Here is a 57,671-nt window from a genome sequence, read left to right on the forward strand (position 1 = left end):
TCAGCAGTTAGCAACAATAGCGGTACACAACTTTCATATGCTTCTATTACCGCAGGATAAAAATTTGCCCCCGCTGTACCCGAAGTGCAAACAACTGCTACAGGTTTCTGCGTCGCTTTTGCCCTTCCAAGTGCAAAAAATGCCGCAGAACGTTCATCAAGAATTGGAATTACTTCAATATCAGGCACCCTAGCAAAGGCAATAGCTAGAGGAGTTGAGCGAGAACCAGGGCAAATCACTGCACAAGTCAATCCTAACCTTCTCAAGGTTTCAACAAGCACAAAAGCCCACAGTTCATTTGTATTGCTAAAAAATGGCATTACAGCATTGGTCAAATCAATATTACCTAATATTTATTACAATCCAAAATGCTAATTTTAACGTTCTTACCGTTATTACGTATATGGACAACATTCATGTTACAGGTATTCGCGCTTATGGTTACACTGGCTATTTGCCAGAGGAGCAAGTACTGGGGCAATGGTTTGAAGTTGACGTTAAGTTGTGGCTAGATATCTCTAAGGCAGGAAAAACTGATGCCATTGAGGATACTCTCGATTACCGTAGCGTGATTAGTTTAGTGAAGCATCTGATACAAACATCAAAGTTCGCACTGATTGAAAAGCTAATCTCGACAATTGCTGACTCTATTCTAGCTGAATGTAGCTCTATTACCCAAGTACAGGTCATTCTTAGTAAACCTGCGGCGCCAATTCCCGACTTTGACGGCAAAATTAGCCTCGAAGTCACGCGAACCAAAGCCTAAACCACAGAAACCGGGTTTTTAAACTTACCCGGTTTTTTGATACATAAATATTGTGTTGTAAATACCATTTTTGTACTCACTAGTTGTTTAATATTTTATTGAACTCTTTTCTTTAACTTTTATAAACAAGGTTCTTTTTGATATGCAATACTGAAAATCAACCACAACAGCTTTTAATGCTACTATAATAGTTTTTATCCAACTAAGTAAAAACCGAATGACACATGTATTTTTAATTAATAACTCATAGGTATAATCATGATATCTTTTATACAACGCTACAAAAGAAGTTGTTGAAATAGCTTGATAATAGTTGCATAGTTCAAATTGAGCAAGGTAACTAAATTAACAGTTTGATCAAATTAAAGCTGCTTAATATAAGATTACACTTACATTTACGCCAATAGATGATGTAAGTAGTATTGTGATTAATTATGATAGAGTAAAAATCCTTTAGTAATGGTTCATCTTGTTAACGGCATCTGAACCGATTTTAGCAGGTGATTTTAGCATGAACTGCCCAAAAATCCTAGTTGTAGAGGACTCTAGAGTTCTCGCTATAGATATTAGGAATAGTTTACAAAAGTCAAGGTATGCGATTTCTGATATAACTGATTCAGTTCTAGAAGCGATTCAAAAAGTAGCTGAAACGCAACCTAATCTAGTGCTAATTGATCTTTGCTTAACTGAAAAAATTGATGCAATTCAAGCAGGTGATATTATCCGGAAAAATTTTCATATTCCTGTATTGTATTTAGTAGAGTATACAGCACAACCGAATTTATATCAAAATCGATTGCGCGAACCATCAAACTATCTATTTAAACCGTTTACAGAGAAAGATTTATATCACGCTATTGAAATGGCACTTTATCAACATCATATTCAAGACAAATTTGCTATAGAACAGCAGCAGATGCTGACAGTTATTAACAGTATGGGTAGCGCTGTAGTTATCACTGATATCAGTGGAGAAGTGCAAGTAATGAACCGAATTGCAGAAGCTCTAACTGGTTGGAAAGAGGAAGAAGTTATCGGCAAACACATCACACAAGTATTGAGTTTAGTAGATAATGATACAGGAGATGAATTAGACTACTTAGTCAGGCAAGCGATTAAACAAGGTAAAGTATTAGATTTACCAAACAACTGTGTGTTGATTAATAGAAGTGGTCAGTCTATTCCCGTTGGTGATAATGTTGCTCCAATTCGCGATACCGACGGTAAAATTACAGGCGCCGTTCTAGTGTTTCAAGACATATCACAGCGCAAGCAAGTGGAAGCGCGTTTGGTACGCAATGCCTTTTACGACGCACTAACTGAGTTACCAAATCGAGTTTTATTCTTAGACCGATTAAGACAATCTTTCGAGCGCGCGAAAAGAAAAAATAATTATCATTTTGCCGTCATGTTTCTAGATTTGGACGGATTTAAAGGAATAAACGACCACTATGGACACGCGGTAGGGGACGATTTACTCGTTGAAGTCGCACAACGCTTGGATTCGTGTTTACGAAGTGGTGATACAGTTGCTCGGTTTGGTGGTGATGAGTTTGCGATATTACTAGAAGATATTAAAGATGTCAGCGACGCAACGAATGTTGCCACACGCATTCAAGACTCTCTAAAGAAACCATTACATCTTAGGGGACACGAGCTTATTAGTACTGCTAGTATCGGAATTGCTCTAAGTTCAAAACATCATGAAGAACCAGGCAATCTAATGCACGACGCTGATGTTGCAATGTACCGTGCCAAGCACCAAGGCAAGGCAAAGTACACAATATTTACTTAGTTCATAAATACTATTGTTGTTATTATTTTCGCGTCGGCGCCAGTGTCATTAAAAAGTCAAACTGTTCACCAGCATTATCTTCTTTATTGATTCTACTTGTAGTCGCAGAAAGACTATGAACTGAGCCGGCAGCTTGTTTGAACACTTTGAAATACTCATTATTCTGGTACTCAATAGGAACAAAAGCATAAACCCACGATAGAAAAGACCCAGTATTTACGTAAAAATATCCTTCGTTAGGATAAGGAAGTGAAGTTGTAGCTCTAGAAAAATTATAATTTGAAGCAAGCGGCACCTTCGGTTGAGGAAGCAAGTCAGTAATTGCTCCATATCCACTCGTCATGATTAAAGTATCTTTATCTACCCAGCTATAAGCAAGTAGACTTCTAGACGAATCAGTAGGAGCATCCCAACTAGTTACAGTTTGACCTTTTATACTACTAGTTTTCGCTACGACTTCACCATTCGTATTTGTTTTAACTAATTGTCCCAACTTGTTGAGAGTACTTTCTGCAAGAGTACGATTACTGGTTTTAACGACTAAACCAACACCCAAATTAAAATTAGGACTAATTATCTGAAAAAATCCTCCTTTAGTTGGATAGAGAAAAAAGCCATATTCCCCATCCATCCAGCCAAGAATTTCTTGATCAAAATCTAAACCCGTAAAAGTCTTAACAAAACTTCGGAACTCTTTCAACCCTTTACTGTATTCGGGAATAGAAGCAGTTAATACATTTGTTAGAATCTGCCACTGCAAGCTAACATTACTACCAGTTAAAGCGGTATACGTGACACCAGGCATTCGAGAGACAATAGTTTGTTCTCCTTTACCTGACTTGAGTTTATCTTGATTTGGGTTTAAAAAAGTCTGGACTTGAAAGCGTAACCCTTCAGGTTGAGATGTGATTGAACTATAAATACCTTTGTATTGTTTAAAGTTTTCTGGTTTGAGAAATGTTAAGTTAGGTAAAGATTTATATTCACTTAACTTAGATAAATCTTTAATCAAATCATTAAACACAACAACGTACTCGTAAGGATTTTGGTACATTGAATACAAGGCTTTTGCAGTACGTTGGCGCCGAGAAAAGTCTTGAAATTCAGAGTTTTGCCCAATTTTATCTACATTTGCGCTCTTAGTATCGATTATTTGCTCAATTGGTTTAGCGCTTAAACCCAGAGCGACATGTCCATCCAAAGATGCTACCACTAACATACTTGGTTTTGATTTACTCGAAACAGGTAAGGGAGTAGTATTTATTTCGTAGATAGTCGCATCGTTATATTTTCTAACTTTGACTTTTTGCTTATCTTGTTGAATTACATCAATGAACGACTGTAATCGCGCGGAATCTTGAATAGAAGCTATGATTACAGAGTTAGACTCCATTGTTGCAGCAGTATTTCCAACTTTGGGTAAAATTCCAACAGCAACTTCTTCTCCTAACCAAGACTGTACATCTCGAACGTAATCAAAGTTTGTGTTTGCACCCTTTGGTAAAAACTTTGATATCCCCTGCTGTATCATGTGGAATAAATGAAAACGGTTTAAACTTGCCCATGTTTCCGAAGAAGTGTTGACGAAAGCAAGAAGTGGAGTGTTTGCAGGGAAAAATTCGGCAACTGGGCTAATTTCTGGACTTGAAGTTGTTGACTCAGTTAATGGTACTGGAGAATTTTGCTTTGTTTGGTTAGTAGTTGCTTGAATAAGCTTCTTTTCTAGAAACGCAATGCTATTTTTGAATCCTAATACTGCATTCGATACGTTGCGTGTCTGTATCGATTTAGCTTGCTCTACTCTAGCTGGTGAATGTTTTATGCTTTTCGCGTTTACAGACGGACTATACAACAGTGTACCGATAGCGGCGCCTGCTATGCTCATTTTTATTATCTTTTTCATCTGAATCAATTAGTTTTGTTAAATTGTGTATTTTATTACTAGCACAAAAAAATACAGACTAGTACAGTTATTATGCGTAGACATGTATCACATATGTTTTATGATAATCAAGGATAGCTATATAAGCTAGTGATGAATTTAACAGTAGTTATTATTTATTTACAAACTTTGTGGAAAACCTAGTATGTCATTAAATTTGGGAGTAGAAAAAACGAACCGCAAAGAACGCAAAGGACGCAAAGGAAGAATTAAGAAGAGAGAACACACCAAAAGTTTTGACATGAAACACTAGTTTCTTAGTCTGTGAGAAATTTACGTATGGATGTTTGTATATTTGGTTGCTGCATATAGACTTGTGCGGCTTCGAGTAAGTTGCTAATATTTTCTGGTGTTACATCATCAATGTCGTCACTGAGTCTCTTTCCAGTAAGTTCTTTATCAAGCTTAAATTGCAGTCGTAGTATACGCTGATGAGCTATTTGCTTAGTTATATACTCGTAGATTTCAGATGAACCGTCAAAAAGTATACCAATTAATGGCTGTGCCCATTGAATTAACCCCCAGTGTTGAGCTTTTTCAAAGGGTATTACGCGCGTGCGTTCTCCAGTTCCAATAGAGAGAACACGAATATCACTAATGGGATATCCTAATCTTAAAGCTTCGGCGACTGCACAGCTTGAGGGGTTATTTGCTGCGACTCCTCCATCGATTGCTGAGTACAATGATTTGATTGAATAAAATGAAGTTCTATCTGGTATTTTTTCCCATGCTGGATATACTGTGCAGGTGCGAGTTGAGCCGATGTATTTTTTAATAGTGCGCGTTTGTGAACTGCCTGTACCATTAATAATACTAATTTGCAGGTTGTTATAGATATTATCGACTGAGGCAGCGCCATCATCGAGTATAATTGCTTGATTATACCCATCTTGGGCGGTTCCATTTACTCGTCTATCAAGTTTATGTGCGGGAAAATAAGTTGGCGCCGATGCTGAACAAGCACAAACTTCCCATAATGGAACATCTCCATAACCTTTATCTTGCCGCCAACTCTTGAAAATAATAGGCGCCCGCTCGATAGTGTCAAAAGATATAATTAATAACAGTGGTACACCTATGTCAAAAAGTGTTGTACTTCCAAAAACACCTTGTAGTACCTGTATCAAACCAGCTTCCGAATACTTAGGAGCAGATATACCATGTTTAAAAATTAAGGGTAAACGTTTAAGAGTAAAACGTTTTCTATAAGGAAAAATAATCGAGCTTTGCTGTTTGTATAAATCAACTATTTCCTCACTGCGGCGCCCACTTGCTATCGCTGCTGCCAAAATAGAACCAGTTGAAGTTCCAGCAACTAGCTGAAAATACTCATTTAACGGTTTATTTATTTCTTTTTCAATAATAGATAACATTTTCGCCGCAACTATTCCGCGAATTCCACCCCCATCTAAACTCAATATATTAAATGGCATAACTTCGTTATTACTCGGCGTTTCACAGCTATGTTATATCATTTCCAAAAAAGAAACCCGGTTCCCAAGATACAAGTCACCGGGTTTTGAGCTATCGTTTCTAAACTAGCTACTGAAATTAACTGAGATTAAAACTTGTAACCTTTAGCTACCCAGTAGTACCAATCATCTAGTGCTTCCTGAGTGTCGCTATCCGCATCAAGTACCTTCAAATCGGTTAAACGCGCGATCTCAACATCTTCATCTTTGCCACCGACTTCAACTACTTCCACGAGCATGTCGCGCAAGCACTCTTCCTCGGTTGCCATCGCCAAGACCTCAACATCTTTTTCTGGAGCGGTTCCTTTACGTCCTTTCTTCGCCCATTTGGCATTGAATGGGAAATTTAGGCAATCGTCTAGGTAATAATACCACCCCATCGCGCGGTCTTCTTTGTCTTCGGCATCAGCGAGTATTTCGTTCTTGATGCGTTCTTCACGAGTTTCATCGGTTTCCACTTCGGACATTCAGGACACCCCTCCCCTATAGTTTGGACGCTTTGTTTTAGATTTTATAGTTGTGGACTAATAATCGTAAATCTTATCGATTTAAGTACTCAAGCTCAACCATTCTAAATAAATAGGGATAAATCACTTCGAGTCAATATTCATCTGAATTGATATTTGCTGGTTCATCGTCGTTTCCTTCTTTGTATTCGGCTGTGTCATTCCCCACTGTGAATTAGCATTTAAAGATACATTTGAACTAACTGGCATTAACTTATTCATACTGATTTGCGCTTGCCCTTGACCTTTACCGTTATATGATTTAACAGTCATCGTCATTCCCTGTGGTGATGTTGGCAGGTTCAATTTTTGTTTGCCAGGTATTTGCTGTTCAATTGTTATATTTAAAGTCGCAACACCATCTTTAATACTAACCAACTCATACGAAGCGGTTTGATTAACTGTCATGCCACTAACATTAACAACTTGACTGGTACGCCATTTGGCGCCAACACCAACAGCTTCTTGTGGAAAAGGTGCTGATAGCTGCTGTAAAGAATTTGAAAATTGGTCGATATACTGTTTGAGGTTACTGTCTGTACCTTGAGGAAAGCTTAAGTTTGCCTGCTTGGTTTGTCCACGACTATCAACTATTACCATACCTTTCATTCCAGTCAGCTTTTTGATTTCTCCACGCATCTGACTAATAGCTGCTGGTGGTAATGATGTATCACCTTGGACATCAACATCGGTATAACTAAATTCGTAATGGATATCGCCGTTGGGTTCAACCTTTTTAACTACAACATCAGTCTTCATAATTGTTGCAGGTATTTTGAAAGTAGGTAAAGGTTTGCCCTCTATAGACATTGCCATGTCCATATTCATTTTCATGTCCGCAACTTCTTTTGTACCCACAACTGGCTTGATACGAAGTTCTTGACGTGGTTCGGCACCAGCAGAAAGTAGTGAGACTTGTGGTTGAACAGTAGAAGTAATTTTTGTTGTACTAGGTTGCTGTTTATTAGCGGTAGGTTTAACAGTGGGAGTTTTAGCATTGACAGGTATGGCAAAAGGTTGTGTGCTTATACCAGCAATAAAAAATACGATGCCACTAATCACGATACTTTTTTTCATAATTAAGCTAATTTTTTATTAATGATTATCATGTTTATTTTGGTTCGTCGATACTAAGGTGAAGACAGTGGCTTGAATCCAGTGCTGCCAAGATTATTATATATTCTATAAATAACATACTTGAAAAATAAAAGTTCTTATAAATACATTAAATAAAGTATTTATACGCATGAAATTAATTATCAAAGTAATAATGAGGGTACTTAGGCATTTGAAGCAAATTGTTTGTGTCCGTTAGTATAGTGCCATTGGAGCGCGAAAATTAGAAAATCAATTTTTTATGACAGTTATCGTCTTCGGCAGCATAAATATCGACTTAGTAGCAACAGCACCGAGGTTGCCCGTTGCAGGCGAAACGCTGCTGGGGAGGGAATTTTTCAAAGCACATGGGGGTAAAGGCGCCAACCAAGCTGTTGCCATTGCCCGTTTGGGAGTGACTACATATATTGTCGGACGTGTTGGTGCCCATAGTTTTGGCGCCGAGCTAATAAACAGTTTACAAGCTGCGGGTGTACGAACTGACAACGTATCGATAGAGGCTTCGGCGAGTTCTGGCGTTGCCATTATCACCGTTGATGACGCAGGGGAAAATCAAATAATTGTTATTCCTGGCGCCAATGGACTTGTAGATAATGAAGATGTTGAACGATTATCAAATTTATTACCACGGGCAAAAGTATTATTATTACAATTTGAAGTTCCGATGAGCGCTGTAGTTGCTGCTGCCAAAGTCGCCCAGGATTTAGGAGTAAAAGTTATTCTTGACCCAGCCCCAGTACAATTAGATGTACCTGACGAAATATATTCTTTAGTAGACATAATTACACCCAACGAAATCGAAGCAAGGCAACTTGTTGGTTTTCCTGTAGATGGGGAAGAGTCAGCGGCAAAAGCTGCCCAGATATTATTACAGCGTGGTGTCAAATGTGCCATTATCAAACTTGGTGCTAAAGGAGCCTATTGTGCTACTAAAGAAGAAAGTTTTTTTATACCAGCATTTCCTGTACAAACAGTAGACACAACTGCTGCGGGTGACGCATTCAATGGTGGACTTGCAGTAGCTATAGCTACCGACTTATCTTTACGCGACTGTGTAACTTGGGGCACCGCAGCAGGTGCAATAGCTGCCACAAGACCAGGCGCCCAGCCATCGCTTCCTGATAGATACATGTTCGACACTTTTCTTACAGAGAGAGGAATAGAAGTTAGGAGGTAGGGTGCGTGACACCATAACAATTGTAAAATAAAACCAATGAACTAGTAGTGTCACGCACCTTACGAGGAGCGGAGTGATGAAAGAACTTGTATTATTAGACCACGATGGCGCCGTTGATGATTTTCTTGCTGTTATGCTGCTAATGACGATGGAACATGTTGAACCAATTGGTGTTATCGTCACTCCTGCGGACTGTTACATTCAACCTGCAGTTAGCGCAACTCGGAAAATCTTAGACTTAATGGGTTTTTCTCATATTCCTGTAGCTGAAAGTACTGTACGTGGTATCAATGCTTTTCCTTATCTCTACCGTCGTGACTCGTTTGTTATTGATAACCTTCCAATTCTTAACCAGCGCGATACATATGTAACACCCTTGGTTACGGAACCGGGTCAAGACTTTATGATACGCGCGTTACATTCAGCATCACAACCTGTAACGTTATTGATAACGGGACCTTTAACAAATCTCGCGTATGCACTAGATAAAGCACCATATATTGAAAGTAAAATTCGGCGCCTCATTTGGATGGGAGGTGCCTTAAATGTTGGTGGCAACGTTGAAAAAAATTGGGAATCTGGACAAGATGGTTCTGCTGAGTGGAACGCTTATTGGGATCCTGTTGCTGTAGCGCGCGTGTGGGAAAGTTCAATAGAAATTATTGTATGTGCCCTAGACATTACTAATAATGTTCCAGTAACACCTGAATTTGTACAAAAAATTGGCAAACAGCGCCAATATGATATATCTGATTTAGCAGGACAGTGTTATGCCTTAGTAATTTCTCAAGATTATTACGCCTGGGACGTGTTAGCAACGTCATATTTAGGTCATCCAGAAGCTTTTGAATTAAAACAACTGGAAACAGAAGTTATTGCAAAGGGTAAAAGTCAGGGCAGAACCAAAGTTGTCGAAAAAGGAAGAAAGATTCTAGCAATGGACAAAGTTGATAAAGATTGGTTTTACTCGTATATTTTGCAGCAGTGGAAAAGATAGTGTGGAACGGGCATCCCTGCCCGTTTCATAATTAATCATATGGAGTATTAGTCGTTCGTGTCATAAAATTTTGGGGCGTTGTAGCATATCTGTCCCAGATGTGCGTCCGGTCAGGCGAGATGCCGTGAGCCGACCAGAACTTTTGACACAGACCACTAGTCGCATAAGTTTATGCTTGAGTGGAAGTATCAGCAACAGATGTATTGTTATTGCTTGCCAAAAACTTAGTACTAACCCAATAAGTCAGGATATGCGAAAGCAAACCCATTGGTCCAGCAAACAAGCACAGCGCTAACGAGTGAAATGTCCAAACTCCAGTTCTTTGCCCTTCCAAATAAATATATCGACCTACAAATAAGTCCATTACTAAAAAATGAATCCATCCTGTAGCTGCTGCTGTCTCGTTCGCAAAAAATCTAGCAATATCCGCTAATTGTGGGTTTGATAGAGCTTGAGCATTTTCCGGTGTAATACTACTGACAAATAAATATACATACGTTAGCGCTAAGGGAATAAATGGAATGTAAGACTCCATTACCTTTTGAGTAATTTTCCATTTTGGCAATAGAATCATCAAAGCCCAAAATGGTAGTACAATTACATTAGCAACATTAAAGATTTGAGCGATAGTCATAGAAATATAATTAATGGTAGATTTGCAACGGATAGTTGTTTTTTTTGACAAGGCGCCTTTGGAGTAACAATGACTAATTATAACTTTGGTCTTGCTCGTTAAGTATTTATAGAGTTGTTAGTTTTGAGTTTTTAAAAAATTTAATCCTAATAATAAAGCTGCAACACTGCACGCTACACAAATTTCACCTCTTTCTATTTTACCTAATACTTCACCAATAGGAATTAGCAAAACTTCAATTTCTTCTGTAATATCTAAATTTTGCTCACTGACTTTGACTGCGTTTTGTGCTAAAAACAAATGTAGTTGATTTGTATCTTTACTTGAACTACTATAAAGTGTGCCAATTTTTTTAATGTCTTGCGACACATAACCTGTTTCCTCTTCTAACTCTCTCAACGCTGCTGATAAAGCATCTTCTTTGTCTGAGTTAAAACCTCCTGCGGGAATTTCAATAAAGAAATCTTGTATTGCGTGCCTATACTGTCTAACAAATATAACTTCTTGATTAGGAGTAATTGCTAACACAAAAGCAATATCGGGTTTAATATGTACGAAAAAATCATCTATAATCTTTCCATTTGGTAACTCAATCTCATCGCGTCTAACTTTACACCAACGATGATTAATAACCATCTCTGACTGTAAAAGCTTCCATTTTTGAAGTTCTGTCATAAAATAATATTAAATAAGTTTAAGTAAACTCTGTATAACATCTTCCTTTGCGTTCTTTGCGCCTTTGCGGTTTTTATAAAAGAATAAACCACAAAGAACACGAAGGTCACAAAGGAAAAAGACCACCATAAGATATATCATAAAATCTACCCTTTATGGTAGATTTATATCACTCGCGAAAGATGTAAGCACACAAATAACTTTTTACTGTTGTTAAAGGTTATTCCTTATCAAAATATAAACTATGCAAGAGTTTGATGTGGTGATTATCGGCGCCGGACACAACGGGTTAGTGTGCGCTGCGTATTTACTCAAAGCTGGCTATAGCGTACTTTTACTCGAAAAGCGCTCTGTACCAGGTGGCGCCGCAACAACCGAGGAATGTATACCAGAGGCGCCTGGGTTTAAATTTAACCTATGTGCCATAGACCACGAGTTTATTCATCTTGGACCAGTAGTTCAAGAGTTAGAACTCGAGAAATACGGTTTAGAGTATCTGGAGTGCGACCCAGTAGTATTTTGCCCACATCCAGACGGAAAATACTTTTTAGGTCACAAGTCAGTAGAAAAAACTTGTGCTGAAATCGCGCGTTATAATGAGCGCGATGCTAAGAAGTACGCAGACTTTACAAGTTACTGGCAGCACGCCATTGGTGCAATGATACCAATGTTCAACGCTCCTCCAAAGTCTGTCATAGATATATTTGGTAATTATGATATCGCCAAAATTAAAGATTTATTCTCGGTAGTAGGTTCCCCGAATAAAACTTTAGATTTTGTCCGTACCATGTTAACCAGTGCAGAAGATATTCTTAACGAATGGTTCGACGAAGAATTTCTCAAAGCACCATTATCACGACTTGCCGCAGAATTAGGGGCGCCACCTTCACAGAAAAACCTCGCCATTGGTGTAATGATGATGGCAATGCGTCATGAACCAGGTATGGCACGTCCGCGCGGTGGAACAGGTGCCTTGGTGCAAGCCTTAGTAAACCTAGTCACAAGCTTAGGCGGTAAAATTTTATGTGACCAACACATAGAGAAAGTGCTAGTTGATAACGGTAAAGCGGTTGGTGTTCGAGCAGTAGGTGGTAACGAATATCGTGCCAAATATGGTGTAATTTCTAATATCGATGCCAAACGAGTATTTCTACAACTGATGGATGCTAGCGATGTTGATGCTGCCGACGAAAATTTGCGAGAACGCTTAGAACGTCGTATCGTCAATAATAACGAGACAATTCTTAAAATTGACTTAGCCATAGATAAACCCTTACATTTCCCTAACCACGAACATCGAGACGAATATTTGGTAGGGTCAATATTAATTGCCGACTCGATGACACACGTTGAAAGGGCACATAGTTTGTGTACACTTGGAGAAATTCCTGATGCAGACCCATCAATGTATGTAGTCATGCCAAGCTTCCGCGACCCATCCTTGGCACCAGATGGAAAACACACAGTATGGATTGAATTTTTCGCACCATATCAAATAGCAGGCGCCGAAGGTACTGGTTTGCGAGGTACAGGTTGGACTGACGAATTAAAAAACAAAGTTGCCGACAAAGTAGTTGATAAACTCGCACAATACTCACCCAACCTAAAAAACTCCATCATCGCGCGTCGCGTAGAAAGTCCCGCAGAACTAGGAGAAAGATTAGGCGCCTACAAAGGTAACTACTACCATATCGACATGACCCTAGACCAAATGGTATTCTTCCGTCCATTACCAGAAATAGCAAACTACAAAACACCCATCGAAAACCTATTCCTAACAGGAGCAGGTACTCACCCAGGCGGCTCAATATCAGGAATGCCAGGAAGAAACTGCGCGCGGGTATTCCTCCAAACACACCGCCCCATAGCCCAAACACTCAAAGACGCAAGAGATGCCATAGCTTCCACCGTCTCCTCAGTCTTCAAAATAAATTAACCCCTTGTAGTGTAGGCATCTTGCCTGCACATACAATAAAAATATCAAACGTTAATCCAGATGTAGAGACGCGATTAATCGCGTCTCTACAAGGTAAAAATATAATAAATTAAAATGCCATACAGCGACTTTAAAACCCTTGATAAAGCAATTAATGACTTAAACCTAACTCTTGAGGAAAGCCATAACCTGTTTGCCAACATCAGCCCTATACAACCATCCCAAAAACTCAAAGACGCTTTAGAAGAAACTTTAGAACTTGCCACCAATATCAGTACAGAGAAAGCAAGGTCTGAACTAATATTAACTCCAGTGCTTTTAGAAATTAGAAGAATCTTCCAAGGTAAAATAGGTTATTTCTCAGGAAATTATTTTAATGTAGATGACAGCAGAGGACTGAATGGTTTATGTGATTTTATATTGAGCGCATCAGAAAACCAATTATTAATCACGGCGCCAGTTATTACATTAGTTGAAGCCAAAGACAACGACTTGAAACAGGGTTTAGGACAATGCGTTGCAGAAATGTTAGCTGCTCAAATATTTAACGAGCGTAAAGGGCAGATTCAAACAATATATGGCGCCGTATCAACTGGTACACTATGGAAATTTTTAAAACTTCAAGCACAAACCGTTACAATTGATAGAACCGAATATTTTATTACGCAAATAGACAAAATTATTGGAATATTAGCTGAACCATTTAAGACAATTATTTCTAGTAAAATATCAGTTTAATTAAATTTTATGGTAGAAATTTTCAAAGCTAGAGACGTTACACTTGCCCAACTAAGTGAATAATTTGAGTTAGAACGTAGCGACGATGAAAACTTCTTCCATGAATGGCAAGATAACCTACCAGAATTAAACCAACAAGAAAAACAAGCATTAGATGAAGTAAAGACTGAGTACTTATACTTATCGAAATATCCATTGCTAGAACCACTAGTTCAAATGGTCGTTTTGGCGCCTATATTAAAACTCTCTGGTTTCTACCGTCCTCCATTTTACTTAGCAGCAGAAAAAGAAATCGAAATAACATCAGAAGACGAAGCTACTATAGTTAGAGGCAAAATAGACGTTTTAGTTTTTCATCCTCAGTTTTGGGTACTTTGTGCCTTTGTGGTTAATTTCTCTGCTATCTCTGTGCCTCTGTGGTAAATAAAAATACATGACTGCACAGGCGAGACGCCCGTGCTACAGTTATCTGTGGTAAAAAGAATAAAACCTTAAAAAAAACGAAAAATAAGTTAAATACGTGATTTGTATAACTCGCGAAAGAGTAAACTTATCTACATGCTTCTTAACATCAGTGAATATACCTTATTATTTACTACTTAACGATGGAAGCATACGATGTTGTAATAATCGGTGCCGGACATAATGCATTAGTATGCGCCGCCTATCTCCTCAAGGCAGGGTACAGCGTCCTACTGCTTGAAGCACGCGCAATACCTGGAGGAGGCGCCACAACTGAAGAACTTTTACCTGAAGAGGCGCCTGGTTTTAAATTTAACCCTTGTGCGATTAATCACTTATTTATTTTCTTAGGACCTGTAATCGAAGAATTAGAACTAAACAAATATGGTTTAGAATACTTAACTTGTGACCCAGTAGTATTTTGCCCACATCCAGATGGTAAGTATTTTTTAGCACATCAGTCTGTGGAAAAAACATGTGCAGAAATTGCCCGTTTTAGTGAGTCTGATGCCAAGGGGTATGCTGAATATATTGAATTTTGGCAGCGGTTTATCAAAGCAGTTACACCGTTTTTCAATGCGGCGCCTAAGTCGATAGTAGATATTGCAGGTAACAACAAGCCCATAGTGAGATTACTTTAGGTAAAATACCTGATGAAAACCCGTCTATGTATGTAGTTATGCCTACAGGACTCGATGCTTCAATGGCGCCACCTGGTAAGCATACTTTATGGATTGAGTTTTTTGCACCGTACCAAATAGCTGGTGCTGAGGGTACAGGGTTAAAAGGTACTGGTTGGACGGATGAATTGAAGAATAAAGTCGCTGATAGAGTATTAAATAAACTGGCTGAATATTCGCCTAATCTCAAACACTCAATTATTGCCCGTCATGTCGAAAGTCCAGCAGAGTTAGCACAAAGGTTGGGAACTTACGGAGGAAATTATTACCATATTGATATGACACTTGAGCAAATGCTGTGTTTCCGTCCGTTACCAGAAATTGCTAATTATAAAACCCCTATTAACAATTTGTACTTGACAGGCGCCGGCACGCATCCGGGTGGCTCGATATCTGGACTACCTGGACGCAACTGCGCGCAAATGTTTTTACAAATAAATCAGCCTATTACTCAAACCTTGAAAAAAACAGCAAGTTCTATCAAGTCAACTATGGAAGCTGTGCTAAAAGGTAACTCATAGGTAGTTGTTGGCGCCCTTTTTTAGGTAACTTCTAACTTAGTGCATAATCTCAGGTCATACTAACTACTGATGAAAATATTTCTAAAACCTGATGAAATGTATACAGCGTAGCTAATTTGTAGGATTATGACGAAGCGGGTTTTAATTCTTGGTGGACGAGGAAGGATTGGTAGCAGCGTTGCTCAGGATATTGTCGCTTATACTGAAGCGGAGGTAACTATTACTGGTCGTAGTCCTGCCACTAAACCATTGGATGGGCGCCTGCAATTTTTAGAATTAGACTTAGCCGAGGATGATAAGCTACGCACAGCTATATCTAATTCAAATATTGTTGTTCACTGTGCTGGTCCATTTCACTATCGCGATGCGAAAGTGCTTCAATACTGTATCCAATATGGTGTAAATTATCTTGATGTTAGCGACCATCGCTCTTTTACTATTAAAGCTTTAAAGTACCACGAAGATGCTGCTTCTGCTGGTGTTACAGCAATCGTGAATACTGGAATATTTCCTGGTATATCCAACAGTATGGTACGCCATGATGTTGAACAATTTGATACAGCGGAAACAATTCATTTAAGCTATTTAGTTGCTGGTTCAGGTGGCGCTGGTGTAACTGTGATGCGAACCACTTTTCTAGGTTTACAAAATCCTTTCGATACCTGGATTCACGGACGTTGGCAAGTTGTAAAACCTTATACTCAGCGTGAAACTGTTGAGTTTCCAAAACCATACGGACGCAGTGGTGTGTACTGGTTCGATATGCCAGAAACTTTTACTCTACCTAAAGCTTTTCCTACAGTTAAAAATGTAATCACTAAGTTTGGCTCTGTTCCCGACTTTTACAACCATTTGACTTGGATCGCTGCTAACGTTTTCCCCAAGTCTTGGATACAAAGTAAGTTTGGCGTTGAATTTTTATCGAATGTTAGCCACAAGATGACTGATGTAACTGACCACTTTAGCGGTATTGGCGTTGCTGTACGTTCCGAAGTTAGCGGTATCAAAGACGGGAAAACTGCTACTTATTGCTCTACTTTAATCCATAACAACACCGCAATCGCATCAGGCGCCGGAACTGGAAGCATTGTTCAGTTACTGCTTGATGGCTTTAGTAAATCTGGTGTCTATCCAGTGGAAGAAGCTTTACCAACAAATCTATTTGAACAGATGATGCACAGTCGAAATATCAAGATTGATTATAAATGGCTGTAGCATAGGCCGTACTTATAAGTTGGTGCGTGACGCTACTAGTACTTGCGCTTCGTTTTGTGAATGTAGTAGCGTCACGCACCCTACTCATTTCCTTTACAAAAGTATACGTTTAATGTAAATTTACTTAACAAAGAACTTAAAAAAAGCTAAAGTTGGTCTTTCGGTAACGAATTTCGCGCTATAAAAGTATTTGATGATAAAAAACTTTTTTGCTTGCTGTACGTCGAAAACCTGTTTGTAAATAATTGTGTAAGTCCTGAGTATAAATGCTCTTTTATGGCAAACAGCTTTTTGTGGGAGTAGATTATTCAAACGCAGCAATCCAACAAATAACTTTAGCTGATTTCATTCAGTAATAGTAACTCTTGCTACTTGTACTACTGAGAAAAGAATTAAGCCAAATTAAATGTATTTGTTAATAGCTTCTTTATTTACGTTATTTATAATATGCAGGGTAAATGCTGTACTGAATCGACACTTGTAACAAACGGCACTTATAATTGTGAATCAACTTCACGTAGGTCTGAAGTGCTGATTTTAGTTATTGATAATGATGCAGATAATTTGGAACTGACATCAAAGCTTCTTAGTTATTATGGCTTTCAAGTAATGACAGCGACAAATAGTCAAGCAGCTTTAGAAATTTTTAAAGAATACCAACCAGCAATGGTTTTAGTAGAACTGATGCTACCTGATGTGGATGGTATTGATTTTGCTAGGTGTGTGAGAGCTTGGACCCACCAAGTTCCTATCATTGCTTTGACAAGTTTGCCGAGTCATCTTTTTTACGAACAGACTTTAAGAGCTGGTTTTAATGCTTATATTGAGAAACCGTTCGAGTTTGAAACTTTAGAGCATGTACTTACTCGTTGTTTGAATTTACCATCTTTTCCTTCTTAATTTTGGGAATAGATTCTGGGTCACGAATCGATGGAATATCGCTCAAAACGGCGATAATACCGGAGACATCATGTTTTAAATCCGTCTTTATTAAGATTGTGACTATCTCTGTTCCAATTATCTCTTCGAGTAATGGTTGTAACAAAAACTTCATTTGATTATCAAGTTGCAAACGCAGTTCAAAAGCTAAATCAGGGCTTTTACCTTGTAATAATAAACGTTCAGATGGACTTATAACTTTCTCAAGTACTATTGCCAGTTTCTCGTCAAAGAACTGACATGTTATTCTTTCGGGACGGCGCCCAACTTTTTCAAAGTAAAAAGCCTGTAGCTTCTGCGATAGAGTTCGTTCAAGTTGTCCGCGCGTTATTTCTGATGCAGCCATATTAGCCATATTATTTAACTTGAAATCGACAGTATCTACCCATAATGTTATTTGAAGCTACTCAAATTCATCTATCGTAGCGGGCATTTCTTTTTTAGGTTTCTTAGCAGCAACATTACGCTCGTACCAGTTCATGAGTGGTGTTGAACTGATGCCATGTACAATTACAGAAATCACGATTACAGTATAAGTTATCCAAGCAATTTGTTCGCCAAGTTCATCCTTTAGACCGTTGCCAAAAGCATAAGCAAGATAATACAGCGAACCAACACCACGAATTCCAAACCATCCTAACAACAACCGCGTGCGTCCATCCATTTTACGATTCCTGGAATCATTTGAGCGTATACCAATTGTGCTAACCCAAGTACCTAAAGGTCTTATAACCAAAAATAGTAATACGGTAACTATCAATGATTGGAGCGCATAGTTAATCATTGGTTGTACTAATAGTATAGTACCTAGTACCAGTATAGTACCAATCTCCAGCAACTTTTCGATACGCTCAACAAACTCTAATTGTGCTAAGGGTTTTTCAGGATTTCTGTAACTGCGTTGAACAACTAACCCTGCAACAAAGACAGCTAAAAAACCATATCCGTTCACAATTTCTGTTAAAGAATAAGTCAGTAAAATTATCCCTAATGCGACAAAATCTTCCATTAAACTATCAGCAGGATGCGCGCGCTGTATCTTGTGGTCAACCCAAACGACAGCAGACGCAACAACAATACCCATCACGATACCCGCAAATATTGCCCAAATTAAATCGACGGCAACCCAGTTTTTTAACCAATTGTTCCAATCATTATCTTTAAGTGCATGAATCGCAAAATAAACGAAAGGAAAAGCTAGAGCGTCATTCAAACCACCTTCAGATGTCAGACCGAAACGTAATTCATCTTTATCTTCAACATCTGTCAACTGTACTTCCGATGCTAGTACTGGGTCTGTCGGCGCCAAAATTCCACCCAATAATATAGCTCCTGCCCACTCCATTCCCAAAATATACTTACCAACTAAAGCAATTGCAAAAATTGAAATTGGCATTAGCAAGGCAATCAACCTAATTGTAATATTCCATGTTCGCATTCCCAGCGGACGAACTATTTTTAAACCGCAGCTAAAAACAGAAATAATTACCACCAACTCAGTAATTTTTTCTAAAAGTTCAGCGTTAAATGTTCCAGACTTACGTAAGTTAATCAGCCCAAAGGCATATGGACCAAGAACAATACCAACCACAAGATAGATGAGAGCAAATGAAAGTGGTAATCTCTCAATCCATCCTGACCCTAATGTTACTGATAATAGCAGCAGACCAATTACCAATAAGTCAAGAATATAAATATCAATCATAAGGTAAAGCGGAAAGGGGCAGAGGTCGTTAATCAGCTAGTCTAATCGCTACGGTATCAGAATTTTTACACCCATTGGATAGATTTATTTGACTCAACTCGCGTCAAGTTCAATAGGTTAACTTGCGTTGCCAATATTACATTCACCTATACATTCACCTATGTAATAGATGAGACAAATGTAACCGATAAGGATAAGGCAATGAAGTAATGAGGTTTTTAACCCCTTATCCATATAGCTACCTAGATATGCTAATTTGAAATAATTGGACATACAAAGCTAGTTCGTAGCTACTTTCAAAAGCCTACTTTGTTGTCTGTTCAATAAAATATTGCCGCGACCTCTATCTAACCTTATGTTTTAAGCTTATGTTTTAAGCATTCAGGATACCGAGGCGCCTGTCGTTATCTCTGGTAATGACATAGATAAATACTAATGGTAATAATAATTGCCATGAATTTCTATCTATATCGACCAATAACATAGATAGTCTACTCAAGCTTTTTGACTTGTAATGTGTTTAAACATATTACAGGTTGAGTCATGCAAGTCAATCGGTGCATTCAAGGAGCAGCATATGAGTCGTTTGTTGTACGAAAGTTCAGTCTCGTATAAAGGTTATCTGATTATTCCCTTCCTATTTAACCAAATAGAAGGTAATAATATATACTCGTACAAGCTTTTAGCAGAAATTGGATATCGAAGTCTTTACCATAAAGCTGATAACCCAGCTAAGGTGTACGGAACGAGTGTTAACAATATAGTTGATATCGCTTCTTTACATCTTGATAAAAACTCTGACTTTACCAGTAGAGAGGATGTATTTAAGCATCGTTACACCTACCGTCAAAATTTAATAATTATCTTTCACGAAGCTGATAAATATTTTTACGACCATTACACCCCAGAAACTTTAAACAATATTGCGGCACCCAAAGTGTTTAAATCAGAAATTGACTGCATTAGCTGGATAAAGCAGGGTATTGATGGTTTACATCTACGAAGACAAGTTAGATGACCCGAACCGATTTTAAATTAAGTTTAACTTGTATTGTGGTTTACTAACTTTCATCACAATCTGATATAACGTGGGCGTTACCGAATCTTAGCGGTAGTGCCCACTGTCTTTTTTTATGCCCAATTTATACGTAGTCAGTGTGGCAGTTGATTAACTGATACAGGTTTTTACTAAATTATTACGAAGAAAGTGCTTGAAGATAAGGGCTGAAGTCCTTACTAAGAAAACTCTTCATCACGCTTCGTAGGCGCCTTATTTAATATAACCTGAGTTCCAGTCGTGCAATGTGATACATGGGTCTGGCGACCGATATAAATTTTGGCTACAATGAACCATGTATTTCTTTTAACGCGCGTTCACCAGAACGTTAATTTTTGTGAAAAAATTCACATACACAGCTTTGACATCAAGTTGATAAACTTGATTGTTATATAGTAGTATACAAATATTTATTTTTTATCTGAACGAGGAATTATTAGCTGTGCGAAATGATTTAAAAGGTTTAGAGATAAGTCAAAAAGAATTGCAGCAGTTGACAAATTTGCCAGTAAACGAAGAACTTATACTTGTTATTAATCAAGTGAAGAAACTTGCAAATACATTTATCGAAAGAGCTAGAGGTCCAGAAGCTGCTACTGCCTATTTTATTGGAATATCCTCAATTGTCTTTTGTTATTTAATTTTAAGCGTACTAGGATCGATTCTGATGCCTGGATTGCCTATACCGTCCGCGATATTGGTTACTTTGTTATTAGCAATTGGTGGTGTATCGACTCAATACATTTTATATTTTATCTGGAAAAAAAGAACTAAAATAGTACGGGCAAATATTACGCCTTCTTTAAGGATATTATTGAGTGATGTTGAAAGATACAATAATGTGATTAAGGCAATATATATTAATGACCAAATCGAAGCAGCAGGCAACAATGATGTTAGTATCAAAGAAAGAAACAAAGTACTCGATGCTTTATCGTTAACGCGCGCAGATTTAGTCCGAGCAGTGAAGACAGAAAGAATATTGCGCGAGAACAAGAATTTTATCATTGGTAATAGTGATTTGTTTGCCAATAATCTACCAACTTTAAGCGCACTGCAAGTCAGCGAGCAAGCTACCGAACACGGACGGTTATTAAACGAAGCATTACAAATTGCTTTGGATGTGCAGTTGGAAATGGACCGTTTACAAAGCCAAAGCTAGAAACACTCTTTACTTCGATAGTTTACCATGACTTCTCTTCAATAGTACATAATGGGAATTGGATGGGCATGGTTATTTACCGATGACTTGGAAAGAAATATCTGGTAATTGGGTTTTAATTCCCCAAACACAGAAACCCTGTGGTATCATACATTTTCTCGGTGGTGCGTTCGTCGCGACTGCACCACACCTTACATATCGTCTACTGTTAGAAGCATTGGCAGAAAAAGGTTACATCATCGTCGCAACTCCTTTTGTCAATACTTTTGACCACGACACAATCGCGAAGCAAGTACTACTCAATTTTGAACGCGCGCTCCTTCGTTTGGAAGAACGTGGAATCTTGGGCAAAGGCTATCTGCCAATATACGGTATTGGACACAGCATGGGTTGTAAGCTTCACTTACTTATAGGCAGTCGCTTCTCTGAAATTGAGCGTGCTGGAAATATTCTAATTTCCTTCAATAATTATGCCGCGCGTGATGCCGTTCCTTTAATTGAACAGTTTAATACAGCGTTTACCAATTCACCCCTTGCAGTTGAATTTGTTCCTTCACCTGCACAAACGAATGATTTGGTTCGTGAGTACTACGCAGTGCGTCGCAACCTGTTAATCAAGTTCACAAACGATACAATTGACCAATCATCCGGATTGAGCGAGATTTTAAGAGAACGCTTTAACGAGATGGTAATAATGCAAATAATATCAGGAAATCACCTGACTCCTCTAGGTCAAGACGTAAAATGGCAAGCAGGACGTGACTTCAATCCATTCGACGCTTTCGGACAATGGTTTAAACAAGAAGTTTACCGTGACTTAAATCAACTTAAACGTACTGTTCTGTTATGGTTGAATCCCTTGTCACCACCATAATAAGCTATCAATTGGTAGTTGGTAGTACACAGTATTAAATCGCGGCTATCTCTTATGTATCAAATTTTGGTAATCGATGATGACCCAGCAGTGCTAACACTATTAAAACGGATGTTAGTAAGGCAAGGTTATGAGGTAGTAGCAGCTAGTAATGGCGAACAAGGTATTGCAATTGCTAATGCTAATCATCCTGCATTGATTATTTGTGATTGGATGATGCCGGGATTAAGCGGTATAGATGTTTGCCACCATATCAAAGCTTCCCCCGCATTATCAACTACATTTTTTATTTTATTAACATCCCTAGACTCGGTTGCCGACCGCGTTAAAGGACTTGACGCTGGCGCCGACGATTTTATCTCAAAACCTATCGAGCAAAACGAACTTCAAGCCAGAGTCAGAGCTGGTTTGCGGTTACACCAACTTAGTCGTGACTTGCGCGCGCAAAAGCAAAAGCTTGAAGATGAACTTACAGAAGCTGCTGAGTACGTTTGTTCGCTATTGCCATCACCGATGCAAGAACCATTAAATATCAATTACCAATTTATCCCCTCGCGTCAACTAGGGGGTGATTGTTTTGATTATTACTGGCTTGACCCTGATTATCTAGCATTATACTTGCTTGATGCTGCAGGACACGGACTCAAAGCGACTTTACCTTCAATATCAGTGTTAAATTTATTACGTTCGCGTGCGCTACAAAACTTGAACTACTATCAACCGAGTGAAGTACTCAAAGCTTTGAACGAAACGTTTCAAATGAATTATCGGAATGATAAATATTTCACTATTTGGTATGGTGTGTATAACCGTAAACGGCGCCAGTTAATGTATTCAAGCGCTGGTCATCCACCAGGAGTATTAATATCCGGTAACAACCATTACACCGAAGTCAAGTTGCTAAGAACTTCTGGAATGCCAGTGGGTATGTTTCCGGATGCGAAATACGTAGATGCTTTTTGTGATATTGAAAAATCTAGTAAGCTTTACCTATTCAGTGATGGTGCATATGAAATTACCAAAACGGATGGTAAATTGTGGGGTATGGACGCTTTCATTAAAATGCTAGTTGATTTACATCATCCACTAGAAACTCGTCTCAACGAGATAGTTATACATTTAGCGAGTTTAAACGCTAAAGATGCATTTGATGATGATTTGTCCATACTACAAGTACGATTTGACTAATCAGGTTAATGACATCAGCGATTTTTCAAACTCATCCTGATTCGCAAAAATCTCAAACACTTTATCCATGCCTGTTAACTCAAACAGTATACGAATTTGTTCGTTAATCGAGCATAGTACAAGCTTGCTATCGGATGCTCTCAACGTCTTAAACGCTAGCACTAAGGCGCCAAGACCAGAACTATCCATGAATGTGACGTTTTTAAGGTCAACTAGAACAATTTTAGTCCCGTCTTCAACTATGAGAGCGATTTCTTGGCGAAATGCTTGTGACTTAGTGGCATCTAAACTTCCACTTGGCTGAAAAATTTTTACTTTTTTGGTCAGCATGTCTCGTGAAATTATTTGTAAAAAATTATCTTGTGACAAAAAATGGCTTGATTTTATCATACTTCATTTTAAAAATTGTTGCCAACCTTAAATTTATATTATTTATATGCAAATTTCACGCTCTACTTAATTAAGATAGGATTATGCTTTATAAGCAGAAATACTGATGCTTCAAACAAATAATCGTACCAGTAAGAATACATGATAATTGTGAGGCTATAACTCAGCCTAACCAAACACTAGCATATAGCTTAGAAAATAATAATCCCATCTATCAATCAGGTCTTTGACGTTAGATGCACCACTGATAACCCGGAGCTTTCAACACCTTGATGTTTAACTATTTTATCCGTATTTGATTTAAAGCTAGATTTCTACTGAGTAATTGTATATACAAAGATTCCATAGAAATACTGCTTTTTTATCGAAAACGTGATTGATAATGGGATTGGCACCTCACAATGCAAAAAAACTGTGAATGCTTAGGTATATATGAGGTTTTCACCTCTTATAGCCAGTATTCCCAAATTTTTCGTAAAGCTAACATTTTTAAGCTTTAAATTTTGATATTTGTCTATCTAAACAGGACTCACCTTCGCTCTATACAGCAATTTTTCACCTTGACGGTATCCAACATACCGCACTCTCACTCTTTGACCAGGTAGTGCTGTTCCATCAAGTAGCTGATGTAACTGAGGGTCGTAGGGAACTTCTTCTGCAACAGCCGCAATTGTCTCAATTCCCCATTCTTTTTGCAACCGCTCTAATGGTTTTTGCACTAAAGGTAAAATATTTGCTGCAGGTAACTGTGGATTTTCCTGACACGCGCGCGCTGCTGTCGGCAATTGAACGAACAAAGATTCGAGTAATTGTATGCTTTCCTGCTGAAATTCCTGCTTTAATGTCTCTTGCTGCTGTTCCAACTGTTGTTGTAAAAATATATACTCACGTTCTAATTTTGTAATTCTTTTTAATAATTCATTTTCATTATTCGTGTCAGAAACAGGGTTTGTGCTTTGATACCCAACTTCCTCATCAGAAAACCCCGTAACCAACTTATCTACAGAGATTTTTAAAGCTTGTGACAGTTTCAAGAGAACCGATACTCGTATTTCGCCAACTTCACCCCGTCGCAAACGCAAAATTTGGCGTTCCGAAACACCAGCACTACGACCTAGCGCTTTCAAAGAAGGAATACCAGCTTGTTTGATTAAATTTTGCAACTGCAAAGTAAAGTCAGACATTTTTGTAGGGTGCGTGACGCTATAACAATCTTACAGCGAAGCCAATAACCTAGTAGCGTCACGCACCTTGCTAAAAGACCTACTAGTAGCACTGCGCTTCGTTTTAAAATTTTAGTAGCCTTCACGCACCCTACAGTAATAATTAAGCTATGTGCATTTTCAACACACTGCGTGGCGCCTTACGAACTCTTGCAAGAATGGTATCTTTACCCAAACGCTGACAGGCTTCGTAACGATGACATCCTGAAAAACCATAATACTGTCCATCGACTTCTAATACGTCTATTGGCTCTTGCTGCCCGATTTCAGCTATTGACTCCATCAAAGATTTTACTTTCTCTTGGTCGTTTAACCGGGGCAAGGGTCGGTGAATTTGATTCAAAGGTATCTCTTGGACTCTTACCATGATATTTTTACCAACTAACTATGTTTTTTGCTTTCTCATACTCCTTTAAATAAATCATACTCATTATGACTTCACTTTGCAACTAATTTGTAAAAAAAAGATTAGACTTAGCAGCAATGTAATGAATTACACAATTTATGTGACACAACTACTACAATTAGTATGTATATGAATGCATCGGGTGCGCGCGAATTTTGGCATGAAAAAAAGCGGTTTTGTATGAAGAACATATGCGGGCGTATGTACTATACTACGCTAACGATGTTTTGCCTGTTGGGATTAACAGGTGCATCAGCGGGTAGTAACGCCAATACAACAGATATAGAGTTGAAGATTGGGATTGTGCAGCGGTTTGGGGATAACTCTTCTGAGTTGTTGCAGCTCTCTCCGACGAAAGGGGATAAATTACAGTTAAGTTTTCGCACGAGTAGCGGTCAACAGACTGTTAGTACAGATAAACCTGTACAATTAGAAATTGCGATGCAGCCCGTAAAGGAACCAGCAATTAATGAACAAGTAGTTTTAGGGATATTCCGCACTTTTGAGACAGCTGAAGATAATGCTAATAGGTGGCGCCAGTTGGGTATTGAAGTTGAAATTACCCAACCAGACCGCTGGCAGGTTTGGGCTTCTCGAGATGTGTATAACACTCCTTTATTACGACGGTTACTGTTGCAGAGCTTACAAGCGAGTGGTAGAAAAACTCCTTTCGTGGATACCGAAGTCCGAAAGCAAGTACCGCTTGTAAGTTGGGTAGTCGGAGACAAACGCTATAACGTGAATTCGCTGTCTATAAGTAGTCAGAAAAACTTGGTACTGGTAAACGAAGGCAAGAAACTTGATAGTAAAGACGCTTTAAACCCAGGTAATCAGCAAAATAAACAAGATAAAAAAGATACTTTAAACCCAGACAAAGCACGTTTATTCCCAGGAAAATTACAGTTACAGCCAAACGCCTATGGAAGCTACACGCTTGTAAATAACGTACCAATCGAAACGTATTTACGTGGAGTAGTGCCATATGAAATTGGGAATAATGCTCCAATGGCTGCACTTGAGGCACAGGCAATCATTGCCCGAACATATGCTTTGCGAAATATACGTAGATTTGCTGCTGATAATTATCAGCTATGCGCTGATACACATTGTCAGGTTTACTTTGGATTAAAAGGTGTTTCTACAAATACTGATAAAGCAATCACTAGTACAAGAGGCATGGTAGTAACGTATAAAAATGAACTTGTTGATGCTTTATATTCAGCGAGTACAGGAGGGGTAACGGCTTCATTTTCTGATGTGTGGAATGGAGACGACCGTTCGTACTTACGACCGATATTAGATGCACCGAACCCGATATGGAATTTACAAGGACAGTCACTACAGAAAGAAAATAACCTAATCGCGTTCATTAATCAAAAACAAGGGTTTAATGAAACGGGGTGGGAGCTATTTCGCTGGCGCCGAGAATCAAAAATTGAGGATATTACCAAAAGTTTGCAGAAATTTCTCGCAGTTAAGAAAAGTCCATTCGCCAAGCTGAAGGAAGTCCGAGATATGCAAGTACTCGAACGCAGCGACAGCGGACGAATTTTGAAACTAGAAATAAAGACTGATATTGGCTCGTTTAATCTAACCAAAGACGAAGTAAAGAGCGCATTCGCGCCACCAATAAGTACATTATTCTACTTAGAACCACTCAGCAAAGGCTCCAAAGATTTATGGGGATACGCTTTTGTTGGAGGGGGAATGGGACATGGCGTGGGATTAAGCCAAGTTGGAGCGCAAAATCTAGCTAAACTAGGTTGGTCAAGCGCGAGAATTCTTCAGTTTTATTACCCAGGCACACAAATTCAAGTTCTCAACGACAAACTCAAAAAATAGCCCTCATCAAAAAAGTAGCAAAAAAAAGGGAAAATAATTCCCTTTTGTGCTACCAGTCTTTCAACTACTATACTCGCCTCCAAATAGTTGATCACTCGTACAAGCAATCAAAAATTTACAGGATTCACGTATAAAACGTTCTTAACCCAGTTTATTAGTAGAGTTCTTCTTCCTTATGGGTTTCGATGGTGCAATCAGAGGTTGGATAAGCAACACAAGTAAGTACATATCCACCTTCCATTTGGTCATCATCTAGGAAGGATTGGTCAGACTGGTCTACAGTTCCGGCAGTAATTTTACCAGCACAGGTAGAGCAAGCACCAGCACGGCAGGAGTAAGGAAGGTCAAGACCCGCTTCTTCAGCAGCGTCTAAAATATAAGTATCATCTGCACAATCGATGGTAGTAGTACCTTCTTCACCAACTAGTGTTACTTTGTAGGTTGCCATTTTGTAATCCTCTATGTAAGCAAACGGACTGTGTAAGTTCTCACAAAGCAATATTGGCGGCTCTTCATATAAGATTAGCCGTCGTTTTTTATTTACTTCAATTCTGATACTACGAGAAAAACAAGACTATGTAACCGGAAATTCAACGCGATTAGTAATGAAATTTTCTTACCTATTACCGATAAGTTTTTATTATATTATTAACTAGCGTTAGGTAACTTATTAAGCATACTTGTAGCCAATTGACAACTTATTATTCCCTAATAGTATGTACAGAATTTGTGCGTAAAATACTATAAACAGAAACCCGATTTCTGAGTATAAATCACAACTTTTAGGCATAGTAGTAATGTACGATTCCTCAACACATGAGCCGAATGGACGTGTCGGTGTCGGCTTAATTGGTACAGGATATGCAGCAAAACTGCGGGCAGAAGCATTGCAGCAAGAGAAAAGAGCGTATTTAGTCGCAGTTGCTGGCAGTAACGAAACACACACCTCCTCCTTCGCAGCTTCTTATCAAGCTAAAGCGACTCTCGACTGGCGCCAATTAATTGAGTCAACCGATATTGATTTAGTCGTCGTATCCACTATTAATCGGGATCATAGTACTATTGCTCGTGCTGCGTTGGAACAGGGAAAGCACGTTGTTGTTGAATACCCTTTAGCGCTAGATACAACCGAGGCTTCTTTCCTAATTGCTCTCGCCAAAGAAAAAAACTTACTTCTTCACGTTGAACACATCGAACTCCTCGGTGGTTTACATCTAGCTATTAAACAACACTTATTAGATACTGGTCACATTTTTTACGTTCGTTATAACACTATTAAGCGGACTCACCCTGCTCCTCGTAAATGGACTTACAACCATGAGATGTTTGGTTTTCCGCTGACAGGCGCCTTATCGAGGTTACATCGTTTTACAGATTTATTCGGCAAAGTTTTAACGGTGAACTGTCACCAGCGTTTTTGGCAAGTCGAAGATAAATATTTCCAAAGTTGCTTCTGTGTCGCTCAACTTTCGTTCGCAAGCGGACTACTAGGACAGGTTATCTATGCTAAAGGTGAAACGCTTTGGCAAAACGAGCGTAGATTTGAAATCCACGGTGAACACGGAGGCTTAATTTTCAATGAAGATACTGGAGTACTAATACGCCCTGGAGAAACAATACCTATCGAAATGGGTAGCCGTAAAGGGCTATTTAGTCAAGATACAAGTATGGTTTTAGACCATCTTCTTGATGGCGCCCCACTATATGTCACTCCAGAACAGAGCTTATACACCATGAAGGTCGCAGATGCAGCTTTGCGTTCAGCAGAAACTGGTTTGACAATTGTTGTTGAAGATTGAAACCAGGTTTCTGGGGAAACCCGGTTTATTTTTATTTGTTACATTTTTTTGCGTGTATTTGTAACAACTAATTCAAACTCCCAACCCGGTATTTCCTTGACAGTTTCACTAATTCGTTGTAAAGAAAGTGAGCCGTTTAGACTCAAACTTTCGCGCGAGCGTACATTTGCAGCAACAACTTTGGAGCCATTTTGAGCGATTAAATCAAGTTCACAATCAGCCAATTTTGGAGGAAGTTTATCCGAGGGTGGATAGATACACACAGAGTAACCTTGCTCGCGATACTCGCGCGCAAGCTTTAAAAGTCGTTTGTGTTCGAGACGATTTTGATTTACTGAACTATTCATACGATTGTAAACCATCTCACTTACTATATTATTGTGTAGGTTTTTGCAAAAATCTTTATCTCAATGCTGTCGCTAATCTATCGTATTGTAACAGCATTCAAGAAAAGACCTACGTATGAACTAATACATCAAGGTTTGAAATTGAGCGATTCAACTAATTCATGGGATTAACAAAGCTGCAAAACTAATTATTGACCACTGCTTAAAATATGGCATTGGAACACTAGTAATAGGGTGGAATGAAGGATTTAAACTTAATGCGAACATTGGACGAGTTCAAAATCATAAATTTGTCCAAATGCCATTAGGTAAGTTAAAAGATAGATTAAAACAATTGTGTAATTTGTATGGTATTAGATTCCAAGAAACCGAGGAATCTTACACGTCGAAATCAAGCTATTTAGATGGAGACACTCTACCCGTTTATGGTGAAAAACCAGAGGGTTGGACAGCATCTGGTAGAAGGTTTCCGCGTGGTTTGTACACATGTGCTAATGGTTCAATTGTCAATTCGGATTTAAACGGTGCAGCGAATATTTTAAGAAAAGTAGCCGGAAGCTTAGGCATAGACCTAAGTAACTTGGGTAGGCGGACATTGACATCCGCAGCGAGAGTGAGATTGTGGCACGTTTCGAGTAAGAAACCTCTGTTGCAGGCTACTCTGTCCGCAGAATCTCAGACCCTAAAGGGCTGAGAGTGTCAAGGGATAGATTTTTACTTACTAAATAAGTTGGGTCAGGCGCCATATCAATTCTGATATGTAAAAATTCCTGACCGCTGCAAAATCCTTCGGCAAGAGCCACAGATAAACCGCGAATCCGAAAAGAACCATTAAGATTACGTCTCCGGCTCACAAAATCTGTTATCTGATAATCATCTACATAAATAATTCCATTCAGCGCATCTCGAACTGGTTTAACGATATTATCACTGTCAGGAACCGACGATTCATCACCATAGGGTGCATCATAATAATGAGTAATTGTTACTTGTATCGATTCTCCTAACGGCGCCCGATTATCCCAGTAAGCAACAGATGCTTCTTTTACTTTCTCTTTCCAAGCTTGCAGACGTTTACGTTCTTTAGTTTGATGAGAAACTGGTTTACCAATGACAACAAATTCAAATGGGAGCATTGGATTACTTGGGGTAAATGGTAGAAAAATTATCAGTTAATACCTATTTAGCTAATACCTATTTCACTTAATTGTGGCAAAAATAACACTTCATCTCACGTTCCTACTTAAATACTAACATAATTTTCATAGTAAGTATAAGAATTGACTTGAAGAAAAAAGCAAATAATACAAAAAATTGACGATTTAATTTAATCTCGTAGGATAGGCGTCTCGCCTGTCCTACAAATAGACAGACGGGCTGTCCTACATACATACAAATAAACAGACGGACTGTCCTACAAATAGACAGACGGACAGGCGGGGTGCCTATCCTACAATAAAAAAGCCTCTATTTGTTAGAGGCGCTTTAGATAAAATTACTTATTTGATAGTTGTATATTTACTTATCGTAATCGTATGGTGGGCAGTGCCCACCGTACAAATTACAAATTAGGGCAATCGAATATCAATAACAGTGGCATTAAAATTGTAATTAAAGCCTTCTAATTCAAATGGCATACCGATTTTGACTTTACTATTACCAAGAACGGGACCACCATCTGTTAAATTAGCTTTGCCTTCTAAGGTCAAAAGCATATCAGTGCTAAAGTTATTTTTTCTTGGGTCTGGTAATTCTTTGAGCGAACCATCAGGTTGAGGAACGCTTAGTGTTCTTGCTAGCTCTTGCACTGATTTAATTGCAATTTCACCGTAGGGTTGGTTTCTAATAATAATTTTAGTCTTACCACCTTTATGAAAATCTTTGCTGTACAACCTTTGTGGGTCGCGCACATTCAAACCCCGCACAACCAAGTCTACTTCTATTGGTACTATTTTACTATTTACTTGAGCAACTGAGCCTGTGGTTCCTGGAAAGAAGAAGATGCTAATCACCACTAATAAGATTACGAAGACGGCGCCGACATCAAGAAGGTTGAATCTGCCAAATAAGCGGCCTTTGGAATCTAAGATAGCCATAAAAAAAACTTCCTGTATTGAGCGAGTAATGGTAGCGATACAATAATATTCAGTTCTATTAAGTTATAAGTCATGAGTCATGCGACAGTGTATCACAACTTGTGATTTTAGGTAGTCATGTTAAAAAAAACGCATAATTTCTTCGTATGTTAAACCGCAGAAGCAATGTTTAGTCAAGCATCATATAATACTCTCATATATAGTATTTACACGCACATTGATGAGTAGAATATAAATGAAATTATGCAACTTATCGCACTTTTAAACCGTCACATACCCTTACGTTCTATCAAAACCCATGTAAGCCCGGAAGGTTATCGAGGTAATTTTAGATGAATTGGCAGCACAATTCTTGGAATTTAAATCAAAACATCTTTTCCAAACGGCGCCTGATATACCCGTTAATCTCTATAGCAGTCGCGTTATCACTCTTTTTAGGAACAGCGCTCCCTAGTCGAGCGATAGACTGGTTTCCACTTTTAATTCGGGGAGTGCAGGTACTTCAGCTATCTAATGTATCATCAGGACAAGAGTATGAGCTTGGCCAACAGATGAATCAACAAATTCTGGGCGGTGAAGTAAGACTTTACAATAATCCAGAAATTAATCGTTACATCCAAGAAATTGGTCAGCGTTTAGTTCCCTATACTGACCGTCCAAACCTTAAATATACCTTCCAAGTCGTTGACGAAGATAGCATTAACGCCTTTGCGACAACAGGAGGTTTTGTTTATGTTCATAAGGGCTTAATAAAAGCCGCAGACAATGAAGCTGAATTAGCAAGTGTAATTGGTCACGAAATTGGACATATCGGTGGTAAACATCTTTTGAGCCAAATGCGCCAACAGGCTGTTGCTAGCGGTATCGCAACCGCAGCAGGTGTTGACCGTAACCAAATTGTTGGCTTAGGTGTTAATCTTGCCTTGAACCTTCCTCGTAGTCGTCAAGATGAATTTGATGCTGACAAACGAGGTTTAAGAACTTTAAGCCGTGCTGGTTATGCTCAGTCAGCAATGGTTTCGTTTATGCAAAAACTACAAAAAAGCTCAAAAGGCTCGACTCCTGCTTTTCTAAGTACGCACCCCGCTGCTGCTGACCGTGTTGTTTCGCTTAGACGTGCGATAGCTGCTCAACCCTCTAATGGCAACGCTGGACTAGATAGCGCTGCGTATCGAGCCAATATTCGTTCTTTAAGGTAATGCATAATTTTATTAGGTTCCCGATTTCTTTAAGAAATTGGGAATTTATAATGACTGAAGTCCTTATTACGATTAAGCTCGTCGTTTTGATGGGGGAGCAAATTTGATATCGTTGGGGTTGACATACGCGACGATTTTTTCTAAAGGCAAAACGCGCGTCAAATTTTTGAGTACATTCACTTGATATACAACATTGTTGGTAATATCTAAACCTGTTAGCCAACCGCTGCGAGGATGATAGGCGCCAGTATCAATATCAAGCCAACCTTGACCATGAGCTAATTCACCTGGAGCGACACCGGGCATAGTAAAAGTTATAGTATGACCAATAATCATTAGCTTGTCAGGAAAATAAGGCTTTTGGATGCCATGAAATTCATCGCGTACCCAACATAGCTGTTCAGCGGTTTGTTCCTCAAAGGGCAGCGAAGGGTCTACACCAGCATGAACAAGCATAATATCACCTAAGTCTAAGTATGTAGGCAAGCTCATGAACCATTCCACATGGTCGTAGGGAACAATACCTTGTTGGTAAGAAGCTACCGTAGCTTGTCCACCACTATATAACCACGCTTGTACCGTTGGCGCCGGATTACGCCCTTGTGTGAGAATATTTATCAACATTTGCTCGTGATTTCCCAACAAGCAGTGATATTGATTTTCCATCACAAAAGATACTACCTTGGAACTTTGAGGACCTCGGTCAATCAAATCTCCAAGAAAGTAAATTGAATCAGACGAAGTTGGTGCAATAGCGTCCATCAGCGTCATCAGTCCTTTGTAGTGACCGTGAACATCCCCAATCACAATTCTACGGTGGCTTTCGGCGCTCATCAGTTTTTATTTTTACGCAACAAAAAATATTAAGAGTTGTTTTATCTATCTAACTAATATCTTGGCTACAGTCTAATTGAGTGATTTTCAGGAAAAAACAGTAAAAATTACTGCCTTCTTTCATTTTACTCAACCGTAACTCCAGCATTTTATATCCAAAGGATTATAACCTGGATGTCGTAGTCATTTCTAGTATGATTCAACTATAAGCGCGTAAATCATCTCAAGTATAATTTAAAACTATACTTTGTTACATAAGTAATAGTGATTTAATATACAAGTATCTTGAATTTGATTCAGGCATATGCAGGTAGCCATCAAAATACGAATAAAATGCAAAAGTATTGAATGCGTGGGAGTTTTAGGAAATGACGGAGTTTTCTGTAGAAGTCAGTTCTCGTATATGTCAACACATGAACGAAGACCATAGCAGCGCTGTGCTTATTTATGCTCAAGTGTTTGGTGGCTTGAAAGAAGCGCAAGCTGCTCAAATGCAAGCAATTGACGAGCGGGGAATGGATATAATAGCACAAGTCAACGGTGAAAGCGTATCAGTTCGTATAAGTTTTGACCACGTTTTGAAAGATTCCGAAGATGCTCACCATACTTTAATTGCGATGGTTAAGGAAGCGCGCGTGGAGGTATCAAGTTAGTTTGGCATGATAAAAGCGGGGGGAGGCAGTAGATCAAACTCTTAATTCCCCCAATAAAATCTAAAATCTATTCATTGTCGAAGACAAATCTAAAATCTAAAATCGATGGACAGGCGTTCTTTTCTAATTGGTACTTGTGCTATCTCCTCGCAGTTGCTGCTAGGATGTTCAGGGGATAAAAAGGTTAAGTTAAAGATTGAGTTGTTGAAAGATTCGCTACCGACTCAGGTAGTCGATCAATTTCGTCGTACTTTAAAACCCGATACAGAGCTAAATATTGCGCTTGTCGAGCAAATTCAAGACACCTTTAAGAAATTAGAGACTTGGCAATTAGAGAGACAAAAATCGAAACCTAGTCAAGAAAATAATAATCCGTTTGAGTGGATTAGTCGCCTCTTGCCTTTTGGAAAATCAGATAATAAAGTATCGACTGATTTGTTGACGTTAGGAGATTTTTGGCTTCGAGACGCAATTGAAAAAAAATTAATTCAACCAATAGATGTAAGTAAAGTTGAACAATGGTCAACTTTGCCCAAGCAATATCAAGCACTAGTAACACGCAACGAACAAGGACTCATAGACCCAAAGAGTACAAAAATTTGGGGCGCCCCTTATCGTTGGGGGAATACTATTATTGTTTATCGTCGCGATAAATTTGATAAAAACAAGTGGGCGCCACTGCGAGATTGGAATGATTTGTGGCGTGAAGAATTAAGCGACCGTATTTCTTTGCTCGACCATCCGCGCGAAGTAATTGGATTAGTTTTAAAAAGATTAAACCAATCTTATAATACACAAAATTTAGCTTCAGTTCCAGAGTTAGAAGGCGAATTAAAAAAATTAAATAAACAAGTTAAATTTTACGGTTCGACCAAATATATCGAACCTTTATTACTTGGTGACACATTAGTAGCAGTTGGTTGGTCACAAGATATATTACCAACTATCCTTCGCTATCCATCTCTTGCGGCAATTATTCCCCAATCTGGAACTGCACAATCAGCAGATATATGGGTTAGTCCAACTGGGCGCCAAAGCCAGCAAGAGCTTTTACAGCAATGGATTAATTTTCTACTCAAAGAAAATATTACTAAAGAAATTGCTGCATTAACCAAAGGTTATTCACCAATTACTAATGTAAAAATTGATGTATCGCAAGTCCCAGAACAACTGCGTGACCTATTAGTCATTAGCCCAGAAATTCTAAATAAAAGTGAATTTATACATCCTTTACCCCTCGATATTGAAAAAGAATATACTGATTTATTTGAGAGAATAAAAATATCTATTTAGTTAGTTTTCTGATTAAAGTTGTTCGGATTAAACTTGTGAAGGACGCATACGAAATCGATTTTGGGCATTCATATTAATTCTACAACTTGTGGGAGCCGTCTGAAAGTTACAAGTATAAGTACCGAGAAGTTCTTGCTGGTAATTAAAAACTCGAACATTGTAGCCATTATTACGCACAGTGCTACCTAAACGATTTATAAACTGGTAACGTTCAAGATAATCTAACAAACTCCAAATTTGTTGATTGACAATTAAATCAACGCGCGCGGATTCTTGATTAGTTGCCGGATAAGCAATCCAATTATCAAGTAATTTACTCTCCGAATTCTCCTTTGCCCACCACAAACTAGGAATAGTCAATTTGTCTTGATTAAAAGTCGTAGCTGTAGTTACACCTCTAGGATTTTTCAACATCTCTAAATCCAAAGGTGAATCTGAAGCTTTTATGAAAGCTTGTACTTGCGCGCGAGCAGGTTGTTGTGAATAATTCAAAAGACTAGTTAATACAACACATAAAAAAGTAGCTATAGATACCTTAGAAAATGCCACATTACATTTATTCATTGCCATTATTCAGAGTTCTTTTCTAACTAGTCACCAATCATAAATTATTAGTTCCCTAAGAGTTATTAAGAGCAACACAAAATTTGGCTTGTATAAAAAAGTACTAAGTAGTGACTTAAGTCTCTACCACTGCCCAACCAAAACGGCGCCTCTGGTAGACTTAAAATTGAACTAAAAATTGTGTAAAGGAGTATTAACAAATGGGCGAACTATTTGCGGCAGCGATATTACCCTTTAGCCTAATTTTCTTAGGTTGGGGTCTTGGTCAAGCACTGCTAAAGATCCAAGGAGCAGAAGAAGAATAAGAGTAGGGTGCGTGAAGGCTATAACAATTTTGAAACGAAGCTAGCATTTTATAGCCTTCACGCACCAGCGAATTATGAGTGATGTTACGCTAGCTCCGGTGCGTGACGCTATTAGACTTGCTTTTCGTTTCAAAATTTTGGTAGCGTCACGCACCCTACCTCAGCACTCATAAAGTTAAAAAAGTTGCCATCTAATGTTAAAGCGCTTAGATTCTGATAAGATTCTATTAATAAAGCTTTAAGTTTCGTAACAAACCCTCATGACATTACTAATCGTCGGTGCCACAGGCACCTTGGGAAGACAAGTGGCTCGTCGTGCTATCGATGAGGGGTATAAGGTGCGCTGTCTAGTAAGAAGTGCAAAAAGAGCAGCATTTCTTAAAGAGTGGGGAGCAGAACTAGTAGGGGGAGACTTGTGTTACCCTGACACTGTGGAACGTGCCCTAGAAGGTGTGACTGCTATCATTGATGCCGCAACCGCTCGTCCAACTGATTCTCTCAGAATTAAACAAGTAGACTGGGATGGTAAAGTTGGATTAATCCAAGCTGCTTCTAAAGCTGGTGTCGAACGCTTTGTAACGTTTTCGATTTTAAACGCTGATAGTTACCCAGATGTACCGCTTATGGAAATTAAGCGATGTACAGAATTATATTTAGCTGAGTCGGGTTTAAATTATACAGTCTTGCAACTTGCTGGTTTTATGCAAGGTTTAATTGGTCAGTATGGGATACCAATTTTAGAAGGACAGCCTGTTTGGGTAACAGGAGTTTCCTCACCAGTAGCTTATATGGATACGCAAGACATTGCAAAATTCGCAGTCCGAGCTTTACAGATCAAAGAAACTGAGAAGAGAACCTTTCCTGTAGTTGGAACCCGCGCGTGGAGTGCAGAAGAAATAATTGATGTATGTGAGCGTCTTTCTGGTAAAACCGCGCGTATTACCAGAATGCCTATAAATCTTTTGCGTGTAGTACGTGGCAGCTTACGCTTCTTCCAATGGGGATGGAATGTGTCCGACCGTTTGGCATTTACTGAAGTACTGGCAAGTGGTAAGCCTCTAAATGCTCCAATGGATGAAGTTTACAAGGTATTTGGGTTTTCTGAAAGCGAAACAACAACGCTGGAAAGTTATTTCCAAGAGTACTTCAACCGAATTATGAAAAAACTTAAAGAACTCGACTACGAAAAAAATAAATCTAAAAATAAAAAGCAGCAACCGAAAAGAACACCCTTTAACAAGGCAAATAGTCAATAGTTACACCTCTAAGATTCCCGACAACTTTTACGAATTCGGGAATCTTAGAGAGAAATTTCCGTGCAAAATGTGCAATGATTAACATAATATAAAGCATCTGGTGAAAAGTTTGGATATTTGAGTGTGCCGAAAGCTGGCATTATTTACAACGACATCAAGCCGATAGCGGAACGTATCGCTGTCGAGGTTAAGGACAAACTGACCGCTGCTGGTTGGGAAGTTTTGCTTACGACTGGTGTAGGCGGTATATTGGGCTACTCCACTCCCGATAGTCCTGTTTGTCATACGCCAATCGAAGGTCTTACACCTCCAGGTTTTGACTCGGACATGAAGTTTGTAGTCGTTTTGGGGGGAGATGGGACTGTATTGGCTGCTTCGCGTCAAGTTGCCCCCTGTGGTATTCCGGTGTTGGCTGTTAATACTGGTCACATGGGGTTTTTAACAGAAACCTATTTGAATAAATTACCTCAAGCTATAGATAGCTTACTTGCAGGTGATTACGAAATTGAAGAACGAACAATGCTCACAGTCAAAGTCTTCCGAAAAGAAAATGTGTTTTGGGAAGCGCTTTGTCTCAACGAAATGGTGCTACATCGAGAACCACTTACTTCGATGTGTCATTTTGAAATTGTTGTTGGGCGCCATGCTCCGGTTGATATTGCTGCCGACGGGGTAATTGTATCTACCCCAACAGGTTCCACAGCATATTCTTTAAGCGCTGGGGGTCCAGTAATTATACCTGGAGTTCCTGTACTACAGCTAGTACCAATTTGTCCGCATTCGCTTGCATCAAGAGCATTGGTGTTCCCAAATCATGAACCTGTAAATATTTACCCAGTAAACACACCACGTTTAGTCATGGTTGTTGACGGGAATGCTGGTTTTTATGTTTTACCGGAGGACAGAGTTTATTTAGAGCGCTCGCAATACCCTGCGAAGTTTGTTCGCTTGCAAAAACCTGAGTTTTTCAGGATTTTACGAGAAAAGCTAGGTTGGGGACTGCCTCACATCGCTAAACCGACTTCGGTTGAGTTACCTTGATTGTCAACTACCTACACTTTCCTACAGCAAACGTGTAGGTAGTTTACAACTTAAATTAAGATATTAAATTTACCGTAGTACTGTATGGTGGGCAATACCCACCATACGCACGTTATATATATAATTAGTAATATTTATTAATAGCACTCGTAGTTATTGTATGTACCTTTATTGAGTCAATCAGGAGGTACAAGATTTTGGTAGTTTGTAGCTTTTGCAAAAAAGTACTATCTTAATTCTTAATTTACCTATCAGGCGCCGTCATTGGTGTTTTGGAAAGTAACGAATGCTGTCTCTGGTTTTGTAAAATATGACGCTTGCTAACAATCCTTGTGTTTTAGTGATTGAAAGCGATGAAAGCTTGGCAAACCAGCTTTCCTTTGATTTAAAGGAAGCTGGTTATGAACCTGTTGTCGCACCTGATGCGGGATGCGGGTTGCGATATAGTCGCGAACGTGAACCAGCTTTAATCGTAGTTGACCGAATGCTTTCTGGTGAATCAGGACTGTCGCTGTGTAAAAGTATTCGAGGTTCCGGAACGCGCTCACCCGTGTTGATACTGATGGCACGTGATACAGTCGATGACCGTGTTGCATGTCTCGAAGCCGGAGCAGATGATTATTTTTTAAAACCTTATCGCTCTGAAGATTTTTTAAATTTGATTCGTTTGTATCTAAAACCTGATATAGATACTACTGAGCAGTTGCGTTTTGGTGACTTGGTGCTTGATATTGCGACTCGTCGTGCGATCACGAGCGGACGGACTATCGACTTGACGATGAAGGAATTTGAGCTTTTGAAGTTTTTGATGGAGCATCCGCGCGAAGTTTTGACGCGCGAGCAAATTCTCGAAAACGTCTGGGGTTACGATTTCATGGGTGAATCAAACGTGATTGAAGTTTACATTCGCTATCTACGTCTCAAAATTGAGGATGAAGGTCAAAAGCGCTTAATTCAAACTGTACGCGGTGTTGGTTATGTGTTAAGGGATACCTGAACTAAGTATTGGCACAGGGAATTAAGGCTTGCAGGTGTTTGCGGGGCGCCAAGTTCATAATTCCTATAAAAAATTTATACTTCGATCAACATTTTACGCCAACAAAGATGTAAAATCGAATATCTAAAATCCTGAATTCAATCAAATGTTACGTTTATTACATTTACTACCCATTGTTTTAAGTATTTGGCTGTGTAGCTGTTCCACGTCTACAACTGCAAAAACTCCAGTTGCGGCGCCAGCCCCTGTTAAGGAACAAGTAACACAAAACACGAACAAAGGTCAGCAATTACCTATATCCGCTGTGGCAGTCCTGCCGAACGGCGCCAAAATCGAATTAGAGGTTGCAAAAACACAAGAGCAGCAACAAATGGGGTTGATGTACCGACCAGCATTACCTGATAACCGTGGTATGCTGTTTGAATTTAGTTCACCTCAACCAGTTAGCTTCTGGATGAAAAATGTACCAGTGAAACTGGATATGGTTTTCATTCACAAAGGCATTGTTGAGTATATAACTGCTTCTGCTCCTCCTTGCGTCACAGAATCTTGCCCAACCTATGGACCCAACAAGCTAATTGACAAAGTGATCGAATTACGTGCAGGTAGAGCTGCGGAATTAGGTCTTAAGGTCAAAGACCGAATTAAAATACAGTCTCTTACACGCAACACTCGCGAATCTACTGGTCGTTAAGAAAGTACACTGAAGAAAGCGCTTGTTAAAAATACTGCCATAACACTAGCAGAATTGCGGGTAAGCTTTAGTAGCTTAGATAGCTTGAAAATCTGTCTGGGTAAGCTTATTATGAAATACTTCTTGGGAACAGTTGTAATATTCTTGTAAAAAAGTATATTTAAGCGCTAAGATTTGGTATACTGCTAGTCAATTCCAGATTGACATTGGTAGGTTAGGGTGAAAGCCCAATCTTTGAGTATCAAAATATATTCCTTTAGGTGCTAGAGCATAAAGCGTTCTATGAGGGAATATTATCAAATTAAATCTTTGATACTGCGTTCATTACTGACTGAGTTGCCTTACAGGTCATTTTGGTCACGTTTCAACCAACTCATACTACAGAGAGCGACTATTTTATCTTTGGTTAAAGGTTGATAGGCGTAATATTAGCGTACTTAGTTATTACTTTTAACTAAAAGGCTTTTTGCTGAATTTGGTTGAAGCAAGATGTTGAATAAAGAACAATGTATAAATAATTGTGCATGGTGACAGATTAAATACTGGCAACTAGGCGATTAATAATTACAAGCTGATATATGACAATACACACTACACAGGCAGGTGAGGTAAAAATGTCACCATCGACATATTCCGGACTAATTAATTTTTTACAAGAAGACTTAGCGATTTCATCGGCATCAATAGCTGTTGCGCTTCGTCGCGTTCAACAAGACCCTGGACCACTGCCAATGATTCTCTGGCAATATGGGCTAATCACTCTTGAACAGCTAGAGCGAATCTACGATTGGCTAGAAACATCAGCATAAACACCATACCAGGTATAGATTGGTAATTATTGTCGTGTATATAGCAAATACCAATGCTGTAATAAAATGACTAAAATCCAAGATATCTAGACACCGAGAGTATTAAGAATGATTAATGAATGAATTTATTCAGTTCAGGAGAATTAATACTTATGTTATGCAAGCGGCTACTGTGGCAAGTTCTAATAATAGTCCTAACAAATAGTGTAGGTTGTGTAAATAATCAAACTTACAATTTACTATACGGGTTGTATAGAAAATACAGAGAGCGGGTTGGTAGTTCGACCCGCTTGTTAATTTGTATTTTTATTTAGGTTGGCTAGTTTTAGTTAAGACAAGACTTTAATCAAAATTTTGCAATCCACAAAAAGTGCTTTTGACTCTTATTGTTCGTATTATTAATAGTTCCCTTTCACATACTACTTATTCAAAATTCGCTTACTTTTGCTGTGTTGACATGATTAATTGACCAACGGTGGTCTACCTCCACAGCGGAAAACTGGCAAATTTCTTCTAAATGCTTTTGTTGCACAGCAGCTTTGCGAAGAGTAATAATAAGCTGGTTAACCTGCTGCCGCAGTGCCGGGTTTTGATTGACTGCTGACATTGTTTGCCGTTCTAGCAGTTGCAACAGCAACTCGTAGTGAACAGGTGAAGGCAGAGGGATTTGATCCATGAATTTTAATTTGCGATATTGAATATAAGGTATTAAGTCAGAAAACGAGTGGGTTACTATTTGGAATTGTTACACAGAGAACAAGTTTTTGGTTAAAGTCCAGGTTTGGAACGCGATGAAGATTTAGCGAAGAGATTTTGAATTGCAGTTTCGGGTTCAGGGTATTTAACTAGAGATTCACCTATAAGAACTGAAGAGGCGCCAGCGGAGGTGACAACATCTAGGTCATCAGGGGTATGAAGTCCAGATTCGCTAACTACTAAGATGTTACGTTTGTTTAACTCTTCACCTCTTGCTGAAAGTAACTGGCATGTAGTTTGCAAATCTACAGAAAAATTTTCTAAATTACGGTTATTGATTCCAATCAAAGAAACTCCATCCAGTTCCAGTACACGGTCAAGTTCTTCTAAAGTGTGAACTTCGATCAAAGCAGTCATTTTAAGAGAAGAAGCGATTTTGAGAAAGTATTGCAAATCTTGGTCTGTTAAAATCGCCGCAATTAGTAAAACTGCATCGGCGCCTTTGACTCGCGCCAAGTACATTTGATAAGGGTATATAATAAATTCTTTGCACAGCAACGGTAATTCTACGGCATCTCGAACCATTTGTAAGTTCTCAAAGCTGCCACTAAAGAACTTTTGGTCTGTAAGTACTGATAAACAAGAGGCGCCTGCACGTTGATACGACAGAGCTATTTCCACAGGGTCAAAATCTTCTCGTATCACTCCCTTACTCGGAGAAGCTTTCTTAACTTCAGCAATTAAAGCGGGTTTAGTTTTGCCATTGCGGAGTGCAGCAACAAAATCGCGCGTTGGAGGTATAGTGAGCGCTTGTTTTTGCAACTCGCGTAAAGGCACTTTTTCGCGAAGCATTTCCACTTCGGTCTCCTTGTGCCAAACTATTTCCTCCAAAATATTATTCGGTGTACTATCCGGCAAAGCACTTTGATACTGCAAAATAGATACTTTGACCGCTGGGTTTGGATTTATACGACGAATTTGCATAGAAATAGTGTTGAGTGCTGAGTGTTGAGTGCTGAGTGCTGAGTGTTGAGTGTTGAGTGCTGAGTGTTGAGTGCTGAGTGTTGAGTGTTGAGTGTGCTAACTTTCAAATTTACTCAGCACTCAGCACTTTCTACTCAGCACTCTCTAAGCAACCGCGCGTTTATAAGCTTCATCCAATACTTCAGAGAGTGTCGGATGTGCATGTACTAAATGCGCTAAAGTATGTACACTTTGACGGTTGGCAATGGCCGCTGACGCTTCATGAATTAAATCAGATGCGTGTAATCCAAATATATGTACGCCTAAAACTTCACCAGTGTCTTTACGATATATTACTTTTGCCATACCATCGGCTTCACCTTCCGCTAAAGCTTTAGAATTACCTTTGTAATAACTTTTGGCGACTCCTATTTCAAAGCCTAATTCCTTACCCATGTCGCGCGCTGCAGTTTCTGTTTTACCAACGTAGCTAATCTCTGGATGGGTAAATGCTGCTGCTGGAATACTGTTGTAGTCAACTTCTCTGCCTCGACCACAAATGTTTTCAACTGCGATAATACCTTGGGCTGAAGCGGCGTGCGCTAGCATCATTTTACCTGTGGCATCACCTATTGCCCATAAATGTGGTACTACTTCGCCGCTACTTAAAACAGCCATACTATCATTGACTGGGATATAGTTACGACGGTCTAATTCGGCGCCTACTGACTCCAAGCCTAGGTTTTGAGTTGCGGGAATTCTTCCTGTAGCTACCAAACAAGCATCAACTTCTATAACATCAACATCTTCTTTGGTTTTAAAGTTGGCTAATTCAATAACAACTGGTGAACCAGGAATAACGCGCTTGGCGTATATCCCAACATGAGTTTCAATATCACGAGGAGTTATTAGTACTCGTTCGGCAAGCTTGGCAATATCCCTATCAAATCCCGGCATTAATTGGTCAAGCGCTTCTATCATCGTAATTTCGCAGCCAAGTGCCGAGTACACATCAGAAAACTCTAGCCCGATGTAACCGCTACCAATAATTGCCACCCATTCAGGTAGTGTTTCTAACTTAACGCCCTGGTCACTAGTGAATACTGTTTTGCCATCAACTTCAATCCCTGGAGGCACGAAAGGAATTGAGCCAGGAGAGAGAATAATATCTTTTGCAGTAAAAGTTTTTTCGCCCCTATCTGTATTAACGCTGACCTTTTGAGTTCCTGCTAGTTTACCCCAACCTCGGATAATATCTACTCCAAGTCGTTTCAGACTGTTGGTTAAGTCTCCCTGAATTTTAGCAACGAGGTTATTTGCATGGTTTGCGATCGCCTCTCTCTCAAACTGGACGTTGCTGATTTGAATGCCCAAAGATTTTAGATGGTGGGCATTACGCAACTCGCGTACTTTTCCCGATGCTGCCAAAAGTGCTTTTGAAGGAATACAGCCACGGTTAACGCAGGTTCCACCCATATCAGCAGCTTCAATTATCGCGGTTCTTAAACCGCAACTAACGGCGTGGAGAGCTGCACCATGTCCACCTACCCCGGCGCCGATAATCACTAAATCATAATCAAATCCGTCACTCACGTTAATTTCCCCGCGTGAAAGCCCTATGTTTTCTTAACTGAACAAGCAATCAGTTTATTTTACAACTGCCACTAGCTCTCAATTTTAGGGTGTTAATCAACCAAATTTATGACTTTAACTACCAACCAGAGAAATAAATTGATGCTCGTAACTGATAAATCGTAGCATAAATTACTCTGATTCTCTGCATCAAAATATGCCTATCACCTTATAAATACTCATGTATTTGAAAATCACATAAGTACTTTTACTGTAACATTTCTCTATTAATTGTATAATTAATAATAAGCATAAAGACTTATTCTACCAAAAATAGATTTAAAAGCATGTGTTAAATACCTTGATGCATACTTTTGCCAATGATGCAAATTTTGTAGGCACCGTGTAAACTGTCCTAGTAAAGGGGAGTAAGTAGATATCGATGTTATAAAATATTTAACCACAAGAAGAGTTATTTATCAGGGTGTCTGAAAAGAAAAGTTTAAATTTATTACTGCAAATCCAACAATGAGTCAGCAGCATGTAGAAGAACTTGCCAAGCAAGGTGATGTCAATGCAATAGAAGCTTTGATAAATGAACTGCTCGAACCGAATGGAATCAAAGCAAAAGTTGGATTGAAAGATAGTTGTTTGTATGTAGCTTTAGCTTCAGCAGAAATTCCCGAAAGGCGAACTCTAGTTAGGTGTATTGGTAAACGGATATTTCAGCTAGGTATAAAATCGCTTCAAAGTGCAAAAATTTATGCTGCACAATGGGGTCAAAACCTTCCTGTCTGGCAACAAGAAATTCCACTTAGCTCACTTGTTAGTCCAACTGGGTTAAATTTACACGGTTTAGATTCGCAAAATTCCGTTTCTGCTCAAGAATTGCCAATTCAACAAACAGTTAGTAGGCTAAATGTGGGTCAGTACTTGCTGCAAGTAGATTCGACATGCGGTATAGTTATTAGTCCAGGGAAACAACCGCACCTTCAACCCCGTTCGCAACCAGTTTTAGTACTACCTCATCCTTTTCCCAATTTAATTGGACGCTTACCGCAGATCAAAACTGCGCTTGCATCAATTGAAGCAAAGCAAAATATCGAGTTTTATGGTTCCTGTGGGTTTGGTTCGTCAGCATTAATGCGACATCTACTCAACTTTACCCCAAAGTACATTAACAAAAAAAATGGAGTTTTTCCCGACGGGGCAGTTTGGCTGACTGCTAAAGATAATTTACAAGACTTACTGCAACACCTATTTGATATTTTCTGCTTTTGCAACACCACATACAAGCCAACGCATTCAGAAATTCTTCGGTGTCTCCACGAGAAAAAGCTTTTGGTGTTTATAGATGACACACAACTATCATCAGAAGATATTAAGCAGTTGCAATCGATACTTCCCGATAGCTGCTTTATCATAGCATCATCAAGACAAAAGCTGTTTGAAGGCGCCCCTGGACAATTATCAGAACAACTATTAGGTTTATCAACGCGCGAGTCAGTAGCTTTTATAACGCAAAAATTAAATCACTTAATTAGTGAGGAAGAGCAAATAACAGTTGAAGCACTGGCTGGAAAACTTTCTGGACATCCGTATATGATGCAGCTTGCTGTAAATTGCATCAACAATAATATATGTACGTTGAGTAAGTTAGTATTAAAGTTACAAACTGCAATAACCAGCCAACAGCTAGTTCAACAGTTAGTTCAGCAAATTCTAGAAGCGCTACCGCTACCACACCGAAAAATTTTAGCAGTGTTAGCAACAGTTAATGGGATTGGGTTATCAGAAGTGCAAATCGAAGCTTTAAGCGAAGTTAGTGACACATCAGAAGTACTAAAAGGTTTGTTAAATTGGAACTTAGTTGATACTGAATTTGACCGATACTCTCTTAATGAAGTTATCGTGTCAGCTTTACATCAAGAGTTAAATTTAACTTCGTTTTATGAACGCGCGCTATCCGAATTTATGATTTGGTCAAATCAGGAGAGTAGCCTTTCTAATGCTTTAATACCAATTCTCGCATGGGCGAAGACAACTGAACGTTGGGAAAGTATTTTGCGTTTAGTAAAAGCGGTTGAAAAAAATTTAGTTATGAGTAAGCGCTGGGGATTGGGGCGCCGGGTGTTAGAATACGGTCTTGGAGCTGCTATTGCTTTGAACGATAAACAGAACGAAGCTTGGATGCTGCATCAGTTAGGTAGCATGGCATTGTGTTTTGAAGATACATCCGTAGAAGCGCGCGAATACTTAACAAAAGCACTGCAAATTCGTTCTTCACTCGGTTTAGAAAAGGCGGTTGCAGCTACACGTACTAATATTAACCTGATCAAAATTCCCCCATCTGAACCACAAACAGAAATCACACAATATCGAGTTAGCCGCACTTCAACCAGCACCAAATTACAATTTTTAGCTGTTGCCTTAATTCCACTATTGTGTACAGCCTTAGCTGGATTACTAGCTTGGTATGTTGTATCACATTTAATTACATCACCTGCACCAAGTGGCGCCGATAACCAACCAGAGAAACTTCAAAACGTCTCAGCGCTTTCCATCAGCAAGCACAATCTAAATTTTGGCAAACAGCGAATCAATACTGAAAGTAAAAGCAAAACTATCACAATTACAAACGATAGTTCAATGTCGATGCGAATAGCCGAAATTGAAAGAACTGGTAATCAAGCAGATTTTGAAATTAGTAACACAAGCTGTGCCAGCGTCATACCACCTAACCAAAGCTGCGATATTTCGATTGTGTTTACACCAGTAGAAATCGGTGAACACCTTGCCAGATTACCAGTTACCGACAACGGAGGCAAAACATTACAGGAAATAGCCATAAAAGGTATAGCAATTTTACCCCAACAACCAACAGAAGATATACCAAAGGCACCGTATCGAGAAATTCAATCACCTTTACCGCTTTCCAAACCAAAACTCATATCCATCCCAACACCGCGCGTAGTCACCAAACCTCCTATATTTCCTACTACTACCGCACCATTACCAGTTAAATCTCCCAAACCACCAACTCAACAACCCGAAGCAGTAAAAACCGAACAACCCACTCCTACATCTACCGAGTCACCCGAAGTTTTGCCAAATATCATTACAACTCCCGAAACCATCCCTACACCAGAAATGGCGCCTAACCAAACAAATTAAAATCCCCTTCTTGTAGCACAGGCATCCCTGCCTGTGCATAGAATATCAAGACACACTAGGGTCATCAGACTGTTTAATTTTTCTCAACAAACCCTCAATACGGTTAACTCGGTCATTACGATTTTGTGATTTGAATATACTCAAAGCTTTATTCAGCGAAGCGACTCCTTCATCACGCTTATTGAGTTGAAGTTGTACTTGCCCCATATACATCAGCGCATCAGCATATTGGGGATTAATCTCCAACGCTTTACGAAATTGTGCCAAGGCATCATCCCATCGTTCTTGATTCGCATATGCTAGTCCGCTACCATTATAAGCGAGGGCATAGCGCTGATTAAGTTTAATAGCCTGTTGAAACGAAGCCAGCGCGTCTTCTAATTTATCCTGTTGAAGTAACACATTGCCAAGGAAAAAATGAGCAAAAGCATCCTTGGGAAATTTTTTCACCAACTCCCGTGAAGAAACTTCGGCGCCAGTAAAGTCACGTTGACCTAACTGGGAATTAGCTTTTTGAACAAGTTCTGTCCTCTCAGCTTTTTCACGTTCTGAGAATTGGGCAAGTACCTGTGATGGTGTAATCACACTTATAATACTAGGAATCACACAGTAAAAAGGTACAAGTGCTGATATAATAAGGCTCTTAAGCTTCATAACACGCAATTGATTTACGGGTTTTTCCCTATCATAGTTTTATTCTCGCCTTGTTTGAGCTTCACTTATGCCACTTCGCTAGTAATTTTGGCAGTTGTAGCATAGGCGTCTCGCCTGTGCAGTAATGTATTTCTCTTTACCACAGAGGGAAGAGAAATGAACCACATAATCCGCAGGATTTCCCGCAGGGTAGGCACAAAGGACACAAAGAAAGAATTATTGAGATATAACCTACTAAAATGGTTTTAAAATAAAAGCTGGAAGTTTTCATTAGTACCATTGCATTATGGCTACAAACAGGCGCCAAGGCTATATTTCTCCAGAAGAATATTTGGAAGACGAGAAGATTAGGGAAATAAAGCACGAGTATGTAGATGGTAAAGTTTACGCAATGGATGGAGCAAGCGATGCCCATGTCACCATTATGGGAAACTTGTCTATGCTACTGCGTAATCATCTACGGGGTAGCAATTGTCGGGTATATATGTCACGTATGAAGGTGCAAATACATACAAGAAACTGTTACTACTACCCAGATGTAATGGTAACTTGTAACGCGCGAGACACGGACTCTGAATACTCTAAATCTTATTGTTGCTTAATTATTGAAGTATTATCAGATGGTACTGAGGCAAAAGATAGAGGTACAAAATTTAAAGATTACCGTCATTCTCCTTCTTTACAAGAATATGTGCTGGTTTCTCAAGACACAATGAATATTGATATCTTCCGTCGTAATGAAAAAGGGCGTTGGGAACTATATTCTTTTGCAGAAGGCGAAGAAATCGAGCTTACAAGTGTTAATTTTCGGTGCAAAATAGCTGATATTTACGAAGATGTGGTATTAGCTAAAGTTGATGATTCTGATATGAAGAAATAAAAGCATCCGTAGGTTGGGTGGAGGCTTTGCGTTCACGTAGTGTTCCGTAGGAAAACCCAACAGATAAAAAACTTTAAATAAGAGGTGATCTAAAAACATGATACCCACAATAGTAAATCAGGGAGGCGGTAAATGGGCATTTGAAAAGTTAGCTAATATACTTTCAGAATCATTATGGGTAGATGTAACAGATAATTTTGGAGATATAAGTTATATCTTAGCTCTTGAAAAAGAACAAGCTAATGATATAAATAGTTTTATCCCTATCCAGTCAATAAAAATAGCATCCGATAAGAGAGCAATTGAAGAAAGATTTAATGCTTATAATGTTAACCGACCTAAAACTTTCATTGCTCATAATGAAAAAGATATTGAATTAATTCTATCAGAATACCCTCAAATCCAGTGGATACTAAAATATCCAACAGGATGTGGCGGAATAAACCATCGATTTCTTAATGATGTAAGCCAAATACCTAAGAATTGGGAAAAGCCATTTCTTATCCAAGAGTTTGTTGAATCAGAAATACCTGAAGTATATAGATTATACTGTGTAGACGGTGAAATATTTGGTTTTAATGCTAGGAGATTCAAAGATAAAAATATAAAATCTCCTTGGGTATCCCATGCAAACGGTGCAGCATATGTATATGACAAAAGTCCTGAAAGAGAAGCACAAGAAGTAGCCAAAATGGCTTTGATATCAACGGGTTTATATGATAGTTTCGGCGCCGTTGACCTTTTAAAAGATAAACAAGGAAAATGGTATGCCTTGGAAGTTGGCACAGATGGGATATATAATTATGTAGACCGTGATGTCGAAAATGAAAAATTATATGATGAAATTAATGAGAGACTAGCAAAGGCTTTTTGGAAAAAGATTGGTATTCCTCCTTGGGGTAGAACTTGGAAGTATCGCAAATAATTAAGTTAACAGAGAATCTTTCTTCTTTCTTTATATTCACTTATACATTCTTCTTATCTCCACTCGCCTTGTAATGTGAAAGGCGCCCAATAATAAGGATTTTGCCATTCTTTTTGTTGCCAAAGCTTTAGTTGTGCTTCTCGCAAAGCGACCGTTGGAGATTTACCAGCTAATACTGTTTTATAAAATAACGGCATTAATTGCGATGTGCCATTATCATCAACTTGCCATAAAGACACAACAGCCCGCTTGGAACCAGCATACATTAATCCTCTTGTCAACCCCATTAACCCTTCACCTTTGACATTTTTACCCAAACCCGTTTCGCACGCACTCAAAACTACTAACTCGGCGCCTAAATCTAAGTTGAAAATATCACCTAAGCGTAAATAACCTTTTTCAACTGCCTTACCTTGTTTATCGATTTGCGTAAGGGCAATTCCTGAGAATTCAGGGTTGATAGTATCAACAATACCGTGGGTAGCGAATAGCAAGAAGCGATATTGTTTTAGTTCTGGGTTGGTTGCGAAGTTGTAGTTGGCATCGAAGTCATATACATGTAGACTTTGGGACGGTGGTACAAGTTTGAGAATCGCTTCGGCTTCCTTGCGTGTACCTGGTAAACGCGATAATCCGTTACGCTTGAGATTTTTCATCGTGCGTCGCAAGCTAGAATCTAAGATAAGTTCTTTACCCAAAGAATCCGGTTTACCAGTGACTCGCTCATCGTTGGCGCCAAATACTGGGTCGGCAAGTACTGCAAGGGTTTTGGGTGCAAGTTGGCGTTTGTTTAGTTTTCGGTGGGTAGCTATAGCTGTAATAGAGGGCAGATTGACGATTTCGTGGTTGACTAGAAGGGGCTGGTAGGCAACGGATGTAACGGATGTAACGGATGGGTTTTGCGTGTTGATAGATGGGTCAGCTAATGCGGCAAAGGGTATGTTTTGCAGAACTCCATCAGCGACAATTAGTAACCGCTTTTTCTCTAATTTATTAGCGAGGGGTGCGAAAATAATTTGAGTAAGTTGAGAAGCAGGCTTATTTATTGCATCAGGATTATTTTTGCCGAAAGGAGTGGCGCCGGAAAGCATGACATCTCGGAAGTTGTTTGCAGCGTCTTCGATTTGTTTTTCTCCAGGGAGTTCGTAAGCTTGGAGAGAATTGGGTGTGACTGCCCAAACATAACTACGGTCTTTACCCAAGGAATATTGCAGTAATACAGTGTCTTTATCGAGTTGTTGCTGAATTTGCTTTAACTCTAAAGGTTCTGGATACTGAATTGCGGCATATTCTGGACTGGTGGTAAGGATTTTAGTTTGCAGTTCGCGGTATTGAGTAAGGAGATTTTCGCTTTCTTTCTTGAGCCTTTCGATTCTAGTTTCATTATTGGTTGCTGGTTGTTCTTGGATTTGTTTTTGAATAGCGTTGATTTTATCGAGTAAAAGCTGCTCAGTCGCAAGTAGTTTGGGGTCAACACCCTTGCGAATATTTGCTCCTGCTTCAGCTAATAGTTCTACAAGTCCTCTAGCGCGCGCTCGCTCACTTGTATTTAATGCGACGGCATCATATCCTTTTGATGGGTCTTTTTTATGGAGTTGCATCAACAGGTCGATTTTAAACTGGTAATAATCCTGCACTGAGGCAAAATAGGTGCTTTGCAGGTCTTTGTTTGTATATGTTTTACGTAAATCTTCAATAATTTGGATGGCGGTTTCGACTTGTTTCAGGGATGCTTGTAAGTTACCTTGTTTTCGCTCAAATATGGCTAGATTTCTTAGGGTATTAGCTTCATTACTCCTATCGCCGATTGCACGAAATAAAGGTAAGGCTTGGTTGCAGTATAATAGTGCTTTCTGCTTTTCTCCCAAGTCTGAGTAAATAATACAAATATTATTTAGGGTAACAGCTTCACCACCCGTGTTGCTGACTGCACGATGTAAAGGCAAAGCTTGATTATAGTATGATAGTGCTTTTTGCTTTTCTCCTAAATCTGAGTAGACAATACCAATGTTATTTAGGGTAGTGGCTTCTCCAACCCTGTTTCCCACCGCACGACGTAAAGGCAAAGCTTGGTTAAAATATGAGAGAGCTTTATGGTTTTCTCTTAAATCTGAGTATACAATACCAATATTATTAAGGGTAGTGGCTTCTCCAAACCTATCTCCCACGACACGGTTTAAAGATAATGCTTGGTTATAGTATTCGAGAGCTTTCTGCTTTTCTCCTAAATCTGAGTACACTGAACCAATACTAGTCAGAGTAACAGCTTGTCCACTCTTGTTTCCCACCGCACGATTTAAAGATAATGCTTGGTTGTAGTATTCGAGAGCTTTCTGCTTTTCTCCTGAATTATCGTATACTCCACCAGTATTAATTAAGGTAGCGGCTTCTCCAAGCCTGTCACCAACTGCACGACGTAAAAGAAATGCTTGGTTGTAGTATTCGAGTGCTTTCTGGTTTTTTCCTAATTTTGAGTACACTAAACCAATATTACTAAGGATAGCAGCTTCCACAACCTTGTCGCCGACTACACGAAGTAAAGGTAAGGCTTGGTTAAAGTATGCTAGTGCTTGCTGCTGTTCTCCCAAATCTGAATAGACTTGACCAATATTATTTAGGGTATTCCCTTCTTCACGCCTGTTGTTAACGGCACGAAATAAAGGTAATGCTTGGTTATAGTATTCAAGTGCCTTCTGGTTTTTTCCTAAAGTGTTGTAGAGTAAAGCAATATTATTTAGAACTTTCGCTTCTCCACCTCTGTTACCCACTGCACGAAATAAAGGTAGAGCTTGGTTGTAGTATTCAAGTGCTTTCTTGTTTTCTCCTAAAACGTTGTATACTAAACCAATATTATTTACAGTACTAGCTTCCCCCACTTTATCGCCAACTATACGAAATAAGAGTAAAGCTTGGTTGTAGTATTCAAGTGCCTTCAGTGTTTCTGTTAAATCGTCGTAAACACGCCCGATAATAAATAGGGCAACGGCTTCTCCATCTTTCTTCTCTATTTGTCGGTACAGTTTCAGCGCTTCTTCAAATTTCCCAATGCTGGAGCGTAAAGATTCCGCTGTTCCTTCCTTATATAGTTTAATTCCCTCATTAAATGATTGTTCTGCTGCCGCGCGGGTTGCCTCCTGTGATTGGGGTTGCTGCTGCGCGATTTTCACCTCGTAGCGTCCAGCAGCTATCCCCACATCAGACAGTAACAGCGCGCTGACAAATACAGCAAAGGTACGATGAGTAAAAACTCGCATGTTCCAATATTGCTTTTTTTCTTTACTCATAACTGATTAGGCTCTCCCCACAGTAATTATTTCACACCGCAATTACACTTATTTCTGGCGCCTGAGTACTTATGCAATTAAGCAGCAGAAAACGACCGAAACCTGCAAACCAAGGCTTAAGCAAACGGAATGATGCAGTTAAAATCCTGCTATTTGTGCTTTATCTAGTTATCTTTACAGATATTACTGTAATCATATAGGGAGAATGAGGGTATTTAAAATTACATTATATATAGTTTCAATTTTGGAAACCTGTAAGTAAATATACTTTGATATAGAGACAGTAATTTTTCTATGTTTAGATTGATTTAGGCGCCTTCTTGTCATGGATCTTCTAGAGGTGGATGCCAACCACCTTTAATCCAAAGCCGACGTGCTTTTACAATAGAACCTTCATTGTGCCGTTCATCGTTAAGGTCTAAGCGATTGCAAGTAGCTCGTCCTACTGGAGTAGTGCCGATAATTGTTAAACCGTCTGCTGACCAAATAAAATGATCTGACCAATTTTCCTGACGAGGATTGAAAAGCGCAATTTTATTCTTGGTTTCAGGGTCAATGCCAGTTGTAAAGTTATAGCGATACCCATTACAACGTTGACATGCCAAGGCTAAATTATCGGGTTAGTCTGATGAACCAGGAAGAGACTGAGGAACAATATGGTCAATTGCAAAAAGAGCCGCGCTTGCTTCTTCTAACGAATGGCAGTATTCACAAAGATAATTTGCCCTTTCTCTGACTAATTTTCTAGTTGCGTCATTAATCGTCATGACTCGGCAATAATTCTAGCGTTGAGCAAGGTAAAAATTCTGTCTAGTTCCAATATTCCTGCTAATTCGGCTTCTTGTTCTTCTGTCAGCATCCCAGCTTTTTTACTTTCAGAAAGTTCTTCGAGTCGAGATTGTAATTCTGAGGTAAATTTAAACAAATGTAAATTTCTGACTTTACTGATTTGGATTCCAGATTCTACCCATGATGAAGGTTGAACCATTATTTGAGCAATCATAACTTGTTTGAGTCTAGCTTGGAGAATAGCTGTATTGTAGCTTAGAATAAAAGCTGGAAGTTTTCGCCCGTACCACTGCATTATGGTTACAGACAGGCGCCAAGAGTATATTTCTCCCGAAGAGTATTTAGAAGGTGAGAAAGTTAGCGCTTATAAGAACGAGTATATACAGGTGCGAGATAGAAACTCTGAATACTCAAAATCTCACTCATGCTTAATTATTGAAGTATTATCAGACGCAGCTTCATCTGTTAATAGTATATCTTCATCTGTCCAATTTTCGAGCCAGTCACCGTCAACATCCTCAACATGCTCGTAAATGCCATCTACACTACTCATTCTTAAGCTTTGTCTTAAACTTCTAGCTCTTTTGAGAGCTTCCCTTAGTCTTGCTACATTTTCCGAAATCACAGGCTCAAATTCGGCGAAAATAATCACCTCGTTCATTAATACTTACTACATAATAAAGGTGGAAGCTTGGCGGGATATGGTAGCAACCGCGAAAAATGCTTGACTATTCCTCAAAAAATAAAATGTAACTTTTATGACACAAATTTTACCTAAACTAGTAACCTTTGAAGAATTTACCGCGTGGCGCCCTGAATTCCCGCGTTATGAATTACATGATGGAGTGATTGTTGAAATGTCCCAGCCCGTTGGAGGTCACGAAGGAGTTGTAGGATTTTTGGTTGAGGAGGTTGTACCCGAATACAAGCGGTTAAAATTGCCGTACTTCTTGCCCAAAACTGCGCTAGTCAAGCCACCTGAAAACGAATCAGGTTATTCCCCTGATATTTTGCTGCTAAATCGTAAAAATCTTGTCAATGAACCGCTATGGAAAAAAGAATCAACCGTTATGGATGGTGCATCTATACCGCTAGTAGTTGAGATTGTAAGTACCAATTGGCGTGACGATTACCACAAAAAGTTTGCTGACTATGAAATCATTGGCATCCCTGAGTATTGGATTGTAGATTATGCCGCGTTAGGGGGAAGAGAATTTATAGGCAACCCCAAACAACCTACAATTTTTGTCTGCGAACTTGTTGATGGAGAATATGTAAAAAGAATGTTTCGTGGGAATGATGTGATTGTCTCTCCCTCCTTTCCTAACCTCAACTTCACCGCGCAGGAGGTTTTTGATGCGGCTCTTACAGAGTAAATTACACCCCATTTAACGGTCAAAAACAGTATACTAGTTCGTGTCATTAGTTTTGGGGCGTTGGGTAAATATCACGATTATGTAGAGACGCGAAATTTCGCGTCTCTACACACCAAAACTATTGACACAGACCAATACCAGTTCATGTCATTAATTTTGGGGCGTTGTAGCATAGGCATCTCGCCTGTGCGTCCGGTCAGGCGAGACGCCTAACCTACCAGAACTAATGACACAGACCACTAGGCGCCGCATAATTTTACCGGAACGGGTTTTTGGTAAATTCTTATCTTTAATGTTGCTGTGTGCTTTGTACGACAGTACTATACGTAACTTCATCTACTACTATATCTTCGGCATCTTCTGTCCAATTTTCGAGCCAATCACCGTCAACATCCTTAAAATGCTCGTAGATGCCATCTATACCCTTACTTAGTACAGATTTCTTAAGCTTCTAACTCTTTGGAGAGCTTTTCTTGCTCTTGCTACATTTTCTGAGATTACAGGCTCAGAGTTGGCGGACATAATCACCTCGTTCATGAATATTAATTATGTAGAAACGCTTTAAACGATGCAGCGCCTCTCGACAACCAATTATAGTTTAGCGGCGGAACGACTATCGTACCAATTATTAACGGCAGAGACGATTTTTTCGACTTGCACAAAAAAGTATGGGATAACATTCACAGCCCCAATTAACTCAACAAAAAAATCAATATATTGCCATTTATCACCTAAAAACTGCACTTTGAAGAGTGGCTCATTACTAGAGTAAAATCTAGTTATCAATGTTATGAACAATGCTTCTCCCCTTTGTCCAAGTGCGTCTCTCATTTACAATATAACCCTGATTAGTAAAATTTTATTATAATAAAGGGTAGGCAAGGATGCCCACCCCACAACCTACTAATCCAAAATCCTAGGCGCCTTCACGCAATTTATCAAGAACGCTTCTATCTTCGAGTGTTGAAGTGTCACCTGAAACTTCTTGACCTGCGGCTAAATTTCTTAATAGGCGCCGCATAATTTTACCGGAACGAGTTTTTGGTAAAGCATCGGTAAAACGAATTTCACCTGGTCGTGCGATGGCGCCTATTTCTTTAACTACGTGTTGTTTAAGTTCTTTAATTAGTGCTTCGCTGCCTTGATAAGTTCCTTCTAAGGTTACAAAAGCTACTACTTCTTCGCCTTTTAATTCATCAGGCTTACCAACAACAGCGGCTTCTGCTACGGCTGGGTGGGAAACTAAAGCTGATTCGACTTCCATTGTACCTAGGCGGTGTCCTGATACATTTAACACGTCGTCAACGCGACCCATGACCCAGAAGTAACCATCTTCGTCACGTCTGGCGCCGTCACCTGCAAAATATGTGTATTTACCATTAGTAGGAGGAATGTGTTCCCAGTAGGTACGCCGGAAGCGGTCTGGGTCACCGTATACTGTACGCATCATACCTGGCCAAGGATAACGGACGGCAAGATAACCACCTTCGTTGTCTGGTACAGAGTTACCTTCTAAATCGACAATATCAGCAAGAATGCCTGGGAAAGGAAGAGTTGCGGAACCAGGTTTTGTGGAAATGGCGCCTGGTAGGGGAGTAATCATAATACCGCCTGTTTCAGTTTGCCACCAAGTGTCTACAATTGGGCAACGTTCTCCACCAATAACTTTGTGATACCACATCCAAGCTTCGGGGTTAATTGGTTCGCCGACAGTACCCAATAATCTTAGCGATGACATATTACGCGCGTTGGGGTGCTGTTCACCCATTTTAATAAACGCGCGAATTGCAGTTGGCGCCGTGTAAAAAATATTGACACCGTATTTTTCAATGACATCCCAAAAACAACCAGGGTTAGAAGCACGCGGTGCCCCTTCATACATTACTGTTGTTGCGCCATTGGAAAGTGGACCGTAGACGATATAGCTATGCCCAGTAATCCAACCTACGTCAGCAGTACACCAATATACATCGGTATCTTGCAAATCAAATATCCATTTAGTGGTCATGTGGGTATATAGGTTATATCCACCAGTGGTATGCACAACTCCTTT

Annotated in this window: 59 protein-coding genes and 2 pseudogenes (1 of these 61 running past the window's edge); 31 read left to right on the plus strand and 30 right to left on the minus strand. The window is 39.2% G+C overall.

Annotated features, from left to right (window positions below; translation table 11 throughout):
• Positions 1-320 (minus strand): thiamine pyrophosphate-binding protein (locus tag AC2JBO_RS02540; RefSeq protein ID WP_496952131.1); only part of this gene is annotated, 320 nt, incomplete at its 3' end.
• A gap of 83 nt (positions 321-403) precedes the next feature.
• On the opposite strand from AC2JBO_RS02540, the gene folB reads away from it, so the two are divergent.
• The gene (gene folB / locus AC2JBO_RS02545) at positions 404-766 is read left to right on the plus strand and encodes a dihydroneopterin aldolase (RefSeq protein ID WP_496952049.1); all 363 of its coding nucleotides are present in this window, start codon (positions 404-406) and stop codon (positions 764-766) included.
• 511 nt (positions 767-1,277) lie between these two features.
• A complete protein-coding gene (locus AC2JBO_RS02550; protein WP_496952132.1) occupies positions 1,278-2,561 on the plus strand; it encodes a diguanylate cyclase domain-containing protein in 1,284 nt (427 codons plus the stop codon).
• Positions 2,562-2,583: 22 nt separating this feature from the next.
• On the opposite strand, the gene AC2JBO_RS02555 is transcribed toward AC2JBO_RS02550, so the two are convergent.
• The 4 genes from AC2JBO_RS02555 to AC2JBO_RS02570 form a co-directional block, all read right to left on the minus strand.
• Complete coding sequence (locus AC2JBO_RS02555) at positions 2,584-4,464, minus strand: DUF3352 domain-containing protein (RefSeq protein WP_496952050.1); 1,881 nt, start codon at positions 4,462-4,464, stop codon at positions 2,584-2,586.
• 296 nt (positions 4,465-4,760) lie between these two features.
• Positions 4,761-5,936 carry a patatin-like phospholipase family protein gene (locus AC2JBO_RS02560; RefSeq protein WP_496952051.1) on the minus strand — a complete coding sequence of 392 codons (1,176 nt, stop codon included), beginning with the start codon at positions 5,934-5,936 and terminating at the stop codon, positions 4,761-4,763.
• A 128-nt stretch (positions 5,937-6,064) separates the two neighbouring features.
• Positions 6,065-6,442: a calcium-binding protein gene (locus tag AC2JBO_RS02565; RefSeq protein ID WP_496952052.1), complete on the minus strand. Its 378-nt coding sequence runs from the start codon at positions 6,440-6,442 to the stop codon at positions 6,065-6,067.
• A gap of 123 nt (positions 6,443-6,565) precedes the next feature.
• Positions 6,566-7,558 carry a DUF6263 family protein gene (locus AC2JBO_RS02570; protein WP_496952053.1) on the minus strand — a complete coding sequence of 331 codons (993 nt, stop codon included), beginning with the start codon at positions 7,556-7,558 and terminating at the stop codon, positions 6,566-6,568.
• A 280-nt stretch (positions 7,559-7,838) separates the two neighbouring features.
• Here AC2JBO_RS02570 and rbsK point away from each other — a divergent pair, with 280 nt between their 5' ends.
• Together rbsK and AC2JBO_RS02580 are read left to right on the plus strand one after the other, a co-directional pair.
• Complete coding sequence (gene rbsK, locus AC2JBO_RS02575; RefSeq protein WP_496952054.1) at positions 7,839-8,774, plus strand: ribokinase; 936 nt, start codon at positions 7,839-7,841, stop codon at positions 8,772-8,774.
• A 73-nt stretch (positions 8,775-8,847) separates the two neighbouring features.
• Positions 8,848-9,771 carry a nucleoside hydrolase gene (locus AC2JBO_RS02580; RefSeq protein ID WP_496952055.1) on the plus strand — a complete coding sequence of 308 codons (924 nt, stop codon included), beginning with the start codon at positions 8,848-8,850 and terminating at the stop codon, positions 9,769-9,771.
• 169 nt (positions 9,772-9,940) lie between these two features.
• On the opposite strand, the gene AC2JBO_RS02585 is transcribed toward AC2JBO_RS02580, so the two are convergent.
• Together AC2JBO_RS02585 and AC2JBO_RS02590 are read right to left on the minus strand one after the other, a co-directional pair.
• Positions 9,941-10,405 carry an ABA4-like family protein gene (locus AC2JBO_RS02585; RefSeq protein ID WP_496952056.1) on the minus strand — a complete coding sequence of 155 codons (465 nt, stop codon included), beginning with the start codon at positions 10,403-10,405 and terminating at the stop codon, positions 9,941-9,943.
• Between the two features lie 117 nt (positions 10,406-10,522).
• Positions 10,523-11,080: an NUDIX hydrolase gene (locus AC2JBO_RS02590; protein ID WP_496952057.1), complete on the minus strand. Its 558-nt coding sequence runs from the start codon at positions 11,078-11,080 to the stop codon at positions 10,523-10,525.
• 244 nt (positions 11,081-11,324) lie between these two features.
• Here AC2JBO_RS02590 and crtO point away from each other — a divergent pair, with 244 nt between their 5' ends.
• Complete coding sequence (crtO, locus tag AC2JBO_RS02595; RefSeq protein ID WP_496952058.1) at positions 11,325-13,016, plus strand: beta-carotene ketolase CrtO; 1,692 nt, start codon at positions 11,325-11,327, stop codon at positions 13,014-13,016.
• Positions 13,017-13,130: 114 nt separating this feature from the next.
• Positions 13,131-13,754: a hypothetical protein gene (locus tag AC2JBO_RS02600; protein ID WP_496952059.1), complete on the plus strand. Its 624-nt coding sequence runs from the start codon at positions 13,131-13,133 to the stop codon at positions 13,752-13,754.
• Between the two features lie 37 nt (positions 13,755-13,791).
• Here AC2JBO_RS02600 and AC2JBO_RS02605 read toward each other — a convergent pair whose 3' ends face one another.
• Positions 13,792-13,950: a hypothetical protein gene (locus AC2JBO_RS02605; protein WP_496952060.1), complete on the minus strand. Its 159-nt coding sequence runs from the start codon at positions 13,948-13,950 to the stop codon at positions 13,792-13,794.
• Between AC2JBO_RS02605 and AC2JBO_RS02610 the strand changes: the two genes are divergently transcribed.
• The 4 genes and pseudogenes from AC2JBO_RS02610 (at position 13,950) to AC2JBO_RS02625 (ending at position 17,532) form a co-directional block, all read left to right on the plus strand.
• On the plus strand, positions 13,950-14,177 hold the full coding sequence (locus tag AC2JBO_RS02610) for a hypothetical protein (RefSeq protein WP_496952061.1): 228 nt from the start codon (positions 13,950-13,952) through the stop codon (positions 14,175-14,177). The genes AC2JBO_RS02605 and AC2JBO_RS02610 overlap by 1 nt on opposite strands.
• Before the next feature lie 182 nt (positions 14,178-14,359).
• Positions 14,360-15,417, plus strand: a pseudogene (locus tag AC2JBO_RS02615) (phytoene desaturase family protein).
• 126 nt (positions 15,418-15,543) lie between these two features.
• Positions 15,544-16,632 carry a saccharopine dehydrogenase family protein gene (locus AC2JBO_RS02620; RefSeq protein WP_496952062.1) on the plus strand — a complete coding sequence of 363 codons (1,089 nt, stop codon included), beginning with the start codon at positions 15,544-15,546 and terminating at the stop codon, positions 16,630-16,632.
• Between the two features lie 528 nt (positions 16,633-17,160).
• Positions 17,161-17,532, plus strand: a complete 372-nt coding sequence (locus AC2JBO_RS02625; RefSeq protein WP_496952063.1) for a response regulator — start codon at positions 17,161-17,163, stop codon at positions 17,530-17,532.
• On the opposite strand, the gene AC2JBO_RS02630 is transcribed toward AC2JBO_RS02625, so the two are convergent.
• Positions 17,495-17,926, minus strand: a complete 432-nt coding sequence (locus tag AC2JBO_RS02630) for a Na-translocating system protein MpsC family protein (RefSeq protein WP_496952064.1) — start codon at positions 17,924-17,926, stop codon at positions 17,495-17,497. The two genes, AC2JBO_RS02625 and AC2JBO_RS02630, sit on opposite strands and share 38 nt — an antisense overlap.
• Before the next feature lie 48 nt (positions 17,927-17,974).
• Positions 17,975-19,276, minus strand: a complete 1,302-nt coding sequence (locus tag AC2JBO_RS02635; protein ID WP_496952065.1) for a cation:proton antiporter — start codon at positions 19,274-19,276, stop codon at positions 17,975-17,977.
• A 577-nt stretch (positions 19,277-19,853) separates the two neighbouring features.
• Between AC2JBO_RS02635 and AC2JBO_RS02640 the strand changes: the two genes are divergently transcribed.
• The 4 genes from AC2JBO_RS02640 (at position 19,854) to AC2JBO_RS02655 (ending at position 23,557) form a co-directional block, all read left to right on the plus strand.
• On the plus strand, positions 19,854-20,294 hold the full coding sequence (locus AC2JBO_RS02640; RefSeq protein ID WP_496952066.1) for a hypothetical protein: 441 nt from the start codon (positions 19,854-19,856) through the stop codon (positions 20,292-20,294).
• Between the two features lie 481 nt (positions 20,295-20,775).
• The gene (locus tag AC2JBO_RS02645; protein WP_496952067.1) at positions 20,776-21,495 is read left to right on the plus strand and encodes a hypothetical protein; all 720 of its coding nucleotides are present in this window, start codon (positions 20,776-20,778) and stop codon (positions 21,493-21,495) included.
• An 82-nt stretch (positions 21,496-21,577) separates the two neighbouring features.
• Positions 21,578-22,369 carry a DUF1350 family protein gene (locus tag AC2JBO_RS02650; protein WP_496952068.1) on the plus strand — a complete coding sequence of 264 codons (792 nt, stop codon included), beginning with the start codon at positions 21,578-21,580 and terminating at the stop codon, positions 22,367-22,369.
• A 54-nt stretch (positions 22,370-22,423) separates the two neighbouring features.
• Positions 22,424-23,557 (plus strand): PP2C family protein-serine/threonine phosphatase, encoded by a 1,134-nt coding sequence (locus tag AC2JBO_RS02655; protein WP_496952069.1) that lies wholly within the window; start codon positions 22,424-22,426, stop codon positions 23,555-23,557.
• Here AC2JBO_RS02655 and AC2JBO_RS02660 read toward each other — a convergent pair whose 3' ends face one another.
• The 3 genes from AC2JBO_RS02660 to AC2JBO_RS02670 form a co-directional block, all read right to left on the minus strand.
• Positions 23,558-23,887, minus strand: a complete 330-nt coding sequence (locus tag AC2JBO_RS02660; protein ID WP_496952070.1) for an STAS domain-containing protein — start codon at positions 23,885-23,887, stop codon at positions 23,558-23,560.
• A gap of 578 nt (positions 23,888-24,465) precedes the next feature.
• Positions 24,466-25,131 carry a helix-turn-helix domain-containing protein gene (locus AC2JBO_RS02665; protein ID WP_496952071.1) on the minus strand — a complete coding sequence of 222 codons (666 nt, stop codon included), beginning with the start codon at positions 25,129-25,131 and terminating at the stop codon, positions 24,466-24,468.
• 142 nt (positions 25,132-25,273) lie between these two features.
• The gene (locus AC2JBO_RS02670) at positions 25,274-25,537 is read right to left on the minus strand and encodes a ParB N-terminal domain-containing protein (protein ID WP_496952072.1); all 264 of its coding nucleotides are present in this window, start codon (positions 25,535-25,537) and stop codon (positions 25,274-25,276) included.
• A 219-nt stretch (positions 25,538-25,756) separates the two neighbouring features.
• On the opposite strand from AC2JBO_RS02670, the gene AC2JBO_RS02675 reads away from it, so the two are divergent.
• Positions 25,757-27,418 (plus strand): SpoIID/LytB domain-containing protein, encoded by a 1,662-nt coding sequence (locus AC2JBO_RS02675; RefSeq protein ID WP_496952073.1) that lies wholly within the window; start codon positions 25,757-25,759, stop codon positions 27,416-27,418.
• Between the two features lie 154 nt (positions 27,419-27,572).
• On the opposite strand, the gene AC2JBO_RS02680 is transcribed toward AC2JBO_RS02675, so the two are convergent.
• On the minus strand, positions 27,573-27,866 hold the full coding sequence (locus tag AC2JBO_RS02680) for a ferredoxin (protein WP_019493669.1): 294 nt from the start codon (positions 27,864-27,866) through the stop codon (positions 27,573-27,575).
• Between the two features lie 349 nt (positions 27,867-28,215).
• Here AC2JBO_RS02680 and AC2JBO_RS02685 point away from each other — a divergent pair, with 349 nt between their 5' ends.
• The gene (locus tag AC2JBO_RS02685; RefSeq protein WP_496952074.1) at positions 28,216-29,217 is read left to right on the plus strand and encodes a Gfo/Idh/MocA family protein; all 1,002 of its coding nucleotides are present in this window, start codon (positions 28,216-28,218) and stop codon (positions 29,215-29,217) included.
• 38 nt (positions 29,218-29,255) lie between these two features.
• Here the strand turns inward: AC2JBO_RS02685 and AC2JBO_RS02690 are convergent, their stop codons facing one another.
• Entirely contained in the window at positions 29,256-29,564 is a 309-nt protein-coding gene (locus tag AC2JBO_RS02690; protein WP_496952075.1) for a hypothetical protein, read from the minus strand.
• 214 nt (positions 29,565-29,778) lie between these two features.
• Between AC2JBO_RS02690 and AC2JBO_RS02695 the strand changes: the two genes are divergently transcribed.
• Positions 29,779-30,258, plus strand: a complete 480-nt coding sequence (locus AC2JBO_RS02695) for a zinc ribbon domain-containing protein (RefSeq protein ID WP_496952133.1) — start codon at positions 29,779-29,781, stop codon at positions 30,256-30,258.
• On the opposite strand, the gene AC2JBO_RS02700 is transcribed toward AC2JBO_RS02695, so the two are convergent.
• The gene (locus AC2JBO_RS02700; protein ID WP_496952076.1) at positions 30,221-30,700 is read right to left on the minus strand and encodes a RusA family crossover junction endodeoxyribonuclease; all 480 of its coding nucleotides are present in this window, start codon (positions 30,698-30,700) and stop codon (positions 30,221-30,223) included. The two genes, AC2JBO_RS02695 and AC2JBO_RS02700, sit on opposite strands and share 38 nt — an antisense overlap.
• 432 nt (positions 30,701-31,132) lie before the next feature.
• Positions 31,133-31,660, minus strand: a complete 528-nt coding sequence (locus AC2JBO_RS02705; RefSeq protein ID WP_496952077.1) for a DUF4330 domain-containing protein — start codon at positions 31,658-31,660, stop codon at positions 31,133-31,135.
• A 332-nt stretch (positions 31,661-31,992) separates the two neighbouring features.
• Here AC2JBO_RS02705 and AC2JBO_RS02710 point away from each other — a divergent pair, with 332 nt between their 5' ends.
• Positions 31,993-32,859: a M48 family metallopeptidase gene (locus tag AC2JBO_RS02710; protein ID WP_496952078.1), complete on the plus strand. Its 867-nt coding sequence runs from the start codon at positions 31,993-31,995 to the stop codon at positions 32,857-32,859.
• Between the two features lie 72 nt (positions 32,860-32,931).
• On the opposite strand, the gene AC2JBO_RS02715 is transcribed toward AC2JBO_RS02710, so the two are convergent.
• Positions 32,932-33,693: a metallophosphoesterase family protein gene (locus AC2JBO_RS02715; protein WP_496952079.1), complete on the minus strand. Its 762-nt coding sequence runs from the start codon at positions 33,691-33,693 to the stop codon at positions 32,932-32,934.
• Between the two features lie 368 nt (positions 33,694-34,061).
• Between AC2JBO_RS02715 and AC2JBO_RS02720 the strand changes: the two genes are divergently transcribed.
• Both AC2JBO_RS02720 and AC2JBO_RS02725 read left to right on the plus strand, forming a co-directional pair.
• Positions 34,062-34,346 (plus strand): DUF2470 domain-containing protein, encoded by a 285-nt coding sequence (locus tag AC2JBO_RS02720; protein WP_496952080.1) that lies wholly within the window; start codon positions 34,062-34,064, stop codon positions 34,344-34,346.
• A gap of 105 nt (positions 34,347-34,451) precedes the next feature.
• Positions 34,452-35,639, plus strand: coding sequence for an extracellular solute-binding protein (locus tag AC2JBO_RS02725; RefSeq protein WP_496952081.1), 1,188 nt, complete (start codon positions 34,452-34,454; stop codon positions 35,637-35,639).
• 27 nt (positions 35,640-35,666) lie between these two features.
• Here AC2JBO_RS02725 and AC2JBO_RS02730 read toward each other — a convergent pair whose 3' ends face one another.
• Positions 35,667-36,203 (minus strand): hypothetical protein, encoded by a 537-nt coding sequence (locus AC2JBO_RS02730; RefSeq protein WP_496952134.1) that lies wholly within the window; start codon positions 36,201-36,203, stop codon positions 35,667-35,669.
• A gap of 200 nt (positions 36,204-36,403) precedes the next feature.
• Here AC2JBO_RS02730 and petM point away from each other — a divergent pair, with 200 nt between their 5' ends.
• The 6 genes from petM (at position 36,404) to AC2JBO_RS02760 (ending at position 41,305) form a co-directional block, all read left to right on the plus strand.
• A complete protein-coding gene (gene petM, locus AC2JBO_RS02735) occupies positions 36,404-36,508 on the plus strand; it encodes a cytochrome b6-f complex subunit PetM (RefSeq protein WP_096689594.1) in 105 nt (34 codons plus the stop codon).
• Positions 36,509-36,768: 260 nt separating this feature from the next.
• Positions 36,769-37,764 carry an SDR family oxidoreductase gene (locus AC2JBO_RS02740; protein WP_496952082.1) on the plus strand — a complete coding sequence of 332 codons (996 nt, stop codon included), beginning with the start codon at positions 36,769-36,771 and terminating at the stop codon, positions 37,762-37,764.
• A gap of 123 nt (positions 37,765-37,887) precedes the next feature.
• Positions 37,888-38,805, plus strand: a complete 918-nt coding sequence (locus AC2JBO_RS02745) for an NAD(+) kinase (protein WP_496952083.1) — start codon at positions 37,888-37,890, stop codon at positions 38,803-38,805.
• 310 nt (positions 38,806-39,115) lie between these two features.
• Complete coding sequence (nblR, locus tag AC2JBO_RS02750; protein ID WP_496952084.1) at positions 39,116-39,802, plus strand: response regulator transcription factor NblR; 687 nt, start codon at positions 39,116-39,118, stop codon at positions 39,800-39,802.
• Between the two features lie 145 nt (positions 39,803-39,947).
• Positions 39,948-40,496: a DUF192 domain-containing protein gene (locus AC2JBO_RS02755; RefSeq protein WP_496952085.1), complete on the plus strand. Its 549-nt coding sequence runs from the start codon at positions 39,948-39,950 to the stop codon at positions 40,494-40,496.
• 578 nt (positions 40,497-41,074) lie between these two features.
• Positions 41,075-41,305 carry a DUF2949 domain-containing protein gene (locus tag AC2JBO_RS02760; RefSeq protein WP_496952086.1) on the plus strand — a complete coding sequence of 77 codons (231 nt, stop codon included), beginning with the start codon at positions 41,075-41,077 and terminating at the stop codon, positions 41,303-41,305.
• A gap of 427 nt (positions 41,306-41,732) precedes the next feature.
• Here AC2JBO_RS02760 and AC2JBO_RS02765 read toward each other — a convergent pair whose 3' ends face one another.
• The 4 genes from AC2JBO_RS02765 to lpdA form a co-directional block, all read right to left on the minus strand.
• The gene (locus AC2JBO_RS02765; protein ID WP_496952087.1) at positions 41,733-41,981 is read right to left on the minus strand and encodes a DUF5340 domain-containing protein; all 249 of its coding nucleotides are present in this window, start codon (positions 41,979-41,981) and stop codon (positions 41,733-41,735) included.
• Positions 41,982-42,073: 92 nt separating this feature from the next.
• Complete coding sequence (gene trpC / locus AC2JBO_RS02770; protein WP_496952088.1) at positions 42,074-42,985, minus strand: indole-3-glycerol phosphate synthase TrpC; 912 nt, start codon at positions 42,983-42,985, stop codon at positions 42,074-42,076.
• Positions 42,967-43,092, minus strand: a complete 126-nt coding sequence (locus AC2JBO_RS02775) for a hypothetical protein (RefSeq protein ID WP_496952089.1) — start codon at positions 43,090-43,092, stop codon at positions 42,967-42,969. The genes trpC and AC2JBO_RS02775 overlap by 19 nt, the downstream gene beginning before the upstream one ends.
• A gap of 37 nt (positions 43,093-43,129) precedes the next feature.
• Positions 43,130-44,557, minus strand: a complete 1,428-nt coding sequence (lpdA, locus tag AC2JBO_RS02780; RefSeq protein ID WP_496952090.1) for a dihydrolipoyl dehydrogenase — start codon at positions 44,555-44,557, stop codon at positions 43,130-43,132.
• Positions 44,558-45,064: 507 nt separating this feature from the next.
• Between lpdA and AC2JBO_RS02785 the strand changes: the two genes are divergently transcribed.
• The gene (locus tag AC2JBO_RS02785; protein WP_496952091.1) at positions 45,065-47,710 is read left to right on the plus strand and encodes a choice-of-anchor D domain-containing protein; all 2,646 of its coding nucleotides are present in this window, start codon (positions 45,065-45,067) and stop codon (positions 47,708-47,710) included.
• Between the two features lie 45 nt (positions 47,711-47,755).
• Here the strand turns inward: AC2JBO_RS02785 and AC2JBO_RS02790 are convergent, their stop codons facing one another.
• A complete protein-coding gene (locus tag AC2JBO_RS02790) occupies positions 47,756-48,295 on the minus strand; it encodes a tetratricopeptide repeat protein (protein ID WP_496952092.1) in 540 nt (179 codons plus the stop codon).
• Positions 48,296-48,650: 355 nt separating this feature from the next.
• Between AC2JBO_RS02790 and AC2JBO_RS02795 the strand changes: the two genes are divergently transcribed.
• The gene (locus AC2JBO_RS02795) at positions 48,651-49,244 is read left to right on the plus strand and encodes a Uma2 family endonuclease (RefSeq protein ID WP_496952093.1); all 594 of its coding nucleotides are present in this window, start codon (positions 48,651-48,653) and stop codon (positions 49,242-49,244) included.
• A 97-nt stretch (positions 49,245-49,341) separates the two neighbouring features.
• Entirely contained in the window at positions 49,342-50,169 is an 828-nt protein-coding gene (locus tag AC2JBO_RS02800) for an ATP-grasp domain-containing protein (RefSeq protein ID WP_496952094.1), read from the plus strand.
• Positions 50,170-50,222: 53 nt separating this feature from the next.
• On the opposite strand, the gene AC2JBO_RS02805 is transcribed toward AC2JBO_RS02800, so the two are convergent.
• The 4 genes and pseudogenes from AC2JBO_RS02805 to AC2JBO_RS02820 form a co-directional block, all read right to left on the minus strand.
• Complete coding sequence (locus tag AC2JBO_RS02805; protein ID WP_496952095.1) at positions 50,223-53,453, minus strand: CHAT domain-containing protein; 3,231 nt, start codon at positions 53,451-53,453, stop codon at positions 50,223-50,225.
• A 323-nt stretch (positions 53,454-53,776) separates the two neighbouring features.
• Positions 53,777-54,220, minus strand: a pseudogene (locus tag AC2JBO_RS02810) (HNH endonuclease).
• A complete protein-coding gene (locus AC2JBO_RS02815) occupies positions 54,217-54,456 on the minus strand; it encodes a hypothetical protein (protein WP_496952135.1) in 240 nt (79 codons plus the stop codon). The pseudogene AC2JBO_RS02810 and the gene AC2JBO_RS02815 overlap by 4 nt, the downstream one beginning before the upstream one ends.
• A 204-nt stretch (positions 54,457-54,660) precedes the next feature.
• Positions 54,661-54,903 carry a hypothetical protein gene (locus AC2JBO_RS02820; protein WP_496952096.1) on the minus strand — a complete coding sequence of 81 codons (243 nt, stop codon included), beginning with the start codon at positions 54,901-54,903 and terminating at the stop codon, positions 54,661-54,663.
• Positions 54,904-55,000: 97 nt separating this feature from the next.
• On the opposite strand from AC2JBO_RS02820, the gene AC2JBO_RS02825 reads away from it, so the two are divergent.
• The gene (locus AC2JBO_RS02825; protein WP_496952097.1) at positions 55,001-55,618 is read left to right on the plus strand and encodes a Uma2 family endonuclease; all 618 of its coding nucleotides are present in this window, start codon (positions 55,001-55,003) and stop codon (positions 55,616-55,618) included.
• Between the two features lie 226 nt (positions 55,619-55,844).
• Positions 55,845-56,051: a hypothetical protein gene (locus tag AC2JBO_RS02830; RefSeq protein ID WP_496952098.1), complete on the plus strand. Its 207-nt coding sequence runs from the start codon at positions 55,845-55,847 to the stop codon at positions 56,049-56,051.
• Between the two features lie 158 nt (positions 56,052-56,209).
• Here the strand turns inward: AC2JBO_RS02830 and AC2JBO_RS02835 are convergent, their stop codons facing one another.
• Positions 56,210-56,449, minus strand: coding sequence for a hypothetical protein (locus AC2JBO_RS02835; protein ID WP_496952099.1), 240 nt, complete (start codon positions 56,447-56,449; stop codon positions 56,210-56,212).
• A gap of 85 nt (positions 56,450-56,534) precedes the next feature.
• A protein-coding gene (gene acs, locus AC2JBO_RS02840; protein ID WP_496952100.1) for an acetate--CoA ligase crosses the window boundary here: on the minus strand, positions 56,535-57,671 show its 3' portion. The gene runs 834 nt beyond the window's last position; 1,137 of the gene's 1,971 nt are visible here — the last part of the coding sequence; the start codon falls outside the window, past its right edge; it ends in the stop codon at positions 56,535-56,537.

The sequence above is a fragment of the Calothrix sp. CBUCES-K 9914 genome (assembly GCF_059640475.1).

Excerpts from the sequence above, each read along its gene's own strand:
- rbsK (WP_496952054.1), top strand. The coding sequence starts at position 7,839 with ATGACAGTTATCGTCTTCGGCAGCATAAATATCGACTTAGTAGCAACA.
- AC2JBO_RS02765 (WP_496952087.1), bottom strand. The coding sequence starts at position 41,981 with ATGGATCAAATCCCTCTGCCTTCACCTGTTCACTACGAGTTGCTGTTG.
- trpC (WP_496952088.1), bottom strand. The coding sequence starts at position 42,985 with ATGCAAATTCGTCGTATAAATCCAAACCCAGCGGTCAAAGTATCTATT.
- AC2JBO_RS02795 (WP_496952093.1), top strand. The coding sequence starts at position 48,651 with ATGGCTACAAACAGGCGCCAAGGCTATATTTCTCCAGAAGAATATTTG.
- AC2JBO_RS02815 (WP_496952135.1), bottom strand. The coding sequence starts at position 54,456 with ATGATTGCTCAAATAATGGTTCAACCTTCATCATGGGTAGAATCTGGA.
- folB (WP_496952049.1), top strand. The coding sequence starts at position 404 with ATGGACAACATTCATGTTACAGGTATTCGCGCTTATGGTTACACTGGC.
- AC2JBO_RS02720 (WP_496952080.1), top strand. The coding sequence starts at position 34,062 with ATGACGGAGTTTTCTGTAGAAGTCAGTTCTCGTATATGTCAACACATG.
- AC2JBO_RS02680 (WP_019493669.1), bottom strand. The coding sequence starts at position 27,866 with ATGGCAACCTACAAAGTAACACTAGTTGGTGAAGAAGGTACTACTACC.
- AC2JBO_RS02600 (WP_496952059.1), top strand. The coding sequence starts at position 13,131 with ATGCCATACAGCGACTTTAAAACCCTTGATAAAGCAATTAATGACTTA.
- AC2JBO_RS02690 (WP_496952075.1), bottom strand. The coding sequence starts at position 29,564 with ATGAATAGTTCAGTAAATCAAAATCGTCTCGAACACAAACGACTTTTA.
- AC2JBO_RS02630 (WP_496952064.1), bottom strand. The coding sequence starts at position 17,926 with ATGGCTAATATGGCTGCATCAGAAATAACGCGCGGACAACTTGAACGA.
- AC2JBO_RS02560 (WP_496952051.1), bottom strand. The coding sequence starts at position 5,936 with ATGCCATTTAATATATTGAGTTTAGATGGGGGTGGAATTCGCGGAATA.
- AC2JBO_RS02830 (WP_496952098.1), top strand. The coding sequence starts at position 55,845 with ATGACACAGACCACTAGGCGCCGCATAATTTTACCGGAACGGGTTTTT.
- AC2JBO_RS02585 (WP_496952056.1), bottom strand. The coding sequence starts at position 10,405 with ATGACTATCGCTCAAATCTTTAATGTTGCTAATGTAATTGTACTACCA.
- AC2JBO_RS02660 (WP_496952070.1), bottom strand. The coding sequence starts at position 23,887 with ATGCTGACCAAAAAAGTAAAAATTTTTCAGCCAAGTGGAAGTTTAGAT.
- AC2JBO_RS02710 (WP_496952078.1), top strand. The coding sequence starts at position 31,993 with ATGAATTGGCAGCACAATTCTTGGAATTTAAATCAAAACATCTTTTCC.
- AC2JBO_RS02760 (WP_496952086.1), top strand. The coding sequence starts at position 41,075 with ATGACAATACACACTACACAGGCAGGTGAGGTAAAAATGTCACCATCG.
- AC2JBO_RS02665 (WP_496952071.1), bottom strand. The coding sequence starts at position 25,131 with ATGTCTGACTTTACTTTGCAGTTGCAAAATTTAATCAAACAAGCTGGT.
- AC2JBO_RS02685 (WP_496952074.1), top strand. The coding sequence starts at position 28,216 with ATGTACGATTCCTCAACACATGAGCCGAATGGACGTGTCGGTGTCGGC.
- AC2JBO_RS02805 (WP_496952095.1), bottom strand. The coding sequence starts at position 53,453 with ATGAGTAAAGAAAAAAAGCAATATTGGAACATGCGAGTTTTTACTCAT.
- AC2JBO_RS02730 (WP_496952134.1), bottom strand. The coding sequence starts at position 36,203 with ATGAATAAATGTAATGTGGCATTTTCTAAGGTATCTATAGCTACTTTT.
- AC2JBO_RS02675 (WP_496952073.1), top strand. The coding sequence starts at position 25,757 with ATGAAGAACATATGCGGGCGTATGTACTATACTACGCTAACGATGTTT.
- crtO (WP_496952058.1), top strand. The coding sequence starts at position 11,325 with ATGCAAGAGTTTGATGTGGTGATTATCGGCGCCGGACACAACGGGTTA.
- AC2JBO_RS02650 (WP_496952068.1), top strand. The coding sequence starts at position 21,578 with ATGACTTGGAAAGAAATATCTGGTAATTGGGTTTTAATTCCCCAAACA.
- AC2JBO_RS02740 (WP_496952082.1), top strand. The coding sequence starts at position 36,769 with ATGACATTACTAATCGTCGGTGCCACAGGCACCTTGGGAAGACAAGTG.
- AC2JBO_RS02565 (WP_496952052.1), bottom strand. The coding sequence starts at position 6,442 with ATGTCCGAAGTGGAAACCGATGAAACTCGTGAAGAACGCATCAAGAAC.
- AC2JBO_RS02655 (WP_496952069.1), top strand. The coding sequence starts at position 22,424 with ATGTATCAAATTTTGGTAATCGATGATGACCCAGCAGTGCTAACACTA.
- AC2JBO_RS02825 (WP_496952097.1), top strand. The coding sequence starts at position 55,001 with ATGACACAAATTTTACCTAAACTAGTAACCTTTGAAGAATTTACCGCG.
- AC2JBO_RS02835 (WP_496952099.1), bottom strand. The coding sequence starts at position 56,449 with ATGAGAGACGCACTTGGACAAAGGGGAGAAGCATTGTTCATAACATTG.
- AC2JBO_RS02640 (WP_496952066.1), top strand. The coding sequence starts at position 19,854 with ATGAGTCGTTTGTTGTACGAAAGTTCAGTCTCGTATAAAGGTTATCTG.
- AC2JBO_RS02670 (WP_496952072.1), bottom strand. The coding sequence starts at position 25,537 with ATGGTAAGAGTCCAAGAGATACCTTTGAATCAAATTCACCGACCCTTG.
- nblR (WP_496952084.1), top strand. The coding sequence starts at position 39,116 with ATGACGCTTGCTAACAATCCTTGTGTTTTAGTGATTGAAAGCGATGAA.
- AC2JBO_RS02725 (WP_496952081.1), top strand. The coding sequence starts at position 34,452 with ATGGACAGGCGTTCTTTTCTAATTGGTACTTGTGCTATCTCCTCGCAG.
- AC2JBO_RS02715 (WP_496952079.1), bottom strand. The coding sequence starts at position 33,693 with ATGAGCGCCGAAAGCCACCGTAGAATTGTGATTGGGGATGTTCACGGT.
- AC2JBO_RS02590 (WP_496952057.1), bottom strand. The coding sequence starts at position 11,080 with ATGACAGAACTTCAAAAATGGAAGCTTTTACAGTCAGAGATGGTTATT.
- AC2JBO_RS02755 (WP_496952085.1), top strand. The coding sequence starts at position 39,948 with ATGTTACGTTTATTACATTTACTACCCATTGTTTTAAGTATTTGGCTG.
- AC2JBO_RS02820 (WP_496952096.1), bottom strand. The coding sequence starts at position 54,903 with ATGAACGAGGTGATTATTTTCGCCGAATTTGAGCCTGTGATTTCGGAA.
- petM (WP_096689594.1), top strand. The coding sequence starts at position 36,404 with ATGGGCGAACTATTTGCGGCAGCGATATTACCCTTTAGCCTAATTTTC.
- AC2JBO_RS02620 (WP_496952062.1), top strand. The coding sequence starts at position 15,544 with ATGACGAAGCGGGTTTTAATTCTTGGTGGACGAGGAAGGATTGGTAGC.
- AC2JBO_RS02635 (WP_496952065.1), bottom strand. The coding sequence starts at position 19,276 with ATGATTGATATTTATATTCTTGACTTATTGGTAATTGGTCTGCTGCTA.
- AC2JBO_RS02785 (WP_496952091.1), top strand. The coding sequence starts at position 45,065 with ATGAGTCAGCAGCATGTAGAAGAACTTGCCAAGCAAGGTGATGTCAAT.
- AC2JBO_RS02605 (WP_496952060.1), bottom strand. The coding sequence starts at position 13,950 with ATGGATATTTCGATAAGTATAAGTACTCAGTCTTTACTTCATCTAATG.
- AC2JBO_RS02555 (WP_496952050.1), bottom strand. The coding sequence starts at position 4,464 with ATGAAAAAGATAATAAAAATGAGCATAGCAGGCGCCGCTATCGGTACA.
- AC2JBO_RS02550 (WP_496952132.1), top strand. The coding sequence starts at position 1,278 with ATGAACTGCCCAAAAATCCTAGTTGTAGAGGACTCTAGAGTTCTCGCT.
- AC2JBO_RS02800 (WP_496952094.1), top strand. The coding sequence starts at position 49,342 with ATGATACCCACAATAGTAAATCAGGGAGGCGGTAAATGGGCATTTGAA.
- AC2JBO_RS02570 (WP_496952053.1), bottom strand. The coding sequence starts at position 7,558 with ATGAAAAAAAGTATCGTGATTAGTGGCATCGTATTTTTTATTGCTGGT.
- AC2JBO_RS02705 (WP_496952077.1), bottom strand. The coding sequence starts at position 31,660 with ATGGCTATCTTAGATTCCAAAGGCCGCTTATTTGGCAGATTCAACCTT.
- AC2JBO_RS02700 (WP_496952076.1), bottom strand. The coding sequence starts at position 30,700 with ATGCTCCCATTTGAATTTGTTGTCATTGGTAAACCAGTTTCTCATCAA.